At 68.9% G+C, this 56,009-nt stretch carries 50 protein-coding genes (1 of these 50 only partly in view); 19 read left to right on the forward strand and 31 right to left on the reverse strand.

Going from position 1 to position 56,009, the window contains the following annotated elements; translation table 11 throughout:
- Position 1 precedes the first annotated feature (1 nt).
- Positions 2 to 961 (reverse strand): glycosyltransferase family 9 protein, encoded by a 960-nt coding sequence (locus AC1ROD_RS00860; RefSeq protein ID WP_492946376.1) that lies wholly within the window; start codon positions 959 to 961, stop codon positions 2 to 4.
- Positions 962 to 1,031: 70 nt separating this feature from the next.
- On the opposite strand from AC1ROD_RS00860, the gene AC1ROD_RS00865 reads away from it, so the two are divergent.
- Positions 1,032 to 1,793 carry an alpha/beta fold hydrolase gene (locus tag AC1ROD_RS00865; RefSeq protein WP_492946377.1) on the forward strand — a complete coding sequence of 254 codons (762 nt, stop codon included), beginning with the start codon at positions 1,032 to 1,034 and terminating at the stop codon, positions 1,791 to 1,793.
- 38 nt (positions 1,794 to 1,831) lie between these two features.
- Positions 1,832 to 2,593: a dienelactone hydrolase family protein gene (locus tag AC1ROD_RS00870; protein WP_492946378.1), complete on the forward strand. Its 762-nt coding sequence runs from the start codon at positions 1,832 to 1,834 to the stop codon at positions 2,591 to 2,593.
- Positions 2,594 to 2,596: 3 nt separating this feature from the next.
- Here AC1ROD_RS00870 and AC1ROD_RS00875 read toward each other — a convergent pair whose 3' ends face one another.
- The 5 genes from AC1ROD_RS00875 to glnD all read right to left on the reverse strand — a co-directional run bounded on the left by AC1ROD_RS00875 (position 2,597) and on the right by glnD (position 9,326).
- Entirely contained in the window at positions 2,597 to 3,061 is a 465-nt protein-coding gene (locus AC1ROD_RS00875) for an OsmC family protein (protein ID WP_207869582.1), read from the reverse strand.
- Positions 3,062 to 3,076: 15 nt separating this feature from the next.
- Positions 3,077 to 3,772 (reverse strand): GNAT family N-acetyltransferase, encoded by a 696-nt coding sequence (locus AC1ROD_RS00880; RefSeq protein ID WP_492946379.1) that lies wholly within the window; start codon positions 3,770 to 3,772, stop codon positions 3,077 to 3,079.
- 76 nt (positions 3,773 to 3,848) lie between these two features.
- The gene (gene trpS / locus AC1ROD_RS00885; RefSeq protein ID WP_492946380.1) at positions 3,849 to 4,904 is read right to left on the reverse strand and encodes a tryptophan--tRNA ligase; all 1,056 of its coding nucleotides are present in this window, start codon (positions 4,902 to 4,904) and stop codon (positions 3,849 to 3,851) included.
- A 68-nt stretch (positions 4,905 to 4,972) separates the two neighbouring features.
- A complete protein-coding gene (gene murJ / locus AC1ROD_RS00890) occupies positions 4,973 to 6,574 on the reverse strand; it encodes a murein biosynthesis integral membrane protein MurJ (RefSeq protein ID WP_492946381.1) in 1,602 nt (533 codons plus the stop codon).
- A 43-nt stretch (positions 6,575 to 6,617) separates the two neighbouring features.
- Positions 6,618 to 9,326, reverse strand: a complete 2,709-nt coding sequence (glnD, locus tag AC1ROD_RS00895; RefSeq protein WP_492946382.1) for a [protein-PII] uridylyltransferase — start codon at positions 9,324 to 9,326, stop codon at positions 6,618 to 6,620.
- A 170-nt stretch (positions 9,327 to 9,496) separates the two neighbouring features.
- Between glnD and AC1ROD_RS00900 the strand changes: the two genes are divergently transcribed.
- Positions 9,497 to 10,303 (forward strand): CAP domain-containing protein, encoded by an 807-nt coding sequence (locus tag AC1ROD_RS00900; protein ID WP_492946383.1) that lies wholly within the window; start codon positions 9,497 to 9,499, stop codon positions 10,301 to 10,303.
- Positions 10,304 to 10,310: 7 nt separating this feature from the next.
- On the opposite strand, the gene mutS is transcribed toward AC1ROD_RS00900, so the two are convergent.
- From mutS to AC1ROD_RS00920, 4 genes are all read right to left on the reverse strand, one after another.
- Entirely contained in the window at positions 10,311 to 13,004 is a 2,694-nt protein-coding gene (gene mutS, locus AC1ROD_RS00905; protein ID WP_492946384.1) for a DNA mismatch repair protein MutS, read from the reverse strand.
- A 74-nt stretch (positions 13,005 to 13,078) separates the two neighbouring features.
- Positions 13,079 to 13,981, reverse strand: a complete 903-nt coding sequence (locus AC1ROD_RS00910; RefSeq protein ID WP_492946385.1) for an aldo/keto reductase — start codon at positions 13,979 to 13,981, stop codon at positions 13,079 to 13,081.
- Between the two features lie 98 nt (positions 13,982 to 14,079).
- Entirely contained in the window at positions 14,080 to 14,709 is a 630-nt protein-coding gene (gene maiA / locus AC1ROD_RS00915) for a maleylacetoacetate isomerase (protein ID WP_492946386.1), read from the reverse strand.
- 11 nt (positions 14,710 to 14,720) lie between these two features.
- Positions 14,721 to 15,383, reverse strand: coding sequence for a fumarylacetoacetate hydrolase family protein (locus tag AC1ROD_RS00920; RefSeq protein ID WP_492946387.1), 663 nt, complete (start codon positions 15,381 to 15,383; stop codon positions 14,721 to 14,723).
- A gap of 145 nt (positions 15,384 to 15,528) precedes the next feature.
- Between AC1ROD_RS00920 and AC1ROD_RS00925 the strand changes: the two genes are divergently transcribed.
- From AC1ROD_RS00925 to AC1ROD_RS00935, 3 genes are all read left to right on the forward strand, one after another.
- Positions 15,529 to 15,906, forward strand: coding sequence for an ElaB/YgaM/YqjD family protein (locus AC1ROD_RS00925; RefSeq protein WP_492946388.1), 378 nt, complete (start codon positions 15,529 to 15,531; stop codon positions 15,904 to 15,906).
- The gene (locus tag AC1ROD_RS00930; RefSeq protein ID WP_492946389.1) at positions 15,906 to 16,319 is read left to right on the forward strand and encodes a hypothetical protein; all 414 of its coding nucleotides are present in this window, start codon (positions 15,906 to 15,908) and stop codon (positions 16,317 to 16,319) included. Before AC1ROD_RS00925 ends, AC1ROD_RS00930 begins: the two co-directional genes overlap by 1 nt.
- A 127-nt stretch (positions 16,320 to 16,446) precedes the next feature.
- Entirely contained in the window at positions 16,447 to 16,623 is a 177-nt protein-coding gene (locus AC1ROD_RS00935) for a DUF1328 domain-containing protein (RefSeq protein ID WP_492946390.1), read from the forward strand.
- Between the two features lie 104 nt (positions 16,624 to 16,727).
- On the opposite strand, the gene AC1ROD_RS00940 is transcribed toward AC1ROD_RS00935, so the two are convergent.
- The 3 genes from AC1ROD_RS00940 to AC1ROD_RS00950 all read right to left on the reverse strand — a co-directional run bounded on the left by AC1ROD_RS00940 (position 16,728) and on the right by AC1ROD_RS00950 (position 19,065).
- On the reverse strand, positions 16,728 to 17,585 hold the full coding sequence (locus tag AC1ROD_RS00940) for a metallophosphoesterase family protein (RefSeq protein WP_492946391.1): 858 nt from the start codon (positions 17,583 to 17,585) through the stop codon (positions 16,728 to 16,730).
- Positions 17,586 to 17,598: 13 nt separating this feature from the next.
- The gene (locus AC1ROD_RS00945) at positions 17,599 to 18,612 is read right to left on the reverse strand and encodes a diacylglycerol/lipid kinase family protein (RefSeq protein WP_492946392.1); all 1,014 of its coding nucleotides are present in this window, start codon (positions 18,610 to 18,612) and stop codon (positions 17,599 to 17,601) included.
- An 84-nt stretch (positions 18,613 to 18,696) separates the two neighbouring features.
- Positions 18,697 to 19,065 (reverse strand): hypothetical protein, encoded by a 369-nt coding sequence (locus tag AC1ROD_RS00950; protein WP_492946393.1) that lies wholly within the window; start codon positions 19,063 to 19,065, stop codon positions 18,697 to 18,699.
- A 179-nt stretch (positions 19,066 to 19,244) separates the two neighbouring features.
- Here AC1ROD_RS00950 and AC1ROD_RS00955 point away from each other — a divergent pair, with 179 nt between their 5' ends.
- The 4 genes from AC1ROD_RS00955 (at position 19,245) to AC1ROD_RS00970 (ending at position 23,654) form a co-directional block, all read left to right on the forward strand.
- The gene (locus AC1ROD_RS00955; protein WP_492946394.1) at positions 19,245 to 19,586 is read left to right on the forward strand and encodes a YMGG-like glycine zipper-containing protein; all 342 of its coding nucleotides are present in this window, start codon (positions 19,245 to 19,247) and stop codon (positions 19,584 to 19,586) included.
- Between the two features lie 112 nt (positions 19,587 to 19,698).
- The gene (locus AC1ROD_RS00960; RefSeq protein ID WP_492946395.1) at positions 19,699 to 20,157 is read left to right on the forward strand and encodes an OmpA family protein; all 459 of its coding nucleotides are present in this window, start codon (positions 19,699 to 19,701) and stop codon (positions 20,155 to 20,157) included.
- A gap of 55 nt (positions 20,158 to 20,212) precedes the next feature.
- Positions 20,213 to 22,381 (forward strand): protein-disulfide reductase DsbD family protein, encoded by a 2,169-nt coding sequence (locus AC1ROD_RS00965; protein WP_492946396.1) that lies wholly within the window; start codon positions 20,213 to 20,215, stop codon positions 22,379 to 22,381.
- Between the two features lie 187 nt (positions 22,382 to 22,568).
- Entirely contained in the window at positions 22,569 to 23,654 is a 1,086-nt protein-coding gene (locus tag AC1ROD_RS00970; RefSeq protein WP_492946397.1) for a S1 family peptidase, read from the forward strand.
- Between the two features lie 361 nt (positions 23,655 to 24,015).
- Here the strand turns inward: AC1ROD_RS00970 and AC1ROD_RS00975 are convergent, their stop codons facing one another.
- On the reverse strand, positions 24,016 to 24,549 hold the full coding sequence (locus AC1ROD_RS00975; protein ID WP_492946398.1) for a DUF308 domain-containing protein: 534 nt from the start codon (positions 24,547 to 24,549) through the stop codon (positions 24,016 to 24,018).
- 249 nt (positions 24,550 to 24,798) lie between these two features.
- Between AC1ROD_RS00975 and AC1ROD_RS00980 the strand changes: the two genes are divergently transcribed.
- The 3 genes from AC1ROD_RS00980 to AC1ROD_RS00990 all read left to right on the forward strand — a co-directional run bounded on the left by AC1ROD_RS00980 (position 24,799) and on the right by AC1ROD_RS00990 (position 27,873).
- Entirely contained in the window at positions 24,799 to 25,191 is a 393-nt protein-coding gene (locus AC1ROD_RS00980; RefSeq protein ID WP_492947714.1) for a MarR family winged helix-turn-helix transcriptional regulator, read from the forward strand.
- A gap of 96 nt (positions 25,192 to 25,287) precedes the next feature.
- Positions 25,288 to 26,427: a VWA domain-containing protein gene (locus tag AC1ROD_RS00985; RefSeq protein WP_492946399.1), complete on the forward strand. Its 1,140-nt coding sequence runs from the start codon at positions 25,288 to 25,290 to the stop codon at positions 26,425 to 26,427.
- Between the two features lie 123 nt (positions 26,428 to 26,550).
- Positions 26,551 to 27,873: a DUF1214 domain-containing protein gene (locus tag AC1ROD_RS00990; RefSeq protein WP_492946400.1), complete on the forward strand. Its 1,323-nt coding sequence runs from the start codon at positions 26,551 to 26,553 to the stop codon at positions 27,871 to 27,873.
- Here AC1ROD_RS00990 and AC1ROD_RS00995 read toward each other — a convergent pair.
- The 4 genes from AC1ROD_RS00995 to AC1ROD_RS01010 form a co-directional block, all read right to left on the reverse strand.
- Complete coding sequence (locus tag AC1ROD_RS00995) at positions 27,870 to 29,789, reverse strand: ATP-binding protein (RefSeq protein WP_492946401.1); 1,920 nt, start codon at positions 29,787 to 29,789, stop codon at positions 27,870 to 27,872. The genes AC1ROD_RS00990 and AC1ROD_RS00995 overlap by 4 nt on opposite strands.
- 120 nt (positions 29,790 to 29,909) lie before the next feature.
- Entirely contained in the window at positions 29,910 to 34,793 is a 4,884-nt protein-coding gene (locus AC1ROD_RS01000) for an NAD-glutamate dehydrogenase (protein ID WP_492946402.1), read from the reverse strand.
- A gap of 194 nt (positions 34,794 to 34,987) precedes the next feature.
- Positions 34,988 to 35,845: an outer membrane protein gene (locus tag AC1ROD_RS01005; protein WP_492946403.1), complete on the reverse strand. Its 858-nt coding sequence runs from the start codon at positions 35,843 to 35,845 to the stop codon at positions 34,988 to 34,990.
- Positions 35,846 to 36,179: 334 nt separating this feature from the next.
- The gene (locus AC1ROD_RS01010) at positions 36,180 to 37,319 is read right to left on the reverse strand and encodes an AI-2E family transporter (protein WP_492946404.1); all 1,140 of its coding nucleotides are present in this window, start codon (positions 37,317 to 37,319) and stop codon (positions 36,180 to 36,182) included.
- Between the two features lie 140 nt (positions 37,320 to 37,459).
- On the opposite strand from AC1ROD_RS01010, the gene AC1ROD_RS01015 reads away from it, so the two are divergent.
- On the forward strand, positions 37,460 to 39,007 hold the full coding sequence (locus AC1ROD_RS01015) for a helicase HerA-like domain-containing protein (protein ID WP_492946405.1): 1,548 nt from the start codon (positions 37,460 to 37,462) through the stop codon (positions 39,005 to 39,007).
- 49 nt (positions 39,008 to 39,056) lie between these two features.
- Here AC1ROD_RS01015 and AC1ROD_RS01020 read toward each other — a convergent pair whose 3' ends face one another.
- The 3 genes from AC1ROD_RS01020 to AC1ROD_RS01030 all read right to left on the reverse strand — a co-directional run bounded on the left by AC1ROD_RS01020 (position 39,057) and on the right by AC1ROD_RS01030 (position 44,411).
- Complete coding sequence (locus AC1ROD_RS01020; protein ID WP_492946406.1) at positions 39,057 to 41,216, reverse strand: prolyl oligopeptidase family serine peptidase; 2,160 nt, start codon at positions 41,214 to 41,216, stop codon at positions 39,057 to 39,059.
- 83 nt (positions 41,217 to 41,299) lie between these two features.
- Positions 41,300 to 43,495: a prolyl oligopeptidase family serine peptidase gene (locus AC1ROD_RS01025; protein WP_492946407.1), complete on the reverse strand. Its 2,196-nt coding sequence runs from the start codon at positions 43,493 to 43,495 to the stop codon at positions 41,300 to 41,302.
- Positions 43,496 to 43,607: 112 nt separating this feature from the next.
- Positions 43,608 to 44,411 carry a potassium channel family protein gene (locus tag AC1ROD_RS01030; RefSeq protein ID WP_492946408.1) on the reverse strand — a complete coding sequence of 268 codons (804 nt, stop codon included), beginning with the start codon at positions 44,409 to 44,411 and terminating at the stop codon, positions 43,608 to 43,610.
- Between the two features lie 260 nt (positions 44,412 to 44,671).
- On the opposite strand from AC1ROD_RS01030, the gene dapF reads away from it, so the two are divergent.
- Positions 44,672 to 45,517: a diaminopimelate epimerase gene (gene dapF, locus AC1ROD_RS01035; RefSeq protein ID WP_492946409.1), complete on the forward strand. Its 846-nt coding sequence runs from the start codon at positions 44,672 to 44,674 to the stop codon at positions 45,515 to 45,517.
- A gap of 168 nt (positions 45,518 to 45,685) precedes the next feature.
- Here the strand turns inward: dapF and AC1ROD_RS01040 are convergent, their stop codons facing one another.
- A complete protein-coding gene (locus tag AC1ROD_RS01040) occupies positions 45,686 to 46,576 on the reverse strand; it encodes a LysR family transcriptional regulator (RefSeq protein ID WP_492946410.1) in 891 nt (296 codons plus the stop codon).
- Positions 46,577 to 46,725: 149 nt separating this feature from the next.
- On the opposite strand from AC1ROD_RS01040, the gene AC1ROD_RS01045 reads away from it, so the two are divergent.
- Entirely contained in the window at positions 46,726 to 47,730 is a 1,005-nt protein-coding gene (locus AC1ROD_RS01045) for an acyl-CoA thioester hydrolase/BAAT C-terminal domain-containing protein (protein ID WP_492946411.1), read from the forward strand.
- Here the strand turns inward: AC1ROD_RS01045 and AC1ROD_RS01050 are convergent.
- From AC1ROD_RS01050 to sdhC, 8 genes are all read right to left on the reverse strand, one after another.
- Entirely contained in the window at positions 47,727 to 48,056 is a 330-nt protein-coding gene (locus AC1ROD_RS01050; RefSeq protein ID WP_492946412.1) for a PilZ domain-containing protein, read from the reverse strand. The genes AC1ROD_RS01045 and AC1ROD_RS01050 overlap by 4 nt on opposite strands.
- Positions 48,057 to 48,117: 61 nt before the next feature.
- A complete protein-coding gene (locus AC1ROD_RS01055; RefSeq protein ID WP_492946413.1) occupies positions 48,118 to 48,918 on the reverse strand; it encodes a kinase in 801 nt (266 codons plus the stop codon).
- Positions 48,919 to 49,239 carry a 2Fe-2S iron-sulfur cluster-binding protein gene (locus AC1ROD_RS01060; protein ID WP_492034598.1) on the reverse strand — a complete coding sequence of 107 codons (321 nt, stop codon included), beginning with the start codon at positions 49,237 to 49,239 and terminating at the stop codon, positions 48,919 to 48,921.
- A gap of 52 nt (positions 49,240 to 49,291) precedes the next feature.
- Complete coding sequence (locus tag AC1ROD_RS01065; protein WP_492946414.1) at positions 49,292 to 49,603, reverse strand: gamma-glutamylcyclotransferase family protein; 312 nt, start codon at positions 49,601 to 49,603, stop codon at positions 49,292 to 49,294.
- Between the two features lie 10 nt (positions 49,604 to 49,613).
- Positions 49,614 to 50,411: a succinate dehydrogenase iron-sulfur subunit gene (locus AC1ROD_RS01070; RefSeq protein ID WP_492946415.1), complete on the reverse strand. Its 798-nt coding sequence runs from the start codon at positions 50,409 to 50,411 to the stop codon at positions 49,614 to 49,616.
- 1 nt (position 50,412) lies between these two features.
- Positions 50,413 to 52,197, reverse strand: a complete 1,785-nt coding sequence (sdhA, locus tag AC1ROD_RS01075; protein WP_492946416.1) for a succinate dehydrogenase flavoprotein subunit — start codon at positions 52,195 to 52,197, stop codon at positions 50,413 to 50,415.
- Between the two features lie 4 nt (positions 52,198 to 52,201).
- The gene (gene sdhD / locus AC1ROD_RS01080; RefSeq protein ID WP_492946417.1) at positions 52,202 to 52,606 is read right to left on the reverse strand and encodes a succinate dehydrogenase, hydrophobic membrane anchor protein; all 405 of its coding nucleotides are present in this window, start codon (positions 52,604 to 52,606) and stop codon (positions 52,202 to 52,204) included.
- Positions 52,603 to 53,052, reverse strand: a complete 450-nt coding sequence (sdhC, locus tag AC1ROD_RS01085; protein ID WP_492946418.1) for a succinate dehydrogenase, cytochrome b556 subunit — start codon at positions 53,050 to 53,052, stop codon at positions 52,603 to 52,605. Before sdhC ends, sdhD begins: the two co-directional genes overlap by 4 nt.
- A gap of 216 nt (positions 53,053 to 53,268) precedes the next feature.
- Between sdhC and AC1ROD_RS01090 the strand changes: the two genes are divergently transcribed.
- The 3 genes from AC1ROD_RS01090 (at position 53,269) to AC1ROD_RS01100 (ending at position 55,586) form a co-directional block, all read left to right on the forward strand.
- A complete protein-coding gene (locus AC1ROD_RS01090; protein WP_492946419.1) occupies positions 53,269 to 53,862 on the forward strand; it encodes a hypothetical protein in 594 nt (197 codons plus the stop codon).
- A 120-nt stretch (positions 53,863 to 53,982) separates the two neighbouring features.
- Positions 53,983 to 54,624, forward strand: a complete 642-nt coding sequence (locus AC1ROD_RS01095) for a methyltransferase family protein (protein WP_492946420.1) — start codon at positions 53,983 to 53,985, stop codon at positions 54,622 to 54,624.
- 80 nt (positions 54,625 to 54,704) lie between these two features.
- Positions 54,705 to 55,586 carry a pirin family protein gene (locus AC1ROD_RS01100; RefSeq protein ID WP_492946421.1) on the forward strand — a complete coding sequence of 294 codons (882 nt, stop codon included), beginning with the start codon at positions 54,705 to 54,707 and terminating at the stop codon, positions 55,584 to 55,586.
- A 3-nt stretch (positions 55,587 to 55,589) separates the two neighbouring features.
- Here AC1ROD_RS01100 and AC1ROD_RS01105 read toward each other — a convergent pair whose 3' ends face one another.
- A protein-coding gene (locus AC1ROD_RS01105) for a sensor histidine kinase (RefSeq protein WP_492946422.1) crosses the window boundary here: on the reverse strand, positions 55,590 to 56,009 show its 3' portion. 1,185 nt of this gene lie beyond the right edge of the window; 420 of the gene's 1,605 nt are visible here — the last part of the coding sequence; its start codon lies beyond the right edge, outside the window; it ends in the stop codon at positions 55,590 to 55,592.

Here is a 56,009-nt window from a genome sequence, read left to right on the forward strand (position 1 = left end):
CTCAGCTGGCGATATAGTCGGCGTGCAGCGCCAGAACCGCCTCGAAGACGTGATCGACGGTCAGCTCCTCGATCGGGGAGAACTCGCCACGCGTCTCATTGGAGGCGGCGATCCGGGTGCGCGGGCCCCAGGGGCCGTAGAGCCACCATTCGGTGGGACCGAACAGACCCAGCGTCGGCCGTCCCAGAGCCGCCGAGACATGCATCAGGCCGGAATCATTGCCGACGAACAGGGCCGCCCGGTCGATGGCCGCCGCCGAGGCCAGGATGTCCCCCTTGCCGACGAAGTCGATGCCTCTGGGCCCCGCGGCCTCCAGAGCGGGCGTGGCGGGCGGCCGGTCGCCGGGGCCGCCGACGGGCATGAAGCGCCAGCCGTCGAACCGGGGGTCGGCCTTCAGCTTCTCGACCAGCTGACCCCAGCGCTCGGCGGGCCAGCTCTTGCCCGGCTGGTGGGCGATGGGGGCGAGCGCGATGATGGGGCCGGGCCCGGCCCCGCCGGCCAGTTGGGGATCGATGACGGCGGCGGCCTCGGCGCGGGCCTGATCGTCGAGGAAGATCTCCGGATCGATCGGCGTTTGCGACCCCATCAGCCGCGACACCATCTCGACCTTGCGCAGGCCGGTCTCCCACGAGCGGTTGTAGACCACGCGCTTCTTCGCCGGGATCAGATAGCTGAGCGCCGAGCCACGGATGTCGACGACCATGTCCCAGCGGGTTCCGGAGACCTGCTTCCACAGATCGACCCAGTGTCCGGCCATCTTCTTCTTGTCGAGGATGATGACCCGCTCGACGCCGGGGGCGGAGCGGAAGAAGGGGGCGGGCGGACGACCGCAGGCGACGGTGATCCCGGCTCCCGGCAGCTGGCGTTCGATCTCGCGGATCACGCCCGACGAGATGACGCAGTCGCCGATGCGGTTGGAGCTGACGAAAAGAACCCTGGGGGTGGACTGGACGGGCGGCACGCTTTGACCTTCGCTTCGTTCGTCGGCGTTCGCTATCAGGTGCAGACTGTTTGCGCGAGAGTAGGCCGTGATGACCGATGTGACCAATGGCGACGATATCCAGCGTCTGGGACGCCCCGACGGCGAGACGATCGCTTTCAAATCGGTCGCTGGCAAAGGTCCGACAATCGTCTGGATCGGCGGTTTCCGCTCGGACATGGAGGGGACCAAGGCCCTGGCGCTGGACGCCGCCGCCCGCGAGCGCGGTTGGGCCTATGTCCGCTACGACCATTTCGCCCATGGGCAGTCTTCGGGCGAATGGCGGCAGGCGACCATCGGCCGCTGGCGTGAGGACGCCGTCGCCCTGATCGACAGCCTGAGCGGCCCGGCCGTCCTCGTCGGCTCGTCCATGGGCGGCTGGGTCGCGCTTCTGGCGGCGCTGGCCAGACCTGAAGCAGTCGCGGGATTGGTGCTGGTCAACCCTGCCCAGGATTTCACCGAGGCCCTGATGTGGCCCGGCCTCGCCGACCACGAGCGTCAGGCCATCCTGCGCGATGGGGAGACCGTGGTCGTGGAAGAGGGGCTGGGCTCCTATGTCCTGACCCGCGCCATGTTCGAGGAGGCGAAGGACTGGCTTTTGCTCGGCGCGCCGATCCGCATCGCGGCGCCGGTCCACATCCTTCAGGGCCGGGCGGACGACGTGGTGCCGTGGGGTCATTCCATCCAGCTGGTCGAGCGGCTGGCCGGCGGCGACGTGCGGCTGGACCTGATCGAGGGCGGCGACCACCGGCTGTCGACGCCCGCCGATCTGACGCGGCTGGTCGAGGCGGTCGAGGGGCTGCGGCGCAGCTGAACCTTCCCAAGTTTCGCCGGGCGGTTATGGTGACGCTCATGGACACCTTGAGCGCGCGCTGGGCGAAACTGGAGCCCCATACGACGGTGGTCGGGCCGGATGACGACCGCCCGCGTCCGGCGGTGCTGCTGTTCCACGGCTGCGGGGGCTTACGCGACCATCTGCCGAAGTATGCGGCTGCGGCGAAGGCGGCGGGGTGGCGGGCCTTCACGGTCGATTCCTACGGTTCGCGAGGCTACAGCCGCGCCTTCGCCCTGGCCACGGTCTGCACGGGCCTGTTGCTGCGCGGCGACGAGCGGGCGGGCGACGTCCTGGCCACGATCCACGGCGTCTCGGCCCGGTCAGACGTCGACGCCTCGCGCCTCGCCCTGGCCGGCTGGAGCCACGGCGGCTGGGGCATCATGGAGGCGATGAGCGCGGACCGGCGTCCGAAGTCCCTCGGCCTCGCCGATCCCGGCGAGGTTTCGCTGGACGGGATCAAGGCGGCCTATCTGGCCTATCCCTATATCGGTTTCGCCGCCCTGAACCGGATGCGGCCCTGGCGGCATTGCCCGAAGACGCTCGCCGTCATCGCCCGCGGTGATCACCTGACCTCGGTCCGCAACGCCGAAAAGGTCCACGACATGGTTCGCAACTGCGGCGCGGACGTCGAGACCTGGATCGCCGAAGGCACCCACAGCTTCGACGAGCCGACCTCGGCCCCGCCGATGCGCTACCACCCCGAACTGACCGACGAGGCCATCCGGCGCTTCAAGGCCCTGCTTGAGGATACGGCCACGGCCCCTCCCGTCGCCGCCTGATCTTCAGCCGATCTTCGCCTCGACCACGATCTCGGCCCGCACCGAGTGGGCCATTTCGCAGTGTTCGTGGGCGGCGTGGTGCAAGGCGTCCAGCTCGGCCTGCGTCGGGGCGGGCCCGAAGAAGGTGGTGACGGGGCGCAGGGTCACCCGGTTCATGTAGCGATGGCCGCCCGCGTCCTTGCCCAGCATGCCTGAGGCCTCGTCGACATAGCGGTCGACCACAAAGCCGTCGCCGGCGGCGAAGGCCAGGAACCACAGCATGTGGCAGCTGGACAGGGAGGCGACCATGGCCTCTTCGGGGTCCACGGCGGTGATGTCCGACATGGGGACCGGCACGCTCTCGGGCGCCGAGGAGCCCTTGACCACGGCGCCGCCGTCGAAGGTCCAGACGTGGGCGCGCGAATATTTCTTGTCGATGAAGACCTGGCCGTCGCGTTTCCATTCGACGGTGGTGTGGTGCGCGCTCATGGCCCGTTTTCCTGCTCAGCTTTCCAGAATCGTATAGGTCATCGGCGCGCGAATTTCGAAGCCCAGGGCGCCATAGAAGGCGATGGTCGCGTCATGGTCGGCGAAGGCGTGCAGGAAGGCCGCCTCGCCCGAGGCGTGGATTTCGCTCACCACAACCCGGGACAGGGCTGCCGCATAGCCCCGGCCGCGATGGTCCGGATGGGTGCAGACCCCGCTCAGTTCGGTGAAGCCGTCGACGCGCAGCCGCCGTCCGGCCATGGCGATCAGCGCGCCGTCCTGTTTGATCCCGACGAAGGGGCCGAGTTCGCGGGTCCTCGACCGGAACGGGCCCGGCCGGGTCAGGGTCGCCAGCGCCAGCATGGCCGGGGCGTCGGCCTCGGTCAGGGTCTCGAAGGCGACGTTCGAACTGGCCGACGGCGTCAGTTCGGTCGCCGTCATCTGGACCAGGGCGATGCGGTCGCGGATGGCGATCCCGTCCGGCAGGACATCGACCATCGGCCCGTCGCTGCGTTCCACCAGACTCGCGCCCGGATGACGCCGCGCCAGCTCTGTCAGTCGCGCCCGGCTCTCGGGAGAGGCGTCGGCGGCGGAGACGAAGACGCCCACCTCCGGATCGATCCGCACGGCGCGCGCGTCGGAATCCTTTGTCGTGAAGGATGACAGGCGGGTGGTCAGGCCATTCCAGACGGCGCGATCGAGCGGGTGGGTCATGATGACGTCGATCTAGCGCCGGGAAGCGCCGCCGTCAGCCGACTTCACGAACCTGGCGTCCGGAAACCGCCGGGCCTCAGGCCCGCCAGAAGCCGACGATCTTCTTGACCTCGTCGACCACCGGATCGGCGATGGCGGCGGCGCGTTCGGCGCCGTCCTTGAGGACGCGGTCGATCTCGGACGTGTCGGCCATCAAGCGGCGCATCTCGGCGGTGATCGGGGCCATGGCGCTGACGGCCAGATCGGCCAGGCGCGGCTTGAAGGCGCCGAAGCCCTGACCCGCGAACTCGGCGGTCACCTGATCCTTCGTCTGGTCCGACAGGGCCGCGTAGATGGAGATCAGGTTCTTCACCTCGGGGCGCTCGTCCAGGCTTTCGCCGACCTCGGGCATGACACCCATGTCGGTCTTGGATTTGCGGATCTTGCCGGCGATGGCGTCGGCGTCGTCGGTCAGGTTGATGCGCGACTGGTCCGAGGGATCCGACTTGGACATCTTGGCCGAGCCGTCGCGCAGGCTCATGACGCGCGGCGCCGGCCCCTGGGTCAGGGGTTCGGGCAGGGGGAAGAAGTCCGGCACGCCGAAGTCGTTGTTGAACTTGGCGGCGATGTCGCGGGTCAGCTCCAGATGCTGTTTCTGGTCCTCGCCGGTCGGCACCTCGGTGGCCTTGTAGAGCAGGATGTCGGCCGCCTGCAGCACCGGATAGGTGTAGAGGCCGACGCTCGAGCGTTCCTTGTGCTTGCCCGACTTCTCCTTGAACTGGGTCATCCGGTCCAGCCAGCCGAGGCGGGCGACGCAGTTGAAGATCCAGGCCAGTTCGGCGTGGGCGCGCACCGCCGATTGCGGGAAGATGACTGACTTCGCCGGATCGAGGCCCGAAGCCAGATAGGCGGCGGCGATCTCGCGCGTCTGGGCGGTCAGCAGGGCCGGATCCTGCCAGACGGTGATGGCGTGCAGGTCGGCGACGAACAGGAAGCAGGGGGCGCCCTGATCCTGCAGCTGGGTGAAGCGTTTCAGGGCGCCGAGATAGTTGCCCAGATGCAGGGCGCCAGAGGCCTGGATGCCCGAAAGCACCCGGCGCGGACCGGCGTACTGGGAAGTGGGAGCGGGGGAGGCGGGCGTAGCGTCGGACATGGGCTCGCAGATGCCTCAGCCGGGCCGCGAGAGCAAGTTCCCGCGCCCGGCTGATTAAGCGAAAACCCCTAGTCCAGTCCGCCGCCCGCGACCGGGGCGCCCGGCTCGCGGCGCAGGACCGCCTTGAGCTCGGCCGGGGTGACCGCGCGGAACAGGAACAGACAGGCGCCGTAGACCACTGCTCCGGCCCCGCAGACGATCAGGACCGCGATCTCCTTGGCGAGGAACAGCTTGCTGAGTTCGGGATAGAAGATCCCCGCCGCCAGCAGCAAAGCCGCCATCACGCCGCTGGCCGCCAGCACGCGCGAGATGCGCGACACGAAGCTGGCCGAGGCGGACCAGGCCTTCTCGCGGATCAGGGTGCCCCACAGCAAGGCGACGTTGATCCAGGCCGAGACGCTGGTGGCGATGGCCAGACCCAGAACCCCGTCCACGCCGATGCGCGAGAACCAGAAGAAGAGCCCGGCGCCCAGCACCACGGTGATGACCACCGAGGTCACCGCGAAGATCATCGGCCGGCGGGTGTCCATCCGGGCGAAGAAGGGCGGGGTCAGGACCTTGGCCAGGACGAAGGCCGGCACGCCCCAGGCGAACTGGCGCAGGGTGTCGGCGGTGCGGGCCGCGTCCTCATGGGTGAAGGCGCCGCGCGTCACGGTCGAATCGATGATGAAATAGGGGATGACGAACAGGGCGACGGCGGCCGGCAGGGTGAAGGCCATGGCCAGGTTGATGCCGTCGTCCAGCGTCTTCTGCCCGCCCTCATGGTCGCCCTGGACGAAGGCCCGGGTCAGGCGGGGGACCAGAGCCAGGCCGATGGCGACGCCGACGAGGCCAAGCGGCAGCTGATACAGGCGGTCGGCGTTGTAGAGCACCGAACGGGCCCCGGCGTCCGACCCGGTCAGGACCTGGCTGACCACGGAGTTCAGCTGAAGGGCGCCGCCGGCCATGGCGCCCGGGATAGCCAGGGCCAGGGTCTTCTTCACGCTGGCGGTCAGTTTCGGCAGGGAGATTTTCAGCTTCACGCCCAGACGCCGCACCCCCCACCAGAGCAGGCCCGCCTGGATGAGGCCCGAGACGGTCACCGCCGCGCTGACGGCCAGCAGCGTGTCCGGTTGCGTCATCGACGGGATGAAGCTGGGGGCCAGCAGCGGGAACAGGGTGCAGATGTTCAGGAAGACCGGCACGCCCGCCGACAGAGCGAATTTTCCACCCGTGTTGAGCACGCCTGACAGCAGCGAGGCGATGGTCATACAGGCCAGATAGGGCATGGCCAGTTGGGTCGCGGTGACGGCCACCGACATCACGCCCGCGTCGGATTTCCACGCCGACATCAGAAGCGGGATGATCCACGGCATGGCGATCTGCATGACGATGCAGAAGCCGGTGACCACGGCGAACATGAAGCTCAGGGCCTCCGACGCCGTGACGGCCGCGGCCTCTTCGCCTTCCGAAGCGCGGACTCCGCCGTAGATGGGCACGAAGGCCTGGGCGAAGGCGCCCTCCGCGAACAGGCGGCGGAACAGATTGGGCAGCATGATCGCCGTGGCCCAGGCGTCCATCATCGGTCCCTGACCGAAGCGGGCCGACAGGGCCAGGTCGCGGGCGAAGCCGAGGATGCGGCTCCCCAGCGTCAGGGTGGACTGGACGATCGTATTTCGAGCCAGGCTCATGCGGGGAGGGTCCGAACCGCCGGAATGCGCGGGTGTTTTGCGCTTAGCGCGGTTCCGCCTGCGACGAAACGTCCTTTGCGCGGCGGATCGGGCGATTGAGATCGGAGACGTCGCGGGCGCTGGCCCGGGCGGCGATGATCTTGCGGCCCTGGGGCGCGGCGGGCGCGCGTTCCAGCACCGCCTCGAGCGCTGACTGGATCTCGTTCAGCAGCATTTCCGAGAAGACCTTCCTGCCCTTGCGGTCGACCACATAGAAGCTGTCGACGGCCCGTTCACCGAAGCCCGCGACGTGGGCCGACCGGATCGACAGGTCCAGATCGGTCAGGGTGCGCGACAGTTCGGCCAGCAGGCCCGGCCGGTCGGCTCCCGAAACCTCGATCACCGTTGCCGTCTCGCTGGCCCCCGCATCGATCATGACCACCGGCCGGACGTCGAAGACGGCGCGGCGGGGAGTCGAGGCCGGCATGGCGGGCGCCTCGACCGGCGTTTCGCCCCGGGCGGCGGCTTCAAGCGCGGCGACGAGCGTCTTCAGGCGACGAGGCTCGGCCTGGCCGTAGGGGGCGTCGGCGCCGTCCTGGACCTGAAAGACGTCCAGCACCGTGCCGTCGACCGCGGTGGCGACCCGGGCCCCGGTGACGTCCGCTCCGGCGGCGGCCAGCACCGCCGTCAGGTCGGCGAACAGGCCCGGCCGGTCGCGGGCGGCGAGCGCGATCTCGGTGGTGGATTCGATCCGGCCCGGTCCCTGACGGCACTCGGCCGCGGCTCCGGCCTCGAAGGCGCGGGCGATCAGATCGGCGTGTTCGGCCAGGGGGTCGATCACATCGACGTCCTCGCCCCGGAACAGGGCCTCGACGCGGGTATAGAGGGCGGTGATCAGCTGGCCCTTCCAATTGTTCCAGACTCCGGGCCCCACGGCGCGGATGTCGGCGACGGTCAGGACCAGCAGAAGGCGCAGCCGCTCGGGGTCGCCCACCAGTTCGGCGAAGTCGCGGATGGTCTGGGGGTCGGAGGTGTCGCGCTTCTGGGCATAGTCCGACATCGCCAGGTGATTCCGGACCAGCCAGACCACAAGCTCGATCCGGCGCGGATCGACGCCGAGGCGTTCACAGGCCCGGCGCGCGGCGATGGCCCCGTCCTCCAGCTGGCCCCGCTCCCCGCCCTTGCCGACGTCATGCAGCAGCATGGCCAGCATCAGCACCTCGAGGTCGGCGATCAGGTGGATGGTCGAGGACGACAGCGGATGCTCGTCCTTCAGCTTGCCGCGGAAGATGTCGTTGATGATGCCGATGGCCTGGAGGCTGTGCTCATCGACCGTGAAGGCGTGGTACATGTTGAACTGGGTCTGGCCGACGATCCGCCCCCATTCGGGCAGGAACCGGCCCAGCAGCCCGGTCTCGTTCATGATGGTCAGGACGCGGTAAGGCCTCTGGCCATGCGCGAGAATGTGCAGCAGGGCGGCGGTGGCGCGCGGGTCGCGCCTCAGCTTCGGCGTCACCAGCCCCAGAGACCGGGTCACGGCCGAGAAGGCGTGGGGGTGCAGGTCCAGATCGTGCTGGTCGGCGGTGACGAACAGGGTCAGCAGCTTGACCGGGTCGTCGATGAAGACCTGGGCGCTCTCGACCGACAGCCGGCCGCCGTCCTCGGTGAAGCCGGGAACGCCGAGGTTGCGCTTCCGCCCCGGGATCAGCCGCGACAGGCTCAGGGTGTTCTTCTGCTGGCGCGCCTCGAGCGTCGCGCTCATGGCCCGTGTCAGGGCGCCGACGTCGCGGGCCACCAGGAAGTAGCGGCGCATGAACCGCTCCACCGCCGGCTCGTCGCCGCGGCCGCGCCAGCCCATCCGGCGCGCCACCTCGGGCTGCAGGTCGAAGGTCAGCTTCTCCTCGGCCCGTCCCGCGATCAGATGCAAGTGACAACGCACCCGCCACAGGAAGTCGAAGGCCTCCTCGAAGGTGCGCCGTTCACGCGCGGTCAGGAGGTCGTCCAGCACCGCCGCGCCCAGCGGGCTTTCGGGCGCCAGGGCCCGGGCGATCCAGAACAGGGTGTTGAGGTCGCGCAGACCCCCCTTGCCGTCCTTGATATTGGGCTCGACGCGATAGCGGACATTGCCCGCCTTGGTGTGACGCGCCTGACGCTCCTCCAGCTTGGCGGCGATGAAGGGCCTCGGGTCGGCATTGGTCACCGTGCCCCGGAAGCGCCACAGGAAGTCCTCGGCCAGATGTCGGTCGCCGGCCAGCCAGCGCCCTTCCAGCAGGGCGGTGCGCACGGTCATGTCGGTGCGCGACAGGGCCAGACATTCGTCGACCGACCGGGCCGAGGACCCGACCTTCAGCCCCAGATCCCACAACACATAGAGGACGAACTCGGCGACCGTCTCGGTCCGGGCGGTGGTCTTCCAGGGCCGCAGGAACAGCAGGTCCAGATCGGAGAAGGGCGCCAGCACCCCGCGTCCGTAACCCCCGACCGCGATCAGGGTCAGCTTTTCGGCCTCGGTCGGATTGTGCGACGGATAGAGGGTCTCGGAGGTGAAGCGCCACAGGGCGATCAGAATCTCGTCGGCGGCGGCGCTGTACTGTCGGGCCACCTCGACGCCGCCGAGTCCCCCGGCCAGACGGGTCGCGATCTTCTCGCGCGCGGCGTCGTAATGGGCCCTCAGCACGGCGGCGACGCCGGCCCGCATGTCCGGCCCGCCGACCAGGGCGTCCAGACGGTCGTCGAGACCGGTTCGGGAAGGTGCGGGAGGAGCGGCGGTCATCGGCCGGAGCAATATAGGGACAGGACGACGGCGCGTCTCGCCCGCCGTGACCATCGGGTCTTTCCCCCGGTGTGGCCCCGGCGCCGCGCCCGTTCGCCAACACGGGGAGCCCGCTGGAGTCTTTTCCGCGCTTGGGGCAGGGTTCGGGAACACTGTTTCCCGGAGCCTTTTTGACCCCGCGTCTCGTCCTCCTCGCAGTTCTGGCTGTCGCGGCGTCGAGCCTCGGCGCGCCCGCGCACGTCCTGGCGTGGGATGGCGACGGCAATGGCGCCGGGACGGCTGCGGCGCCGGCGCCTCCGGCCCATGCCGCCTCGGTTCCGCCCTCGGGAGACGCGCCGCCGGCGATGCGCAGCGATTTGCGGCGTGAACACTGGTCCGACGGCCTGGCCATGGCGGCCGCGGGCTACGGCCCGGTCGGCGGCGACGCCCAGTTGTCGCGCGAGGTTCTGGCCGAGATGAACCTGATGCGGTCCGACCCGCAGGCCTATATCGCGGTGCTGCAGGACTACCGAACGCAGTTCCGGGGCGACATCGTCGTGCGGCCCGGCCGGATCAATATCCAGACCCGCGAGGGGGTGGCGGCGGTCGACGAGGCCATCGCCTTCCTGCGGCGCCAGAAGCCGATGGCGCCCCTGACGCCCGACCTGATCCTGGCCCTGACGGCCGGGGACCATGTCGCCGATCAGGGCCCCTCGGGCTTCATCGGTCACTATGGCTCGGACGGCTGGGACTTCGCGACGCGCGTGGCCCGGCGCGGCGGCGATCCGTACGGCGGGGAGAACATCTCCTACGGCTATGACACCGCGCGTGAGGTCATCATCCAGCTGCTGGTCGACGACAACATCGCCGACCGGGGCCACCGGGTGAACCTGTTCCGCGACGGCTATGTCCGCGCCGGGGTCAGCTGCGGCCCGCACGCGGTGTTCAACCACATGTGCGTCATCGACTACGGCTATGAGCCGGTGAAGCGGCGCTAGGCCTGCACTACGCCTTCAGGGCCTTGAGCCGATAAAGAGCCTCCAGTGCTTCGCGCGGGCTCATGGCGTCGGGATCCAACGCCGCGACGGCCTCGTCCATGACCGACTTCATCGGCGGAGGCGGCGGTTCGGCGACGGCGAACAGGGGCAGGTCGTCGAGCTTGTCGTTGGCGGCCTTCTCGGCCTCCAGACGGTCCAGGACCGAGCGGGCGCGGGCGACCACCGACGGCGGCACCCCGGCCAGTTTGGCCACCTGAACCCCGTAGGAGCGGTCGGCGGCGCCGGGCGCGGCCTCGTGCAGGAAGATCAGCTCGCCGTTCCACTCCCGGGCCACCATCGACAGGTTGGAGACGTGGTCGAGCCGGTCTTCCAGCCGCGCCAGCTCGTGATAGTGGGTGGCGAACAGGGTCCGCGAGCGGTTGGTCTCATGCAGGGCCTCGGCGCAGGCCCAGGCGATGGCCAGACCGTCATAGGTGGCCGTGCCGCGCCCGATCTCGTCCAGAACCACGAAGCTCGACGGCGTCGCCTGGGTCAGGATGGCGGCGGTCTCGACCATTTCCATCATGAAGGTGGAGCGGCCGCGCGCCAGATCGTCCCCGGCGCCGACGCGGGAGAACAGCCGATCGACGACGCCCAGCCGCATCGACCGCGCGGGCACGAAGGACCCGGCCTGGGCCAGGATCACCAGCAGGGCGTTCTGGCGCAGGAAGGTCGACTTACCGGCCATGTTCGGCCCGGTGACGATCGACAGGCGGGCGCAGGACCCCGGTCCCTTGATCGGGGCGCCGTCCAGACGGCAGTCGTTGGGGGTGAAGGGATCGCCGGCCTTCTTGACCGCCGCCTCCACGACCGGGTGACGCCCGGCCTGAACCTCGAAAACGGTGCTGGAATCCACGGTCGGCCGCACCGCCCCGACCTCTTCGGCCCATTCCGCGAGCGCAGAGGTGGCGTCCAGTTCGGCCAGGGCGTCGGCGACGGCCTGCAGGGGGTAGGCGAGGCGCTGCACGGTCTGACGCCAGCCCTCGAAGGTCTCGCCCTCCATGGCCAGGGCCCGGAAGCCGGCCTGGCTGATCTTCGCGTCCAGCTCCGACAGTTCGACGGTGGTGAACCGCACCTGGGCCGCCAGGGTCTGGCGGTGGATGTAGGGGCTCTCGGGGCCGGCCCGGAACAGGGGCTCGGCGTGTTTGGCCGTGGTCTCGAGGAAATAGCCGAGGACGGCATTGTGCTTGATCTTGAAGGGGACCCCGCTCTCGGCGACGGCGCGGGCCTCGAGGTCGGCGACCACGCGGCGGCTGTCGTCGCGAAGGGTGCGGGCGGCGTCCAGCTCGGGGCGGAAGCCCGGGCGGACGAAGCCGCCGTCGCGCGCCAGATGCGGCGGCTCCTCCATCAGCCCTTCGGCCAGATCGATCTTCAGCCGGCCCAGATCGGGCGACAGGGTCAGGCGATCGAGGCAGCCGAGGATGCGGGCGGGTGGTGCGTTCAAGGGGTTCGCGGGGACGACGAACAGTCCGGCGATGCCCTCGGCGATGGCCAGACCCGAACGGATGGCGGCCAGGTCGCGCGGCCCGCCGCGTCCCAGCGCCAGCCGCGACACGGCCCGAGCGACGTCGGCGGAGGCCCGCAGCCCGTCACGCAGGTCGCGGCGCAGGTCACGGCGCTCCAGCAGCCATTCGACGGCGTCCAGACCCTCGTTGATGGCCAGCTGATCGCGCAGGGGTCGTGAGATCCGCTCGGCCAGGGCCCGGGCCCCACCGGAGGTGACGGTGCGGTCCAGACAGGCCAGCAGGGAGCCTTCCCGCTCGCCGCGCTGGGTGCGGTCGATCTCCAGGGACTGACGCGTTGCGGGATCGATGGCGAGAAAACCCGTCTCGCCCGAGCGGCGCGGCGGGGTCAGGGCCGGGACCTTGCCGGCCTGCGTCGTTTCCAGATAGGCGGCGACCAGACCGAGGGCCGAGACCTCGGCCTCCTCGAAGGCGCCGAACCCGTCCAGCGACGAAACGCCGTATAGTCGCTCGACCCGGTCGCGCGCGGCTCCGGGCTCGGCGACCGCGGAGGCCATGGCCTGAACCACCCCGCCGGAACCATCCAGCGCCGGTCGCACCGCATCGTCGGAGAACAGCTTGTCCGGGACCAGCACCTCGGACGGCCGGAAGGCGGCCAGGGTCGCGGCCAGATCCTCGAGCGCGCAGGCGACCGAATCCACCGCCCCGGCCGACAGCTCGACCACGGCGACGGCGGCGCGGCCCTTGCGGATGGCGACGGCGGCCAGCCGGTTGGCGCCCCGCGCCTCCAGCAGACTGTCCTCGGTCAGGGTGCCGGGGGTGACGACGCGGACGATGTCGCGCGCCACGATAGCCTTGGAGCCGCGCTTTTTCGCCTCGGCGGGGGTCTCGATCTGGTCGCAGATGGCCACCCGCTGCCCGGCCCGGATCAGCCGCGCCAGATAGCCGTCCATGGCGTGGACGGGCACGCCCGCCATGGGAATGTCCTCGCCCTGATGCTTGCCGCGCTTGGTCAGGGTGATGCCCAGCAGGGCCGAGGCGATCTCGGCGTCCTTGAAGAACAGCTCGTAGAAGTCGCCCATGCGGAAGAAGACGATGGCGTCCGGCTGGGCCGCCTTGGCCGCCAGATACTGGCCCATGACGGGGGTCACGCCTTCAGTGGAGGCGGGCTGGGGCGGATGTGCGAGGGGAGCGTTCATGCGAACGCACAGGGTGACGGATCAGGCGCGTCGCCTCAAGCCATTCCGAGGCGGGATGGCCGACTTGTTTTGGCTCAGGCCGCGGCGCTGACGGGTGCGCGGACGCTCAGGGCGGCGGGTTCCGACAGGGCTAGGGCGTCCCAGTCCAGATCGGGCTTGGGCGCGCAGGAGGCGGCCAGGATGGCGCGCAGTTCAGCCGCCGAGGCGACGCTGGCCACCGCGCAGGCGACCGGCGGCAGGTTGAGCGCGAAGGCCAGGGCCGCCTGCATCGGATCGACGCGGGCTTCGGCCAGGCTGCGGCGCACCCGCGACAGGGCGGGGCCATGCTCGGCCAGATGCGGCGGCAGGCTCTCGCGGCTGGCGAACAGCAGGCCGCGCGCGAAGACGGACGAGATGTGGACGTCGATGTCCATGGCGGCGAGGTCCGACAGGACGCCCTCGGTCACCGGACGCTGGTCCAGGAGGTTACAGGGCATCTGGACGACGTCGGGCTGATAGCGGCGCGCCAGCAGGGCCGGGCCGTCCTCCATGGTCGCGCAGAAGCCGATGCGGCGATAAAGGCCGCGATCCTTGAGCGCCTTCATCCGGTCCCACAGGGCGCGGCCCTCGGCTCCGGCCACGTCGGCGGCGTTGGACACCAGCAACGTATCGCCGCGCGGCAGACCCATACGCTCCAGCGAACGGCGGGCGCGGGCCTCGACCCGGTCCAGACCTTCGGACAGGGGCACGGTGCGCACGGTCACGCGGAACGGCGAGGGGAAGGGCCAGGCCTGACCCAGCAGCCGCTCGCCGTCGCGGTCCGGACGGGTGGCGACGGTGTTGATCCCGCCGTCGGCGGCGGTCTGCAGCAGGAAACGCATCGCCTCTTCGCGCGCGCCGACCGGAGCGGTCGCCACGGCGCCCACGCCCCTTTCGGGGTCGGTAACGACCGCCATGGCCAGTTTGCCGGCGGGGGTTTGTGCGGGAAGGGGCTTCACCCGACGACCCTTGCACCAGAAAGTTTAAGGGAGGCTGACCCGGAAGTTGCCGGAACCTTACCTGCGGACCGCTGGTAGGTCGGGAATGTTCAACAAATTCAGTCCGCGCCGGGCTGTTTGTCGGGGTGGGCCGCGATAAAGGCCGGATGGGTTTCGGCCGCCTGTTCAACCGCCAGAAGCCTCGGCCACGGGTTGAGGTTCACATTGAACCGCCGCGCCGAATAGAGTTGCGGGATCAGATAGCAGTCGACCAGGGTCGGGGTGGCGCCGAAGCTCCAGCCGGCGCCGTCTTTCGCCACCATCTGCTCCAGAGCATCGAAGCCGGCGGCGATCCAGCCGCCCGCCCAGGCGTCGACCCCGGCCTGATCGGCGCCCAGTCCGCGCACCGCGCCCAGCACCCTCAGATTGTTGAGCGGATGGATGTCCGAACCGATCAGGGCCGCCATGGCCCGAACCCGGGCGCGGTCCAGCAGGTCGGACGGCAGCAGGGCCGGCTCCGGATAAGCCTCTTCCAGCCATTCGAGAATGGCGACGCTTTGCGTCAGGATCGCGCCCTCGATCTCCAGCGCCGGGACCATCCCCTGCGGATTGACCGCCAGATATTCGGGCGTCTTGTGGGCTCGCGTGCGCAGATCGACGTCGACCTGCTCGTACTCCAGCCCTTTCAAATTCAGGGCGATGCGGGTCCGGTAGGCCGCGCCGGAACGCCAGTAGGAATGCAGGATCACGGCCGTCGTCCTCAGAGCGCAGGCGCGACGGTGAAGCTCAGGGTCGTCAGCCCCTCGATGGTCGCCTCGACCCGATCGCCCGGGACCAGCGGACCGACGCCCTCGGGCGTGCCGGTGAAGATCAGGTCGCCGGGCTGCAGGGTCCACAGTTCCCCGGCCTTGGCCACGATCTCGTGCGGGTTCCAGATCATGTCGTCCAGCGATCCAGACTGTTTGGCCACGCCGTTGACCGAAAGCGCGATGGCGCCCATCGGCCGGGGCAGGTCGCCGAGCGTCAGCGGCCCGCACGGCGCCGACTGGTCGAACCCCTTCGACGCATCCCACGGACGGCCCTTCTCCTTGGCCAGGGCCTGAAGGTCGCGGCGGGTCAGGTCGACCCCGACCCCCCAGCCGATCGCTTGCCCCGTCTCGCCGATGGCCACGACCAGCTCGACCTCGTGGTGCAGATTGGTGGTCTGCGACGGATAGGCCGGGTCCCTACCGTCGGTGACCAGGGCGTCCGCCGGTTTGGAGAAGAAGAAGGGCGCAGGACGGGTCGCGTCGCCGCCCATTTCGCGCACATGGGCGGCGTAGTTCTGGCCCACGCACAGGATGCGGCGCACCGGAAAACGGCGCGTGTCGCCGACGATGGGCAGGGACGGGGTCGGGGCGGGTTGGAACAGCCAGTCGGTCATGGCGCTTTTCTAGGACGCGGAATCCGCAGCGTCATCCGCAATCCCATGCTGCGCTGCGGCGAAACGGTCGGAACTCTCGCGGGGATATAGCGTTCAGCGGCAGGTACCTCTATTTACAGCAAAGCTGACCACCGGAGCGCGCGACATGGCCACGACCAAGGCTCGAGAAGACATCAAGAACGACCTCAAGACCCTGAAGGAAGACCTGAAGACCGGCGCCCGCGAGGAAACCGAGCGTCTGAAGGAAAAGGCCGCCGAGGCCCAGGAGCGTCTGAAGGCCAAGTCGGCCGAGGCGGAGGCCCGGGTGCGCGAAAAGGCCGAGGTCCTGCGCGAACAGGCCCGCGGCTATTACGACCAGGCCCGTCTGCGCGGCCGCGAATATTATGACGACGCCTCCGAGCGTTTCGATGAAGCCCAGCGCTACATCACCGAACGGGTTCAGGAACGTCCGGTCCAGTCGACCGCCATCGCGCTCGGCGTCGGCATCGTGCTCGGCCTGTTGCTGGCCGGTCGTCGCCGCTGATGATCGGCAAGGGGCTGGTAAAGAAGCTGGTCGCCGGCTTCGCCGCCGCGGCCAGCGCATTCGTGGCCGTGATCGCGCTCGGGGCCACGCTCTTCTATGCGCTGTGTCTGGTGCTGCCGCCTCTCGGGGCGGCCGCGATCACGTTTGCGGCCTTCGCGGCCGTGACGAGCCTGATCTGCGTCGTCTTCCTCGGCGCGGGCGGCGATCGTCATCACGATGACGAGGACGACGAGCCCGAAAGCTTTGCCCAGAAGGCCGTCCATCTAATGCGCGAGCGTCCGATCGTCAGCGCCGCGGGCGGTCTGGGCATCCTCTTCTTCCTGCTGCGCAATCCGGCCCTGGCCGCGATCGCCGCCAGCATGATCACCGAGAAGCGCATGGAGAGCCGCGGCTACGGCCGCAGACGTCGATAGACTTCGCAGAGTCTTCGACCTCTACGGAACAGTAGGAGTTGAGACGCGTTGATTGAGGGAGCGGCGCCGGTCAGGTGGCGCCCAAGTTGATCAATCGTTTCAATCTCTTCCTGAGCTGGAGGCCACTATGCTGCGCTGGGCTATCATCTTCTTCATCGTGGCGCTCGTCGCCGCTGTTCTGGGTTTCGGCGGCATCGCTGGCATGTCCTTCGAGATCGCCAAGTTCGTCGCGATCATCGCCGTCGTCCTGTTCCTGGCCTCGCTCATCATGGGCGGTCTGCGAGGACGCGGGACGCGTATTTAGGCCGGCGCTTCGGCGCCGACTGAAAAGAAGCCGCCGTCCGAAAGGGCGGCGGCTTTTTCGTGCGTTTTGATAAAGCCTGTCGGTGTCGGAAAGCGCAAAGGCGGTCAGACGGCCGCCTTCTCCTTGTCTCCGGCGACGGCCGGATCGGGCGCGGTTTCGGGGTGGCGGGTGTCCTGCCGGCGCGGCAGACGCCAGGTCCGGCTCGGCGCGAAGGCGTTTCCATCCCAGGCCATGGCCGTGACCACGATCTCGCGTTCGTCCCAGTCCAGCTGGTTGAAGCTGGGCGGCGTCCCCCGCTCGCGATGCGACAGGGTTCCGCAGCCGACCGCATAGGAGCAGCGGTCTGTCAGATCGATCGGCAGGGCGAAGGGGATGTGGGTATGGCCGGTCATGATCAGATCGACCCCGGCCTCGGCGAAGATTTCGGCCGCTGCGTCGCCCCGTTTGACGTCGCCGGTCATCGGGGTGCCGATCATCTCGATCAACGGATGATGGCAGGCCAGGATGCGCAGGGCCCCGACCGGCGCCTGGCGCAGGGCGGCGGCGGCGCGCCGGGTCTGGTCCAGATCGATGACGCCTTTTGACCAGTTCAGCCGGGCCTGCCAGCCGCGCGCGGTGGTCACGCCCCGCACCATCAGATTGTCGCGCTTGAATTCCCCGTCGTGGGCCGGATGGCCGGTCGCCGCCTCGAACGCCCGCCATGGCCAGAACAGCCGCGCCATGGCGCTGTAGTAGGGGACGTCATGATTGCCGACGACGACGAAGCGGGGCTCCGGCATGGCCCGGATCCAGTCGCCGGCCGCCTTGAACTCGTTGGGCAGACCCTTCTGGGTCACGTCGCCGGTGATCAGGATCAGGTCGTTGGGCGTGGCCTGGGCGTAGTCGATCGCGGCGGCGCAGGCGCGGCGGTGCTCGACGCCGAAATGGACGTCGGAAAACTGGATCAGGCGGCCGGAGCTCAAGGCGGCGTTCTCGTCATACGCTGTCTTCCGCCGCTGGCGGGATGGGCGCAAGGGCCTGGAAGGCCTTGGGAATGAAGGTCACCTTCGTCTCATGCGGCAACAGGGTCGGCTCGCCGTCGATCACGGCGGGAATCTTGGACCGGGCCCAGACCTCGATCTTGCGGGCGGGTTTGGTGGTCACCGAGGCGTCCTGCCGCCAGTCGCTGAACAGGGCTGTCGCCGCCAGACGGAAGGCCTGGCCGGTGTCTGACGGGTCCATGGCGGCGGCCTCCAGCCCGACGGGTTCGTCCAGCGCGCGCGAAATCATAGGGCTGATCAGGACCAGGGCCTCGGTCTTGCCCTTGGCGGCGCCGTCCAGCGAGAAGCGCAGCCGGCCGGTGAAGGCGCGGCGCAGGGCGCGGCGGCCGTAGGCCCAGGCCAGGGACAGCTTGCCGGACCGCATCGCCTCGCGCGCGGGCGCCCACAGGGCGGGGGAGCCGAGGATGGCGGCGCAGTAGAAGGCCTCGCCCTCGACGGTTCCGCCCGAGACGCACTGGGGCGCGCCTTCTTCCAGCGCCTTGCGTAGCGCCAGCTTCCAGTCGGCGGTGCCGTACAGCGCCTTGGGCAGCATGTTCATCGTCCCGCCGGGCAGGGGGGCGACCAGCGGTCCCTTCGGTCCGGCCCGCGAGGCGACGGCCCGCGCCGTGCCGTCTCCGGCCAGGACGAACAGGACATCCGGATCGGAGGCCAGAGCCTGCTCGATCTGGTGGTTGATGTGGGAGCCGTCCAGCGTCACCACCTCGGCCTCGCACGGATATTCAGCCAGAATCGCCTCGACCTCGCCGACGGCGCGCGGACCGACCGACCCGGAGGCCGGATTGACCAGCACCACTACGCGCCGGATCTCGATGTGGGGCGTCAGTTCCCGAACGACGGCGTCCGCCGCCTCGGCCATGTCGTGGTTCGACACGGGCGCCGCGTCAGGCTCCGTTTCGGGCCCCGTTGCGGACGCGCGGGCGCCGCCTTGAAGAGTGATGCTGTCGGTCATCTCGCCCGAACGTCCGGCCGGGGCCGACGTTCCGGGCAAGCGTAACTATTCCGACGGTGCGTTTCGTCGCACCGGGGACCGCTCTCAGTGGGCAGGAGCGGGCTTCAGTTCCTGCGCGGTCTCGGCGGCGCCGGCCTTCAGGGCATCGCCGGTCTTCTCGGCGGTGTCGCCGGCCTTGTCGGCGGCCACGGTCGCGGCTTCAGGTGCCTTGCCGACGGCCTTCAGGGCGGCCTGGACGCCGGTGGAGATCCAGCCGTCGATCACCGCGCCGCCGGCGGCGACGGAGCGTTCCTTGATGGCCATGACGCCGGTCAAGGCGCCGAACAGGGCCAGCAGGGTCACCAGGAAGCCGATGAACGGACCGGCGCCCGGACCGCGCTTGCGCTTGCTGCGCGCCCACACCGGGCTGTGACCCGTATCGTCCGAATTCCGGACCACTTCAGGAAAACGCATGTCAGACCCCTCCAACCAACTCTTCTTGCGACCGCCGATCTCCGCGACGATGCGGGATCAGCCTAATCGATCGTCAACGAAGCGCATAGGGCGGGAACCTGCACCATAATCCAGCGTTCTCCCCCCCGGGGCGAACAACAGGCTCGCTCTCGAGCCATTCGGGATGAAGGATTACACCCATGAAGAAGGCACTCATCGCCATCGGCGCCGCCGGTCTTATGGCTTCGGCCTGCGCCAGCGACCCCTACGGCGGCACCAATGAAACCGTGCGCCAGGGCGCGGTCGGCGCCGGCCTCGGCGCCGTCGCCGGCGCGATCATCGGCAACAATGTCGGCAGCGGCAATGCGGCCACCGGCGCGCTGATCGGCGGCCTCGCCGGCGGCGCCGTCGGCGCGATCCGCGGCTCCAACCAAGACCGCGCGAACCAGCAACGCTACCGCGACAACGGCGGCGCCTATTACTACTGCTACGATAACCGTCAGAGCGAATGCTATTGGGAAAACGGCCAGCGCCGCAACTAGGACGGTCCGGCCGTCCGCAGGACGGCGGGCGGGAACAGGGGCGGTTCGCAGCGCGGGCCGCCCTTTTTCGCGTCGCGACGAGATTTTTGAACGCCGGTATCCGGAGGGGATGATGGGCAAGCGCGGGATTCTGGTGGCGGCGGTGGCGGGCGCGGGGCTGCTGGCGGGGTGCGAGACGACCCGGAACATGTTCACGGACCGGTCGCAGATCGTGGAGACGCCGTCTGCGTGCGCGGCGAAGCGGTTCGAGATCTATTTCGCGGACGGGGAGGCGCGGCTGACGGAGCCGGCGCGGCAGGCGATCGGGATGACGGCGACCCAGCTGCAGGGTTGCCAGATCAAAAGCGTGAAGGTGCTGGGGCTGGCGGACGCCAGAGGCGGCGCCCAGGCCAACCAGAGCCTGTCGGAACGGCGGGCGACGGCGGTGGCGGAAGCCCTGGCGGCGGCCGGCTGGCCTTCGCCGGCGTTCGAGGTCGGCGCGGCGGGCGACGACGGCGCGGTCAATGCGGCGGGCGTGCGCGAACCCCTGCGGCGGCGCACCGAGGTCCTGGTGGACGCGGCGCCCAAATAGGACTCTGACGCGGCAGAGGTTATAGGTCCGGGATCGACCGTCCGGACCCTCGCCGTTGCGTCTTCTGAAATCCCTCCTTCTGTCGCTGGCCCTCCTTTCGGGAGCGGCGTCAGCCCCGGGCGTGTTGGCCCAGACCCCCACTCAGAGTTCCGCGCAAACCCCCACCGGCCCGCAGAAGACCGAGCGGATCGAGGCGGAGCTGGTCCCCATGTCGGCCTGGGCCGCGCCGGGATCGACCGCGGTGGTCGCCGTCAAACAGACCATCCAGCCCGGCTGGCACACCTACTGGCGCAATCCGGGCGACTCGGGCGGGGCGACGACCCTGAGCTGGACCCTGCCCGCCCAGGTCACGGCCGGAGACATCGTCTGGCCCCTGCCTCAGCGCCAGCGGCTCTCGGGCCTGACCAACTATGGATACGAGGGCGAGGTCTTCCTGCCCGTGCCGATCGAGATCCCGGCCGACGCCAGGCCCAGGACCACGATCCCCCTGACCGTCCGCGCCGTCTTTCTGGTCTGCAGCGCCGAGATGTGCGTCCCCGACCCCCTGACCCTGACGCTGAACCTGCCGATCAAAACGGGCGCCGCGCCCTTGGCAGGAGCCGACGGCCGTCGCATCCAGACGGTGGTCGAGACCGCGCCCCGCCCCGCCGGGATCACCGCCCATGCGACAATGACGAACGGCAGCCTGACCCTGAGCCTGACCGGCGGCCCGCTGGCGGGCCTCACTCCGAAACAGGCCTCCTTCTTCCCGTTCGAAGTCGACGTCATCGACCACGCCGCCGCCCAGTTCGGCCAACGCGGCCCACAGGGCCTGACCCTGACCCTCGCCCCCGGCCGCGACCTGAAGGAGAAGGGTCTCACGGGTTCGATCAGCGGCGTCCTGTCCACCGATCTGGGCAGTTGGGAGATCACCGCGACCCCCGGCCCGGCGCTTCCCGGCTCGACCAGCGCGGGCTCGCTGGAACCCACCCCCGACGCCTTCGGTCAGGCGCAAGCGCCCGCGACGACCGGCCCCCTCGACCTGCTCAAGGCCGCCGCCTTCGCCCTTCTGGGCGGGCTGATCCTCAATCTGATGCCCTGCGTCTTCCCGGTCCTGGCCATGAAGGCGGCGGCCCTGACCCGCTCGGCCCATGAACCGGCCGAGGCGCGCCGCGACGGCATCGCCTTCACGATCGGGGTGCTGGTCTCCTTCGCCGTCCTCGCCGCGGTGCTTCTGGTTCTGCGCGCCGGAGGGCAGGCGGTCGGTTGGGGCTTCCAGCTCCAGTCTCCGGCCGTGGTCGCGGCCTTGGCCGTCTTGATGCTGGCCGTGGCCCTGAACCTGTCCGGCGTGTTCGAGGTCGGCGCCCGGCTGCAATCCCTCGGCGGCGCCTCCCCCCTGTCCCGCCTGCCCGGAGGGACCGGAGCCTTCTTCACAGGGGTTCTGGCCGTGGTGGTCGCGGCCCCCTGCACGGCGCCCTTCATGGCCTTCGCCCTCGGCGCGGCTCTGGTCATGCCGGCCCCCATGGCCATGGGCGTCTTCCTGACCCTCGGTCTGGGTCTGGCCCTGCCCTATCTGGCGATCAGCCTGTCGCCGGGCCTGCTGGCCAGATTGCCGACGCCGGGCCGCTGGATGGTCATCCTGCAGCGCTGGCTGGCCGTGCCGATGTACGCCGCCGCCGCCTGGCTGGTCTGGGTCTTCTGGCGCCAGACCAATTTCGGCGCCGCCATGATGCTGGTCGACGCCTGTCTGGTCGCGGCCTTCGGTCTGGTGATGCTCGGGATCATCTCGCGCCGGATCCGCTGGGCCGCCGCCGCCGGCTGGGTTCTGGTGGTCTCCGCCGTGGGCCTGACCGCCTTCACCGGCCACACGGGCGAGCGGGCCGCCGGGCGAGCGGAGGCGCGCGCCGAACTCCCCGCCGACGCCTGGTCCGAGGCGAAGGTTCAGGCCGCCCTCGCCCAGGGCCGCCCGGTCCTGGTCAACTTCACCGCCGACTGGTGCGTCAGCTGCAAGATCAACGAACGTACGGCCCTGTCCAGCCCGGTCACGGCCCGGGCTTTGAAGGGGGCGAACGCCCTCTACCTCGAAGGCGACTGGACCCGCCGCGACGACGCCATCACGCGAGAGCTGGAGCGCCACGGGCGGTCAGGGGTGCCGCTGTATCTGGTCTACCGGCCGGGGAAGGCGGAGCCGGAGGTGCTGCCGCAGCTGCTGACCGATGGGGTGGTGGTGGAGGCGTTGAAGTGAGGGGGCTTTGCCCTTTCTAAATGGAGAAAGTCGGTCGGGTGGCGTGAACTGATTGCCTTCTGCGCTCTTTGCCGTTCAGCTGCTAACGCGGACGCCGCACTGCGGCTATGTGAGCAGGCGCTGTGGTTGTTGATGCTTTCGTAATTCTTGTTTTCCGATAGCGAGCGATCGAATGGGGAACTCTCGTATGGCTGACACACCCATCGCCTTCTCGCCTTTTCCGATTCAAACTTGCGAAGCGCGAGCAGCAAACGAACCATTGCATCTCCTGAAACCGGAATTCGAGGAGAGTATCGAACAGTTCCTTGTTCAAGACCCGTTCGGTCTACGAAAAGCGATCGTCCCGATGTTCCGGGCGGATGACCAAGGTCTATTGCAGGGCCTTGGAACCGCCTTCGCGGCCAACCCGTGGGGAACTTTTCTGACGGCGGATCATGTTGTTGATCTCATGCGTACCGGGCGGCCTGAGACGACCTCTGACCAACAAATGTACCGTTTCTCGGGAGATCAAACGCTCCTTGCAGTCCTCGGAATCGGCTTGATCTATGGAACAATCGGCATCCCTCAAGCAGCTTTGGCCCATATCCGGCAGACCTTCGCTCCGGCTATCGAGGTCGAAGACCCCTTGGCGTTCTCATCCGGGGGCGTAAGCCACAAGGCGTTGGACCTCGCCGTCATCGAATGCGCCAATCGACCAAACCCAGATTTCGTCAGAAATCTTCCCATTCGACTGGGACGTCCAGGCCCTCGCGTCGGAGATGTAGTGGTTGCTGTGGGATATCCGCAAATCAACACCGTACACGGAGATGCGGATCGGATTTCAACTCTGATTCAGGAAGGCATGTTTGCCGGCTATGGCGTCGTGAAGGCGCTTCACCCGCAAGGCCGAGATCTTGCAAATCCAACGCCTGTCTTCGAAGTGGCGGCCGACTGGCCCCTAGGTATGAGCGGTGGACCTGTCTTCAATATTGAAGGGGAAGTAGTCGGCTTGGTCAGCCGCGGCTTGGCGCCTCCAAAGGGAGAAAAGCTGGGAACTGCATGGGCGACGTGGTTTGAAGCCCTTCCGCAGATGCCGACGTGGATGCCAACGTTGGATCCGCTTAATCCATGTCATCGACGGGTCTGGGGTGTGCGCCAAACATCGCCTTGGTCGCTGGCTGGTGTCACGCCAAGCGATGAAGAAGCCACCGAAATTCTGACGCGAGCGGGGCCGGGCTTTGAGAAAGTGTGGGGCTCTTGGGCTATCGGGACCGACGACTTTATCGCTGATTAGCGCCGATCTGAATCGGGTCCAGCGGTGCGCAAACCTTTAGATCCGCCCTCTTCAACGGGCCGATATGATCAAGAGTTGGCGGCGCACCGTTAGTCTTACTTCTTCCATTTCGTGGTCCCCGTTGGGGATCATTGATTTTGGAATCCGTCATCCTCGGGCCTGTCCCGAGGACCCAAGGGTCCGCGCAATCGGACAGGGACGTTGCGGGCGGATGTCGATGCGGGGCTGTCCTGCCAAACCTTGCCGTGGGTCCTCGGGACGAGCCCGAGGATGACGGAGTGGGGTGGAGGTTGCGTGTGTGGCGGCCCCTCCACCGCTTCGCGGTCCCCCTCCCCACTGTGTGGGGAGGAGACGCGGTAACTCAACGACGCTTCACCGTCAGCCACACCGCCGAGACGAGGAAGTAAAAGGCGCCGAAGCCGGCGTAGCCGGCGACCGTCGCGATGGAGAGGTCGGCGGGTCCGCGGGACATGATCGTGAAGAAGACGCCGGCGAGGATGGACTGGGCGCCGGAGAGGATCATGGCCCATTGGGCGCCGGCGGTCTTCCAGCGGCGCAGGCCGGTGAGGAGCTGGAACAGTCCGGCGAGGACGGCCCAGACGCCGAAGACTCCGATCATGAAGTGGATGCCGAGCGACAGGGCGCCGGCGACCATGGCGGCGGTTGCGATCAGGCTGATGCCCAGGTTGGTCGTCTGGGTCAGGTTGGCGCGAAGGCCGCCGTTGGCGCGGGCGTCGATCAGGTTCGCGAGCGCGTCCCAGGCCGGATAGAGGACCAGCAGCAGGGCGCCGATGGCGGGGTTCTGGACGCCGACGGTGAAGGCGAGGGCGACCCAGACGGCGGCGACGCCGGCGCGCAGGACATAGAAGTTGCGAAGGAAATTGGGGGCGGGCATCGGGGGACATTCCTGAATATGATGCGACATTAGATGTCGTGACATATGATGGGTAGCGCGTGGCGGTTGGCTTGGCCAGCATTATTTGTCGTGACATAGAATGTACCGACTACGGAGTACGACGACATGACATCGCAATCGGGTCAGGCCCCCTCCACCCCTTCGGGGTCCCCCTCCCCCAAGGGGGGAGGAGACGCGTGGAAGCCGACGCTCGACGATCAGCTGTGTTTTGCGCTGTACAGCGCCTCGATGGCGATCAGCCGGGCCTACAAACCGCTGCTGGATGGGCTGGGGATCACCTATCCGCAGTATCTGGTGCTGAACGCCCTGTGGGAGACGGACGGGCGGACGGTGGGGGAGATCGCCGGGCGGCTGGGGCTGGATTCCAGCAATGTCACCCCTCTGGTGAAGCGGATGGAGGGGATGGGGCTGCTGTCGCGGCGCAGGAACCCTGAGGACGAGCGGCAGGTGGTGGTCAGTCTGAGCGCCGAGGGGCAGGCGCTGCAGGAGCGCAGCGCCTGTCTGGGCCAGAGGCTGTTCGAGGCGGCGGGGATGGGGGTTCCGCAGCTGGTGCAGCTGAACAGGGACGTTCAGGGGTTCCGGGATGCGGTGGCGGGGTGGACGGCGGCTGAGGCGGGCTGAGGCGGGCTGGGGCCCGCAACCCCCGGTCGTTTGATCCGTTTCCGGTCCTCGCGGGCCCGGAGTGCGGGCGTCCGCCTCTGGCCGAGGGACGGGAAGATGACGGTCGGTTCGGTTCGAGCTCTGGCGGCCGGTGGGCTGGCCTGTGGCCTCGCCCTGGCGCTGGTCGGTTGCGGCGACCGGAAGGATGCGGCGAACGGCGAAGGGGCCGCGGGCGGATCGGCGGAGGCGCGGGCCTATGTGGCGCGGTTCACGACGAAGAATCCCGACACCTGTTTCAAAACGGATGTGGCGTTGAAGTCGCCGGCGTTGCGGGGACCGGCGGGAAGCCTCGACCCCCGGGTTCCGCCGACGCGGGTGATCGTGATGATCGACGGGTCCGGGTCGATGGCGGGACGGATGGGCGACCGGACGAAGCTGGAGCTGGCGCGGGAGGCGGCGTCGGGCTTCATCGACGGCCTGCCGGCGTCGGTTGAGACCTCGCTGCTGGTCTTCGGCCAGCAGGGGGACAACAGTCAGGTCGGCAAGGCGCGGTCCTGTTCCGCCATCGATGTGCTGGCGCCGATGTCGACCGACCGGGGGCTGCTGCGGATGGCCCTGGGGCAGGTGCGGGCGGTCGGCTGGACGCCGCTGGCGGCCGGGCTGGAGCGGGCCGAGGCGCTGCTGTCGGCCTCGGCGGCGCCGGGCGAGCAGATCATCTATGTGGTGTCGGACGGGGAGGAGACCTGCGGCGGGGATCCCGTCGCCGTCGCCCGTCGGATCAACGGCGGGCGCACGCGGGCCATCGTCAATGTCATCGGTTTCGACCTGCCGTCGGGCGAGGCGGCGAAACTGGCGGCGGTCGCGGCGGCGGGCGGCGGCGGCTTCGTCAACCTGTCCAGCGAGGCGGAGCTGGAGCGGTACTCGGCCCGGGTGCGCGAGGAGATCCGGCAGACGGACAATGAGGTCGCGAGCAGTATCGCCCGGACCGACAACCGGGTGGCGACCGGGATCGCCGTCACCGACGCCGAGACCTGCGCCTCGATCCTGGCCACCGACGAGGAGACGGCCATGTCCATCGACCTGACGGACCGCGAGACGGCCGGCCGCCCCGTGGCCTTCCGGGCCGAGGCCGAGGCCCTGTTGAAGGCGCGCCATGACGCGCTGCGGGCGAGGCTCGCGGCCTATCGGGCCGGGATGCTCGAGGCAGAGGGGATGGCGAAACGGAACAATGACGCGGCGGCGGCTGCGGCGCAGTGAGGCTTGCCCTCCCGCACAGTGAAGCCTGTTGAAAAGCCTGTCGGATCAGGGTTTTGCCTGACGGTATTCGCGGAGCGGACGGCCAGGGTAGGCGCGTAAACCTTGTTGTGTCCGGGTCCGCCTATGTCCAGTCGCGTCGTCCATGCCGTGCGTTCCGACGGAAAGACCGGGACCCGGATCGGGCCGTTAGGGCTGGACACGCAGGGCCTGCCGGACGCGGCGGCGATCGCGGCCCTGGGCGAGGCGCGGGACTTTCAGGGGGCGTGTCACGCCTGGCTTCAGGCCCTGCCGACCGTGGCCTGGGCCCAGTGGCAAAACCAGCATGAGACGGTGTTCGGGGCGCGGGACGGCGACATCGTCAAATACCGGTCGGTGCGCGACAAGCTGGGCCTGATGACCGCCGATGCGGCGCCCTGTGCAGCCGGGTTCGTCAACACCGCCCGGACGGGGCCGGTGGTGGTGGACTTTCCCGCGGGGGGCGGGGCGACGGGCGGGTTTTTCGATTTCAGGGGGCGGCCGATCGGGGCGGTGGGGACGGCGGGTCCGGACCGGGGGCGGGGCGGGCGCTATCTGGTGCTGGGGCCGGGGCAGGCCTCGCCCGAGGGGATCGGCTGGGACTATCTGGTGCGCTCGCCGACCTTCAATGTGGCCCTGACGTTCCGCATCCTGACGCCCGATCCGGCCGAGCGGGAGCGGGTGACGAACGCGTGCCGGATTTATCCCGCGCGGCAGGCGGCGGCGCCGCGTCCGACCCGGGTGATCCGGCCCGAGGGGCGGCCGTGGAGCGGGACGCCGCCGACGGGACTGGCCTTCTGGCGACGGCTGAACACCGTGCTGCAGATCGAGCCGGTCGGGCCGGAGGAGCGGTCGCTGATGGCCCTGCTCACGCCGCTGGGACTGGAGAAGGGGCGGCCGTTCGAGCCCGATCCCGATCAGACGCGGGCGCTGGAAGAGGGCGCGCGGATCGGGGCGCTGATGGCGCTGGCCGAGGCGGCGGCGACGCCGGGCTGGCGGCGGGAGGCGGATGCAGGCGTTTCGCTGGACGGGGCGCCGCCGCTGACGCCGGGGCCGGACGAGGGCCGTCTGTCCGCCTGGCGTGGCGGCCATGGCCAGTGGTTCGACGGCGGGCGGGCCTGGGGGCTGCGGGTCCCGGCGGAGGTCCCGGCGGCGCGGGGCTGGTCGATGACCCTCTATGACGTGGAGACGCGGGGCTTCATCGATACGCCGTTCGACATCGCCTGGCGGGGGTCGGACGAGGCTCTGGCGCGTCAGGCGGACGGGTCGGTCGCGCTGATCTTCTCGCCCCAGCCGCCGGCGGACGCGCCGAAGTCGAACTGGATCCCGACCGCGCCGGGGCGGGCCTGGTTCGCGGTCTTCCGGCTGGAGGGGCCGCAGCAGCCGTGGTTCGACGGGAGCTGGACCCTGCCCGGGATCGCGCCCCTCTAGGCCGCGGCGGCCTCGGCGGGGAGGCCCTCGGCGACGTCGGCCAGGGCCTCGGCCAGCTGGCGGACGTCGATGGGCTTGGGCAGGAGGCGGGTCATGCCGGCCTCGAGACAGGCCTCGATATGGTGCGACATGGCGTTGGCGGTCAGGGCGATGATCGGGGTGGCGGGGCGGCCGTCACGGCGCTCGATCTCGCGGATCGCCCGGGTGGCGGCGAAACCGTCCATGACCGGCATCTGGACGTCCATCAGGATCAGGTCCCAGCCTTCAGCCTGCCAGGCGTCGACGGCGGCCTGACCGTCGCCGACCACGACCACATCGACGCCGAGCTGGCCCAGAAGGGTGCGCAGGACCAGCTGGTTGGTGGCGTTGTCCTCGGCGGCGAGGACGCGCAGGGCGGGCAGGGGGGCGGCCTCGCTCTCGACCTCATCGACCACCGCCTCGGCCTCGCCGACGAAGGGCAGGGGCAGGGTGACGGCGAAGCGGGAGCCGACGCCGGGGCGCGAGGTCACCGAGACGTCGCCGCCCATGCGCACGGCCAGTTCGCGCACGATCGACAGGCCCAGACCCGTGCCGCCGAAGCGCCGGGTGGTCGAGCTGTCGGCCTGGGCGAAGGGGGTGAAGATGCGGCCCAGAACCTCGGCGTCCATGCCGTGGCCGGTGTCGATGACCTCGATGGTCAGGACCTCTCCGGCGCGGCGGGCCTTGAGGCTGACGCCGCCCTGGGCCGTGAATTTGAGGGCGTTGGAAACGAGGTTGGACAGGATCTGGCGCAGGCGGGTCGGGTCGCCCTCATAGACGCCGGCGGCCGTGCCCAGGTCGACGTCGAGGCGCAGGCCGCGGTCGCCGGCGGTGGCGGCGAAGGTCGATGAGAGGCTGGTCAGGAGGCGGCCGAGGTCGAAGGGCACGACCTCGATCTCCAGCTTGCCGGCCTCGACCTTGGACAGGTCGAGGATGTCGTTGAGGATGGCCAGCAGGGCCTCGCCGGACTCGGAGATGATCTCCAGCCGGGCGCGCTGGGCCTCGGGCAGGGGGTCGGCGGCCATGGCCTGGGCCATGCCGAGGATGCCGTTCATCGGGGTGCGGATCTCGTGGCTCATGACCGCGAGGAACTGGGACTTGGCCTGGCTGGCGGCCTCGGCCTGCTGGGCCAGGACCCGGGCTTCGGTGACGTCCCAGTTGGCGCCGATGAGACGCTCCGGCGCGCCGTCGGCGGCGCGGTGGACGCGGCCCAGCACCTTGATGATGCGGATCTCGCCGTCGAGGCGGCGGATGCGGAACTCGGTGTCGATGACGTCGGTGACGAGGGCATTCTGGATCGCGGCCTCGAGCGGTGCGACGTCGTCTTCGTGCAGGTTGCGGGCGAAGAAGGCGAAATCGAGCGGGCCGGGCGGCGGGGCGACGCGGTAGAGGGCGAACATCTCCGGCGACCAGCTGAGGGCGTTGGTGCCGAGATCCCATTCGAAGATGCCGATCTCGGCGGCCTTGACCGCGAGGCTGGCGCGTTCGGCCAGACGCAGGCGTTCGGCCTCCTCGGCCTTGCGCGCGCTGATGTCCTGGACGTGGGAGATGAAATAGACCGGAGCGCCCGCGTCGTCGCGGACGATGGCGACGGTCAGTTCGGCCCAGACCACGACGCCGTCCTTGCGGATATAGCGCTTGTCCATCTGGTAGGAGGTCGCGGTTCCAACCAGCAGGGCCTGGAGCTGGTCGAGGTCGGCGCCGAGGTCGTCGGGGTGGGTCAGGGCCTGGAAGGTCAGGCCGGCCAGCGCCTCGGCCTCATAGCCGAGGAAGGCGCGCAGGGCGCCGTTGGCGCGCAGGAAGCTTCCGTCGAGGCCGACCAGGGCGGTGCCGATGGCCGAATGCTCCATGGCGCGCCACAGATAGAGCGCCGGCAGGGCGATGGGTTCGGGGGCCATGGTGGGTTCCATGAACACCCTTGTAATCCCGAAAGGTTTTACCAGCGGTGAACCAAAACCGCTCCGGCAGCGCTTTCGCGGTCCGTAGCGGTTTTTTTGTTCTGTAGCCGACTTAGCCGGTCAGACCGAGGCGGCGACCGAGCGGATGGCGCCGTTGGCGATGGTCAGTTTGGCGAAGGTCCAGCCGGAGCCGGAGGCCTCGATCTCGTCGACGGAGGCGCGGACGCCCTCGACCACGGCCTTGCGCGGACCGATCCAGGCGTCGACGGCGTCTTCGGCTGCCTGTTCACTGACGCCGACCGAAGGATCGGAGGCTTTGGCCACGGCGCGGGTCAGGGCGACCTGTTCGGACATCAGGTCCTCGATCAGACGACGCACGGCCAGGCGGTCGAAGTGATCGCCCGACTGGATGCCGCCGGCGGCCGCGCGCAGGCGGTCGAAGTCGAAGGCGGCCCCGACCTGGTGATACAGACGCGCCATGGCCGGTTCGGACCAGCCGGCCTCCTTCGCCAGATCGCCGATGTCGGCGGTGGCGACCAGCGGACGCAGCATGGCGATGGTCTTCGCCAGATCCTCGCCGACACCCATGGCCGCGAACTTCTGCAGACGTTTGTCGAGCAGACCCTGTTCGAAGCGCGACAGGACGTCGCCGCCTTCCTGACGGAGCGCATCGGCGGCGGGGCGGTAGGCGGCGATCAGGCTGTCGACGGTGACGCCTTCACGGCCCGCCCGTTTGGCCAGCCAGAAGGTCTGGCGGCGCAGGACGGTGGAGATTTCCGTATAGAGGGCGGTCTGGGTCTCGGCCGGGATCTTGAGGTCGAGGCTGTTGACCGCGGCCCAGGCCTCGTCGAGGCGGAAGACGCGGCGCGCGGCCTCGAAGGCGATGACCAGGGCCGTCGTATCGACCTCGGCCGAGGCCTTCAGACGGTCCGGGAAGGTCGGACCCGTCATATTGACGATCTCGTTGCAGAGCACCGTGGCGACGATCTCGCGCCGCAGCCGGTGGCCCTTCATCTGGTCCTCGTACTTCGCCAGGGCCTGCGGGAAGTAGCGGACCAGGGTCTCCTCGAAGAAGGGGTCTTCCGGGGCCGAGGAGGCCACGATCTCGTCGGCCAGCTCCAGCTTGGAATAGGCCATGAGGACGGCGAGCTCGGGCCGGGTCAGGGGCGTGCCCGAGGCCTTCATCTCATTGACGCGCAGGTCGTTGGGCAGGCCCTCGACCTTGCGGTCCAGTTTGCCGCGCGCCGTCAGGGCCTGCATGAAGCGCTGCTGGGCGTCGAGGGCGCCGGCGCCTTCAGCCTGCTGCAGGGTCAGGGCGAGGGTCTGGTCGTAGTTGTGGACCAGGACCTTGAGGCCGACCTCGTCGGTCATGGAGGCCAGAAGCGCGGTGCGTTGATCCGCCGGCAGGACGCCGTTGGTCACCACCGACCCGACGAGGATCTTGATGTTGACCTCATGGTCGGAGGTGTCGACGCCGGCCGAGTTGTCGATGGCGTCGGTGTTGCTGCGCCCGCCGTTACGACCGTATTCGATGCGGCCGGCCTGGGTGAAGCCGAGGTTGGCGCCCTCGCCCACGACCTTGACCCGCAGTTCGCCGGCGTCGATGCGCAGGGCGTCGGTGCCCTTGTCGCCGACCTGCGCGTCGGTCTCGGTCGAGGCCTTCACATAGGTGCCGATGCCGCCGAGGTAGAGAAGCTCGGCGGGCGCCTTGAGGATGGCGCGCATCAGGGTGACGGGATCGACCGTGTCCTCGGTGATTTCCAGCAGGGCCTTGATCTGGGGCGTCAGCTGGATCGATTTGGCGCCGCGCGAGAAGACGCCGCCGCCGTCCGAGATCTTCGCCTTGTCGTAGTCCTGCCAGGACGAGCGCGGCAGCTGGAACAGGCGGTTGCGCTCTTCCCAGGACGAGGCCGGATCGGGCGTCGGGTCGATGAAGATGTCGCGGTGGTCGAAGGCGGCGACCAGCTTTGTCGCTTTCGACAGCAGCATGCCGTTGCCGAAGACGTCGCCCGACATGTCGCCGACGCCGACGGCGGTGAAGGGTTCGGACTGGATGTCCTTGCCGATCTCGCGGAAGTGGCGCTTGACCGCCTCCCAGGCGCCGCGGGCGGTGATGCCCATGGCCTTGTGGTCGTAGCCGATGGAGCCGCCCGAGGCGAAGGCGTCGCCCAGCCAGAAGCCGAAGTCGGCCGAGACGCCGTTGGCGATGTCGGAGAAGGTCGCCGTGCCCTTGTCGGCGGCGACGACCAGATAGGGGTCATCCCCTTCGAAGGCGACGACATTGGCCGGGCGGATCACCGAACCGTCGGCGCCGATGTTGTCGGTGATGTCGAGCAGACCCGAGAGGAAGGTCTTGTAGGCGCGGATGGCCTCGGCCTGTTGCGCGTCGCGGTCGCCGCCGGCGCGGACGATGCCGGACAGGTTCTTCGGGAAGAAGCCGCCCTTGGAGCCGACGGGGACGATGACGGCGTTCTTGACCTGCTGGGCCTTCACCAGACCCAGGACCTCGGTGCGGAAGTCGTCGCGGCGGTCGGACCAGCGCAGGCCGCCGCGCGCGACAGGGCCGAAGCGCAGGTGGACGCCCTCGATATGAGGGGCCCAGACGAAGATCTCGCGATAGGGCTTGGGCAGGGGCAGGTCGTCGAGTTCGCGCGAGGCGATCTTGATCGAGATGTGCGGCTTGGGCGCGCCGTCGACCGTCTGGTAGAAGTTGGTGCGCTTGATCGCCCCGACCAGCAGGGCGAGGCGGCGCAGGGCCCGGTCGTGGTCGAGGCTCTTCACGTCCTGCAGCAGGGCGGTGATCTTGTCCGAGAGTTCGGCGCAGTTGGCCTCACGCTCTTCGGCGCTGCCGCCGAGGCTCGGGTCGAACTTGCAGTGGAACAGGGAAACGATGGCGCGGGCCACGTCGGGATAGAGGGTCAGGGCTTCTTCCTGAACCGCCTGCGACGGGTCGAGGCCGGTCTGCTGGCGATAGCGGGCCAGGGTGCGGACCAGGGCCGCCTGACGCCAGTCGACGCCCAGCTCCATGACCAGACGGTTGAAGCCGTCGCTCTCGGTCAGACCGGTCCAGACGGCGGTGAAGGCGGTCTCGAATGGGGCCTTGATGTCGGCGAACGACAGGGCCGCGCCGCGCGGGTCTTCCAAGAGGAATTCGTGGACGTGGATCTCGGTGTCGCCGACCGGTTTGATGGCGTGGCCGAACTCTTCCAGCGTCTTCAGGCCCATGTCGGCCAGCACCGGCAGGACGTCGGACAGGGGCACGGCGGCGCCGCGGTGATAGAGTTTGAAGCGGAACTGCAGCTCGGTGTCGCCCGTGGCGCGGAAGGCGCGGACGGCGACGGGTTCGCCGGAGCCGACCGCGCCCGTGGCGTTCAGGCGGTCGATCTCCTGCAGGTCGGCGACGGCCTCGGCGGCGTCATAGCGGTCGCGGTAGCCGGCCCCGAAGGCCTCGGCCCATTTGGCCGACAGGGCGCCGATCTGGGCCTCGTCGATGTCGGCCTCGCGGGCGGCGCTCTCGAAGCGGTCGATCCAGCTGCGGCCGGCCTCGGCGACAGCGGCTTCGAGCGCGACCGGATCGGGGGTCGGGTGATCGCCGGGGGTCACGCCGATGATGTAGTGGATGCGGACCAGAGGCGCGTCCGACAGCTGCGGATACCAGGCCGAGAGGCGGCCGCCCCAGGCGGCGGCGAGGATGCGGGCGATCCGTTCGCGCACCGTGGAATCGAAACGTTCGCGCGGGATGAAGGCCAGCACCGAGATGAAGCGGTCGAACGGGTCCTGACGCGTGAAGGTCTTGATGCGCGGGCGGTCGTAGAGGTGGAGGATGCCCAGCGAGATGTTGAGCAACTCGTCCTCGGAAATCTGGAAGAGCTCGTCGCGCGGATAGTTCTCGAGGATGTTCTTGAGGCGCTTCTCGTTGTGGCTGCCCGGGGCCTTGCCGGCGCGGGCGAGGGCGCCGGCGACCTTGGCCCGGATCAGGGGCACCTGCGAGGCGGCGCTGTCATAGGCCTCGGCGGTGAACAGGCCGACGTAGCGGGTCTCGCCCGAGGGGCGACCGTCGGCGCCGTAACGCTTGACCCCGATATAGTCCATGTAGGCGCGGCGGTGGACGCGCGACCGGATGTTGGCCTTGGCCACGGTGACCGGGTCCGAGAGGTCCATCTGGCGCTTCATCTGGGCGGTCAGGATGGCGGGCTCGGAGGTGCGGCGCAGGACGGTGCGTGACGGATCACGCAGGACCCCGACCCCGGCCGAGACCTGACCCAGCGGTTCTTCATGGGCGTAGCCGCCGTCGGCGGTGCGCGGATAGTCGTAGTCACGGGCGCCGAGGAAGACGAAATGGTCGGCGTTGAGCCAGCGCAGGAACTCCAGCGTCTCGGCGACGACGGTCGGATCGACGGTACCGGGGCAGGCTTCCAGATGGGCGACCGAACGCTCCATCAGCTCATGCATGGCGCCGTGGTCGGTGACGGCGGCCTGGACGTCGGCGAGGGTCTCGGTCAGGGCCGTGGAAAGGGCCTCGCGGCGCTCGGCGGGCAGGGGGTCGATGACGACCACGATCATCGATTCGCGGTCGGAACCGGCGGTGCGGGCGCCCGAGGCGTCGCGGCCGAGGGTCACGACCGGGTGGAAGAGGGCGCGGACCGAGACGCCCGCGTCGGCCAGCTCGCCCATGACGCTGTCGACGAGGAAGGGGCGGTCGTCCTGGACGATGGCGATGACGTCATAGCCGGTCGCCGATCCGTCGGCGGCGGCCAGCGGCTGGACCGAGACGCGGGCGGCCTCTCCGGTCTTGCGCGCGTCGGCCGAGGTCCAGACCCGGGCCAGAAGCGCGGCCAGATCGGCGCCCGACAGCTCGGGCGTCTCGTCGTCGGCATAGTCCTCGTGGGCCTGCGACAGGAAGGAGGATTGCAGCGGACCCGTCCCCCCTCCGGCCTTGGCGAACGCGTCTTCGAGCGCCTCCAGGGAAATCGCCTGAGGGACGGAGCGAAGGTCGCCGGACATGGGCAGGGTCTCATTCGGCGCGGCCGGAGCCGCAAGGGGGTCAACGACACACTAGGCCGTTGAAGCTTCGGATCAATGAATGGCTGATTAGGCCCGACCGGCGCCTGCTGGAAGCCGGAAACGACATGGCCGGACCCGCTTTCGCAGGCCCGGCCATGGTTATCGCCGATAAGTCTCTTCCGGAGACGGAAGAACTAGAAGCGGTAGCTCATGCCGATGTTGAAGGCGTGCAGGCCGAATTTCGAGTTGGAGCGGATGATGTCCGTGCCGGTGGTGTTGGGGGCCAGAACGAAGGGGTTGGTCGCCGGGGCCGTGCCCTGGCCGACGCGGATGACGTGATCGCCGGCGTCGAGCGAGCTGTAGAGATATTCGCCGGTGAGGCTGAGGTTGGGGGCCAGCGCATATTCGACGCCGCCGCCCAGCTGATAGCCGTCGGCGCGGTCATCATCGAGGCGGGTGGTGAAGGTGTTGGCGCCGTTGGTGGTGAAGAAGCGGTTCTCCACCTCGGCGGTGGCCGCGCCGCCCGTGCCGTAGATCAGGGCCGGGCCCCAGGCGTAGCCGACGCGGGCGCGGACGGCGGCGAGGTTGTTCAGGGTGCGGGTGAAGACATAGGCCGCCGGGGTGGTGGAGAAGCCGGTGACGCTGTCCTCCTGATTGCCGACGCTGTAGTCGCCGACCACGCCGACGACGAAGGAGCCCATCTGGTAGTCATAGCCGGCGCGGACGCCGCCCTGGGTTCCCGGCGCGTCCTTGTCGCAACCGTCGGCGGCCACGGCCGAGTTCGCGGCGGCGCCGCAATAGCCGGGCGAGAAGGCGTTGGCGCCCGTGCCCGAGAGGGTGACGGTGTCGCCGTAGTTTCCGTCGAGGTTGCGGTCGAAGCGCAGGGTCTCGTCGCCCTGGCCGTTCTGCTGGGTGAAGCCGCCGAAGACCCCGACATAGGGGCCGGTCCAGCTGTCGGGGCCGGGCTGGCCGAACAAGGTCTGGGCCGAAGCAGGGACCGCGAGGAGGGCGAGTGTCGAGGCGGTGGCGAGAAGGGTGATCGTGCGGGTCATGAGGGGCGTTCCTGTCCGTGTGCTGAGCGTTTGCCTCCCAGCTCACGGGCGGCGGTCGCGGGTCCTAACGGGACAGGTACGAAGCGGGATGCGCCCCGGCCGACGGCTGCGCCAATGCGCCGCACGTGACGCAGTGTGCTGATTTGTCTCTGGAAATCGGTGGAACAAAAGACAAGGCCGCCGGACGGGGGGTCCGACGGCCTGCTTTGCGGGTCCGGCGCTGGAGGGGGGAAGGGCGCCGTCCCGGGTCGACGCGAACCCCGGAGGGGGAGGGGAGGGCCGCGTCGTCTGAGACCGAGATAGGAAGGCGTTAACGGGGGTTCAAGAGGCGGGGTCAGGCCGTCTCCTGCGGCGGCTTGACGCGTTTCCTGCTGGCCCGGGCCTTGGCGGCGGTGGCCTGTTTCTCGGCCTCGTCGGCATAGGGGGCGCCGTCGCCGGACAGGAGGACGGCCATCCACATCGAGCCCTTGAACTCGGCGAGGATAGCCATGGCCATGACCGCCAGAGGCGTCGACAGGAACATGCCGACCACGCCCCACATCTTGCCGAACAGGGCCAGGGACAGGAGGACGGCGACGGGGTCGATGTTCTGGTTGTCGCCCTGCATCCGCGGCTGGATCATATTGCCGACGATGAACAGCACGGCCTGCAGCCCGAGCAGGAGGACGATGGCCTGCCAGTAGGTCGGGAACTGGACGAGGGCGAAGAGCGGCGGGGCGAGGCCGCCGACGGCGCCGCCCAGCACCGGAATGAAGCCGACGATGAAGATGACGAAGGTCCAGAACTCGGCGTTCTGGAGCCCGACGGCCTTCATCAGGATCCAGGCGAAGACGCAGATGATCGCGCCCGTCACCGACTGGACCCAGATATAGCCCTCGACCCCGCCCCGGACGCGCTGGAACACCTCCATGGCCTCGGACCGCTGGAGCTTCTCGGGGAACATGGCGACGAGCTTGCGCCGGAAGCCGCCTTGCGACGCCAGCAGGAAGCCGAGATAGACGAAGACGAAGAAGGCGCCGGAGACCACGCCCTGGGCCTGAAGCGCGACGGTGGTCAGATAGCCCCGGATGTCGATGCCGGTGATCAGGACCTGCAGGGTCGGCGGATGCTGAATGCCCAGCAGGGCCGAGCCGTCACGCAGGATCTGGTCGATGCGCGGCCCGATATTGGTCGCCACGCCCGACGCCTCGCCGAAGAATCCGGAGGCGCCGTAGATGATGATGGCGATCGAGCCGGCGAACAGCAGGACCACCACGATCAGGGCGGCGAGCCCCGCCCAGCGATGCGGAATGGAGGTCTTTTCCTCAATGGCCCGCTTCACCCCGTCGATGACGATCATCAGGAAGATGGCCATGGCCAGGGGCGTCAGGATGTCCGACAGCCAGACGAGGGCGGCGGCCGTCACGACCACGGCGATCAGGACCAGGGCATTGCGGGCGACGACAGGGGTGGCGACGGTGATGGGCGGTTTCATGCGGTGACCTTCGGGGGGCGGGGACGGCGCGTCAATGAGGATTGGGCGCGATCAGGCGACGTTCCGCAAAGCTTGATCCGCCAACGCTTTTACGCCGCGAAAGGCTGCGCTAATCCAGAACGATCACTGGAGCCGCCTCGATGTCCGATCTGCCCTCTACCGGCCTGTTCATGGGCCAGTCCAATGACACGGGGGCCGGGGTTCCCGAGATCCTGTTGTGGCAGAGGGCCAACCGGCACGGGGTGATCGCGGGGGCGACCGGCACGGGCAAGACGGTGACCCTGCAGATCCTGGCGCAAGGATTTTCCGACGCCGGGGTGCCGGTCTTCTGCGCCGATGTGAAGGGCGATCTGAGCGGCATCAGCCAGCCGGGGGCGCCGAGCGAAAAGCTGATCGCCCGGGCGGCGGGGATGGGGCTGACCCTGAACCCCAAGGCCGCGCCGACGGTGTTCTGGGACCTGTACGGACAGAAAGGGCATCCGGTGCGGGCCACGGTCTCGGAGATCGGGCCGCTGCTGATGGCGCGGATGATGGACCTGAATGACGTTCAGGAAGGGGTGCTGACCGTCGCCTTCCACGTGGCGGACAAGGAGGGCCTGCTGCTGCTGGACCTCGACGACCTGCGCTCCATGCTGACCTATGTGGCCGAGAACGCCGCGAAGATCGGGCGCGAGGTCGGCAATGTGGCGCCGGCCTCGATCGCCTCGATCCAGCGCGCCCTGCTGCAGCTGGAACAGGACGGCGGCGCCGCCTTCTTCGGCGAGCCGGCGCTCCGCCTGACCGACATGATCCGCACCAGCCTGGACGGCCGGGGTCAGGTCAATGTGCTGGATTCGACCCGGTTGATGAACAGCCCGCGCCTCTATGGGGCGTTCCTGCTGTGGCTGATGTCGGAGCTGTTCGAACAACTGCCCGAGGTCGGCGACCCCGAGAAGCCGAAGATCGTCTTCTTCTTCGACGAGGCCCATCTCCTGTTCAAGGATGCGCCCAAGCCTCTGCTGGAGAAGGTCGAGCAGGTGGTGCGGCTGATCCGCTCCAAGGGGGTGGGCATCTATTTCATCACCCAGAACCCGGCCGATATTCCCGACAGCGTCCTGGCCCAGCTGGGCAACCGGGTGCAGCACGCCCTGCGTGCCTATACGCCGTCCGATCAGCGCGGGCTGAAGGCGGCGTCGGAGAGCTTCCGCGTCAATCCGGCCTTCGACACGACCGAGGCCATCCAGGCGCTGGGGACCGGCGAGGCGCTTGTTTCCGTGCTGGACGAGAAGGGGGCGCCGACGATCACGGCCCGCACCCTGATCCGGCCGCCGGACAGCCGTCTGGGCCCCGCGACCGACGCCGAACGCGCCTCGGTCATGGCCGCCAGCCCCGTCGCCGGGGTCTATGACAAGGCGATCGACCGTGAGTCGGCCGAAGAGGTTCTGGCCGCGCGCCACGCCGCCGCCGATCAGGCCGCCGACGCCGAGGAAGCCGCCAAGGCCGAAGCCAAGGCTCAGGCCCAGGCCGACAAGGCGGCCGCGCGGGCGGCTCCGAGGGCGGCCCCGGCGCCGAGGGCTCCGGCCGCGCCGCGCCGCTCGACGCGCGAGACGCCGATCGAGGCGATGACCAAGTCGGTGCTGCGCACTGCCGGTTCGACCATCACCCGCGAACTGCTGCGCGGGCTGCTGGGGAGTTTGAAGAAGCGGTAACCCCCGTTCCGCTCATCCCCCGCGAAGGCAGGGATGAGCGGATTTCGGTTCAATCCATCAGCTGCTGCGCCAGATAGGTGTAATGCCGCGCCCAGCGGCGGGCGTTGGCGACGGGGTCGGCGTCGTTGGAGTGACCGCCGGAGGTCTCTTCGTAATAGAGGTGGTCGTAGCCCATGTCGCCGAGGCGGGCGGCGAATTTGCGGGCGTGGCCCGGGTGGACGCGGTCGTCGCGGGTGTTGGTGGTGATGTAGACGCGCGGGTAGTCGGCGCCTCTGCGCAGGTTCTGGTAGCCGGAATAGCGGGCGATGAAGGCGGCGTCAGCGGGGACGCGCGGGTCGCCGTATTCGCCGATCCAGGAGGCGCCGGCGGGGAGCTCCCAATAGCGCAGCATGTCGATCAGCGGGCTTTCGATGACCGCCGCGTTGAACAGTTCCGGATGCTGGGTGATCGAGACCGAGGTCAGAACCCCGCCGTTGGAGCGGCCGTAGATGCCGAGGCGGCGCGGCGAGGTGATGCGGCGGTCTTCCAGATCGCGGGCCACGGCGGCGAAGTCGTCGAAGGCCAGCTGGCGGTGTTCGCGCAGGGCCGCGTCATGCCAGGCGGGGCCGAACTCGCCGCCGCCGCGGATGTTGGCGATGACGAAGGCGCCGCCGTTCTCGAGCCACAGCTTGCCCATCTCGGGCTTGTAGGCGGGCGGATAGGCGATGGAGAAGCCGCCGTAGCCGAACATGATCGTGGGCGTCGATCCGTTCATGGGCGCGTCCTTGGGACGGACCACGAAATAGGGGATCTTCGTCCCGTCGGACGACGTGGCCTCGAACTGCTCCACCACGTCCTTCGAGGCGTCGAAGCGGGCCGGGGCCGAGCGGATAACGTTGGCGGTCGACTGGTTGAGGTCGGCGATGGCCAGGGTCGGCGGGGTCAGGAAGCCTTCGAACGAATAGAACAGGCGGCCCGATTTGCGGTCGAACGATCCCAGGTGAACGGCGGCGTTGTCGGCGGCCGGAAGCACCGTCTGGGTCCAGGGGCGGGTGGCGTTGTTGTTGAACGAGACGACGTGGCCGATGACGTTGTCATAGACGGTGGCGACGATCTTCTCGTCCATCACCGCGACCTCCTCGATCGACTGGCGCGGCGTCGGGACCAGGACGATGTCGCTTTCGGTCGACATGAAGATGTTGCCGTCGGTCGGCGGGCGCAGGACGTTCAGGCTGACGGCCAGAAGCGAGCCGGCCGAGCGGGCGTTGCCGCGCCGGGTCCAGTCCTGATCGGGCGTGAAGACCAGCCGGTTGTCGATCATCCCGTGGATGGTGACCTTTTCCGGCAGACCCAGCTTGATGGTCTTGGCGCCGTCGATCAGCCAGGTCTCCTGGCGGAAGGTGTCGAGCGGGCGGGTGACGATGACGGCCTGAAGCTCGCCCGCCCCGTTGCGGAAGGCGCGCGGGCTGACGCCATAGCCGCCGTCGGTGGCGGCGCCGCGGAAGATCTCGACAGCCTGATCCAGACCCTGACCCCGGCGCAGACCCTTGACGATGAAGGGATAGCCGCTCTCGGTCAGGGTGCCCGGGCCGAAGTCGGTGGCGACAAGCAGCGTGTCCTTGTCCAGCCATTCGATGCGGTGCTTGCCCTCGGGCAGGACGAAGCCGCCCTCCACGAAGGTTTTCGTCGTGGTGTCGAACTCGCGGACCACGACGGCGTCCTTGCCGCCGTCGGACAGGGAGATCAGGCAGCGGGTCTCGTCGGGCGGCAGGCAGTCCGCGCCCTTCCAGACCCAGTCCTTGCCCTCGGCCTTCGACAGGGCGTCGATGTCGAGAAGCGTCTCCCACTCGGGCGTCGCCGAGCGGTAGGAGGCCAGGGTCGTGCGCCGCCACAGGCCCTTGGGATTGGTCGCGTCCTGCCAGAAGTTGCCGATGCCGTCGCCGAGGAAGGAGGGCGCCGCAATCCGGTCGGTGGCCGACAGGATGTCGAAGGCCTGCTGGCGGAAGGGCTCGTAGCGGCGGTCCGAAGTCAGGGCCATGAGGCTCTTGTCGTTCTCGGAGGCGACGAAGGCCATGGCCTCGGTCCCGTTGACCTCCTCCAGCGCCAGATGCTCGTCGGCGGCGCGGACGCCGGCGGGGGAGAGGTCGCGCGGCATGTGAGGCGGCGTGGACTGGGCGAGGGCGGTGGTGGCCATCAGGGACATGGCGAGGGTCAGCAGGACAGGACGCATTCTAAACTCCGCTCATCCCCGCGACGGCGGGGACCCAGATCTGTGAGCAGGACCGGCGGCGCCGATCCTGCCCCGATAGTGACTTACTGCTGCGCCGGCTGATCCATCAGGCGACGCGTCAGATAGGTGTATTCCAGCGCGATCCGGCGGGCGGTTTCCAGCAGATTCGCTCCGGCCGCGTGGCCGCCGTCGGTGTTTTCGTAGAAGAGGACCGGGTAGCCGAGCTCTTCCAGACGCGCCGCGGCCTTGCGGGCGTGGCCCGGGTGGACGCGGTCGTCCTTGGTCGAGGTGTGGATGAAGACCTCGGGATAGGGCATGCCCGCGCGCAGGTTCTGGTAGGGCGAATAGGCCTGGATCCAGGCGCGCTCCTCCGGAATGTCCGGATTGCCGTACTCGCCCTGCCAGGAGGCGCCGGCCAGCAGCTTGTTGAAGCGCAGCATGTCGAACAGGGGCACCTGGATGACGGCGGCGTTGATCAGGTCCGGGCGCTGGGTCAGCATGGCGCCCATGAACAGCCCGCCCTGCGAGCCGCCCATGATGCCGAGCTTGGGCTGGGAGGTGATGTGGCGAGCCTCGAGGTCGAGGGCCACGGCCTGGAAGTCCTCATGCGCCTTGTGGCGGTTCTCCTGCAGGGCCGCGTCGTGCCACTTGGGCCCGAACTCTCCGCCACCGCGCGTATTGGCCACGACATAGACGCCGCCGCGCTCGAGCCACAGCTTGCCGACCGTCGCCGAATAGCCGGGCAGGAGGGAGCTTTCGAAGCCGCCGTAGCCGTAGAGCAGCGTCGGGTTGGAGCCGTCCATCGGAATGTCCGACTTATGGACCACGAAATAGGGGATCATCGTGCCGTCGGCCGAGCGGGCCTCGAACTGGTCGACCTGCATGCCCGAGGCGTCGAACTTGGCGGGCAGGGACTTGACCACGGCGGCCGAGCCGGCAGCGGCGTCGGCGAGGTAGAGGCTGGACGGGGTCAGATAGCCGGCGACCGAGACGAACAGGCGATCGTCGGTCTCGCTGGCCGAGCCGACGCCGACGGTGACGTTGCGCGGCAGGTCCATCCGGCTGTGGCTCCAGTCGGAGGGGTCATAGACCTCGATCCCGCCCCGGACGTTGTCGAACAGGGCCACGACCAGCTTGTTGCGGGTGGCGGTCATGCTTTCGATGGCCTGACGCTCGGTCGGGCGGATGACCAGTTTCGCCTGGGCCTTCGGATCGGCCAGCCAGGCGTCGAGGTTCCAGGCGATGACGTCGCCGGTCAGGAAGGTCTGGCCCGACGGCGCGGTCCAGTCCTGTTTGACCGTGACCACCAGTTGGCCCTGGACCAGGGCGTTGATGTCGGACTTGGCGGGCAGGTCGAGCTTCGTCGTCGTGCCGTCGGCGTTGAGGCGGTAGGTCTCGGCCTCATAGAAGCTGACGCCGCGGTTGATCAGGGTCGCCTTGATGACCCCGTCGGCGTCGCGCAGGGCATAGCCGGAGACAGAAACGTCCGAAGGCTGGCCGGTGAAGACGGTCTCGGCCTGATCAATCGTCTGGCCGCGCTTCAGACGTTTGACGATCATCGGATAGCCCGAGGTGGTCAGGGTGCCCGGACCGAAGTCGCGCGAGATCAGCAGGGTGTCGGCGTCGATCCAGCTGGCGCCGCCCTTGGATTCGGGCAGGGAGAAGCCGCCGTCGACGAAGGTCTTCGTCACGCTGTCGAACTCGCGGACCACGACGGCGTCCTTGCCGCCGTTCGACAGGGAGACGAGGCAGAGGCGCTCGTCCGGCGGCAGGCAGGAGGCGCCCTTGTAGACCCAGTTCTGGCCCTCGGCGGCGGCGAGGACGTCGATGTCGAGCACCGTCTCCCACTGCGGGGTCTCGGAGCGGTAGGATTCGAGCGTGGTCTTGCGCCAGACGCCGCGGACGTGTTCGGCGTCCTGCCAGAAATTGGTGATCGTGCCGTCGTGGTTGAAGCCGGGGGCCGGGATACGGTCCCTGGACTGGACGATGGCCAGGGCCTGCTGATGCAGGGTCTCATAGCGCGGGTCGCCCTGCAGGACGCCGAGGCTGCGTTCGTTGTGGGCGCGGACCCAGTCCATGGCCCGGGCGCCGTCGACCTCTTCCAGCCACAGATAGGGGTCGGTCGCGTCCGAGGTGGCGAAGCCGCCCTCGGGGATCGGCGGATTGGCGAGGGGAGCGGCGGAAGCGGAGGCGGGAGACGCGGTCGTTTGGGCCATGGCGGCGGTGGTCATTCCGGTTGCGGCGAGAAGAACGGCGGCCGAGGCCAGCGAGCGCATCATATGGGGGCTCCTTGAAAGGTGCGGCACCTTAACGGCGGAGCTCGCGGCGACAAGATTACGGATTTTTCATGGGAAAGGGCCGATCGCCGCACCCGATGATCGGCCGGGGCGATCAGTCGCCGTCGTCCGGGATGCAGAGGAGTTGGCCGCAGGCCTTGCAGTGGACCGCGTCGGGGTCGTGCTTCTGCAGGCCGCATTGGTCACAGGGGAAGTGGACCTTGTGCGGCTTGAGCAGGGTCTGGCCGAGGCGCACGAACAGGGTGATGCCGATCAGCATGACGGCGATCGACAGGATGCGGCCCCAGGCGCCCGGAAGGGTGATGTCGCCGAAGCCGGTCGTGGTCAGGGTGGCGATGGTGAAATACAGGGCGTCCAGATAGCCGTTGATGCCGTCATGGCGGCCCCGGAAGGTGGTGTAGACGAAGCCGGTCACCACGAAGACGAAGGTCACGAGGCCGGACAGGGCCCGGGTGATCTCCTCGAACCGGGTGTCGTCGAACTTGCGCCCGATGGTCCGCCAGAAGATGTCGGAGTTGAGCAGGGTCCAGAGCCTGAGGATCCTGAGGAAGCCGAGATTGATGGCCCAGGCGGGGGCCAGCAGCGAGGCCAGGACCACCAGATCAACCCAGTTGATCGGCCGCCGGAACCAGTCCTTCCAGTCCGAAAAGGCGGTGATGCGCGCCGCCAGATCGAGGATCAGCAGGGCCGCGATCGCATAGTCGATCATATAGAAGGCGCGGCCGTGGGCCTTGAGGATGGGGGCGGCGACGAAGAAGGCGATGATGGCCAGATCGACCAGGATCACCGCCAGCCGGAACCGCACCGCCGTCAGGCTGTCGCCGTGATAGAGGTAGCGCAGCCGGGCCTTGAGCCGGAGGCCGTGGTGTTTGTTGGAATGGGCGGTCGGTTCGGCCATGCAGCAGCGATAACGCGCGTCGGGGAAAACAGCACCTCCCCTTTCGTCATCCTCCGGCAAGCCGTTCTTGCGGCGCAGACCGGGGGACCCAGCGGCGCGCGAGAGCGCGACCCTGTCGGGAGCGGCGTGTTTCGACATCGTGCCTGAACAGATCGCCTTCGGCGCCGCTGGGTCCCCCGGTCTCCCCCCGCTTGCGCGAGGGTCGCCGGAGGATGACGAAAGTTGGGAATAGGCTCCGCCTTCGCTATATGGAGGGCGAAATGACCCGTCCCTTCGTCAAGATGAACGGCGCCGGCAACGACTTCGTCGTGGTCAATGCGCTTGACCGGCCCTTCCAGCCGACGACGGAGCAGGTGCGCGCGCTGGGCGACCGGGACACGGGCGAAGGTTTCGACCAGCTGATCGCCATCGAGCCGTCGGAGACCGGCGACGCCTTCATGCGGGTGTGGAACAGCGACGGCTCGGCGGTCGAGACCTGCGGCAATGCCCTGCGCTGCGTCGGCTGGATGCTGATGCAGGCGTCCGGAGCCGACAGTGTGACCATCGACACCCTGGGCGGGCCGGCGGTGGCCTCGAAGCCCAATGACGGGCTCGGCGAGTACCGCATCACCGTCGACATGGGCGCGCCCCGGCTGGACTGGAAGCAGATCCCGTTGTCGGAGGAGATGGATACGCGCGGCATCGAGCTGCAGATCGGGCCGATCGACGCGCCGGTGCTGCACACGCCGGGCGCAGTCTCGATGGGCAACCCGCACGTGGTCTTCTTCATGGACCACACGCCCGACGACGCCTTCGTGCGTGGCTCGGGGTCGCTGATCGAACACCATCCGCTGTTCCCCGAGGCCGTGAACGTCGGCTTCGCCCATGTGGAGGCGCGAGACCGCATCCGCTTCCGCGTCTGGGAGCGGGGCGCGGGGCTGACGAAGGCCTGCGGCACCGGCGCCTGCGCGGCCCTGGTGGCCACGGCCCGTCGCGGCCTGACCGACCGCAAGGCCACGGTGGTCATGGACGGCGGCGAGGTGGTCATCGACTGGGACGAGGCGACCGACCATGTCTTCATGACCGGGCCGGTCGAGGTCGAGCGCACCGGCGGCCTGCCGTTCTGAACCCCGCTCTCCGTCATCCTCGGGCTTGTCCCGAGGACCCACGGTTCAACCCAATCGGACAGCGACGGTGAAACGCCGACGCGTCACCACACGCGATCAGTATTCCGCGCGCGGACGCATGGGTCCTCGGGACGAGCCCGAGGATGACGGGTGGGGGGATGACGGAGCTTAGCTCCCGCGACTACGCGCCCTCAGCCAGCTGACGAAGGCGGCCAGGGCGGGCGGCGGGTGGCGGCGCGAGGGGTAGTAGAGGAAGGGGCCTTCAAACGGCGGCAGCCAGTCTTCGAACAGCGAGATCAGACGCCCCGCCGCGATGTCCGCCTCCGCCCAGGCCGAGAAGGTGGCGTGAAAGCCGAGGCCGTCAACGGCGGCGCGGGCGGCGAGGATCCGGTCGGTGACGGTCAGGGCGCCTTCGGGATGGATGCGGATCAGGCGGTCGTCCTTTTCGAACTCCCAGACCACGACCCCGCCCGGCAGTTTCATGCGGATACAGGGCAGGGCGGTCAGCTGGTCCGGGGTGTCGGGCGTTCCGACGCGGGCCAGCAGGGACGGGGCGGCGACGAGGACGAAACGTTCGGGACCGCCCAGAGGGACGGCGATCATGTCCTTGTCCAGCCGCTCGCCATAGCGGACCCCGGCGTCGAAGCCGGCGCCGATGACGTCGGTGAAGCCGTCGTCGACGACCAGCTCCAGCTGGATGCCCGGATGGGCGGCGAGGAAGGGGGCGATCAGGGGGGCGAGGGCGATCTCGGCGGCGCCGGGCGCATTGATGCGCAGACGGCCGACGGGCTCATCGGACGGCAGGCCGGTCGCGGCCAGGGCCAGATCCAGATCCTCCAGCGCCGCGCCGACGCGCGCGATCAGGGCCTCGCCGGCCTCGGTCGGGGAGACGCTGCGGGTGGTGCGGTTCAGAAGCCGGGTCCCGAGCCCGTCCTCCAGCCCCCGGATGCGCTCCGACAGGCTGGACGGCGACAGCCCATGCTCGGCCGCCGCCCGCCGGAAGCCGCGATGACGCGCCACCGAGACCAGCAGGGCCAGATCATCGAGCGAAGGCTTCATTGTTCGAAAATCCGGATGGCTGGCATGGATCTGATCGGATCATCGCACGATCGGGCGCGGGCGGGGAAGTTTCGCGAGGGTCCGCATCCAGTCCGGGGTTCGGCGACGACTTGGGATTGAAAGGCGGATGGGCCGCCGGGAGACCACCGATGATCCGTCGCCGCGCCGTCCTCGCTTTCGCCGTCTCCGCCGGGCTCGCCTTCGGGGCCGGGCTGGCCGCACCCGCATTGGCCGCACCTGCCCAGGCTTCGGCCCAAGCGGTGATCGAGACGCCGATCCCGGGCTTCCCCCATGCGGTGCTCTACAGCCTGCCGGGCGAGGCGCGGCCGGTGGTGGTCATTCTGGCGGGCGCCGACGGCGGCGATGAAGGCGGCAAGCGGTTCGGGCCGATCCTGGCGCGGATGGGCTATGCGACGGTCAGCCTGCCCTATTATTCGCCGAACTGGGGCGAGTACGCGCCGCCGCCCCAGTATCCCGACCTGCCCGGCAGCTTCATCGACATCCGCATCGACCAGATCGGCGAACTGCGTGAGGCCCTGAGGGCCTTTCCGGCCGCCGACGTCGAGCGCTTCGGTCTGTTCGCCGCGTCTAAGGGATCGGAGTTCGCCCTGATCGCGGCCAGCCGCTATCCGTGGATCGACGCCGTTGTCGCCTATACGCCCAGCGATCTGGTCTGGGAGGGCTGGGGTCTGGAGATGGTCGAGGCCGAGGGGACGCGGTCGTCGTTCTCGTTCGCGGGACAGCCATTGGCCTTCATGCCCTATCGCGGCTTCGTCGAGGGGCTGATGGCCGGGCCGGGCAAGGCGGACCTGCGCGCCATCCACGAGAACGGCCGCGCCGACCATCCGGAGCGGGAGGCGGCGGCGCGGATTCCGGTCGAGGCCTATCCGGGCGCCCTGATGCTGATCGCGGGCGGGCAGGACGCCCAGTGGAACTCGGCGCGGCAGGCTGAAGCCATCGTCGCGGCGCGTGAGCGGGCGGGGCTGAAGACCGAGGCCCTGATCTATCCGGAGGCGGGCCACGATCTGGTCGGGGGCGACGGGGGTCTGCGGTCCGATCCGCGCAGCGGCGGGACGCCCGAGACGAATGCGGCGGCGCGGCTGGACGCCTGGCCCCGGATCACGGCGTTTCTGGCGACGAGCCTGAGGCCTTAACGACCGCCTGCGCGGCGCCAGGCGTCTCGCGCGGGGGCGAGGCGGGCCGGGACGAGTCCGCGCAGGGAGGCCTGGTTGCGGCATTTGAGGCCGGTCTCGGCGCCCTTGGACCAGGCGGCATCCGCCTCGCAGGCGACGCCGGCGGCGATGTCGACGACGATGACGGGCGAGGGCAGGGCCATCTGGCGGTCGAGCCGGAGCTTCATGCCGCTATTGGATGTGTCGACGATGACGCAGCCCATTTCAAACCCGCCCGCCAGAACGACACCGCGGGCGTGACTGGGCCGACGCGGCTCGAGGCGGCGATCTTCCTGCTGGATGGTCATGGGTATTGAACGCTCAACTCTTGATTCAGGTCGCCGAGCCCTCCCGGCGGCGCCTGAAGCCCTAGCGTGACAGGGGAGTGGTTACCGTCCGATGTGCGTCGAGGGTTACCGTGGTCCCGGCGTCGACGCCGCCGGCCAGCATGGACCGGGTGATGCGCTCGAAGACCTGGATGAAGCCGGCGATGCGGGCGCGGTCGGCGGAGGGCAGGGCGTCGGGGGCGAGGCCGAGAAGGTCGGCCTCCTGCTGGCAGCGCCAGTCGAGCACGACGTCGAAGGAGGGGGCGGCGAGGAAGAGGATGGCGTCGAAGGCGGAGAAGGCGCGGGCGTAGTCCCCGGCCAATGCATGATTGATCAGCCGGCGGCAGCGGCCATCGGGGTCGCGGTCGCGCTCCAGATCATTGATGGATTCCGCGAGATCGGCCTCGGTTTGGGGCCTGGCGCCGAGGCACCAGCCGTCGATCAGGATGACGGCGGGGCGGTCGGTGAAGACAGGCCACCGATCGACGGGCAGGCGGTCGTCGGCGCGCTTGTCGAAGGCGGGGAGGGGCGTCCGTGTGTCGGGTCCGGCGGCCCGCAGCGCGGCGACGGTCTCGGCGAGCAGGTCCAGGTCGTGGGTCAGGGGCGGACCGCGCGTCGCCAGCAGCGGGTGAAGATCGCGGGCGAGGGCCTGTCGTTCGGCCTTCGTCCGATAGACGTCGTCGAGGGACAGCTGGACGCCGTTCAGCGACGTGGCGAGGCTGCGGGCGAGGGTAGTCTTGCCGGAGCCCTGCGCGCCGGCGATGCCGATCAGGGGGATATGGCCGGGTCGTGAATGTTTCGCGATCAGGGTCCCGGCGACCTCGGTCAGCCGGGGGTCGAGCACCTAGTGCTGGCTTTCCGGCAGGCGGACGACCAGGCCGTCCAGCGCGTCCGAGACGCGGATCTGGCAGGACAGGCGGGAGTTGGGCTCGACGTTCTCGGCGAAGTCCAGCATCGACTCCTCCATGGCGCTGGCCTTGCCGGCTTCCTGCAGCCAGTCGGGGTCGACATAGACGTGGCAGGTGGCGCAGGCGCAGGCGCCGCCGCAGTCGGCGTCGATGCCCGGGACGTTGTTGCGGATCGCGCCTTCCATGACGGAGAGGCCGTTCTTGACCTCCACGGTCTGCTCGCCGCCGTCGTGCTGGATATAGGTGATCTTGGCCATGAGGGCCTCTTAGCAAGGGTGGGGAGAGAGGCAAAGCGCCCGGAGTGGCGGCTCAGGCCGCGACATAGACCCAGGCTTCGGTTCCCGAGGCGAGGCGGACGCGGATGCGGCGGTAGAGGTCGCCCTCATAGGCGTCGGCGGCGGCGAGGTCGGCTTCGGTGATCTCGAAGACCAGGCCGTCGACCGGTGCCGGATCGGACCCGCCGGGGATCACGACGGGATAGACCGTGTCGCCGTCGGTCAGGGTCGAGCGGGTGAAGCCGTCGAGGCGGTCGGGCGCGCCGGTCAGCCGGCGGCCGAAATGGGCGATCTGGATCGCGGGGTCCTGCAGCGTGCCATAGGCGAAGAGCAGGACCCCGGTCATCTCAGGCCGACTATGCGGCGGTCTTCTTGCGGTCCGGAGCGACCATCAGCTTCTTGGTCTCGGCGATGGCCTTGGCCGGGTTCAGGCCCTTGGGGCAGACTTGGGCGCAGTTCATGATGGTGTGGCAGCGGTAGAGCTTGAACGGATCCTCGAGGTCGTCGAGGCGGCTCTGGGTCGCGTCATCACGGCTGTCGGAGATCCAGCGATAGGACTGCAGCAGGGCGGCCGGGCCCAGATACTCGCCGGCGTTCCACCAGTAGCTGGGGCAGGACGTCGAGCAGCAGGCGCACAGGATGCACTCGTACAGGCCGTCCAGCTTGGCGCGGTCCGCCGGCGACTGCAGCCGCTCGGTGGTCGGATCGGGTTCGTCCGACTGGAGGTAGGGCTTGATCGAGTCGTACTGGGCGTAGAACAGCGTCAGGTCCGTCACCAGATCCTTGACCACCGGCTGGTGGGGCAGGGGCGAGATGGCGATGGTCGAGGACGAGCATTCGTCCCAGCCCTTGGTGCAGGCCAGGGTGTTGCGCCCGTCGATGTTCATCGAGCAGGAGCCGCAGATGCCCTCGCGGCAGGAACGGCGGAACGACAGGGTCGGGTCGATCTCGTTCTTGATGTGGATCAGGGCGTCCAGCAGCATCGGGCCGTGGTCGTCCGACGACACCTGGTACTCGTCCCAGCTGGGGTTCTGATCCAGGTTCGGGTCGTAGCGATAGACCTTGTAGGTCTTGACGTTCTTCGCCCCGGCAGCGGCCTTGTAGACCTTGCCCTTCCTGGGGCGCGATCCAATGGGAAGTGTGAATTCAGCCATCTCAGTAAACCCTCGCCTTGGGTTTGATGTACTCGATCTCGTCGGACATCGTGTAGGTGTGGACCGGGCGGTAGTCGATCTTGACCGGCTCGCCGGCGACCTTCCAGGCCAGGGTGTGCTTCATCCATTCGTCGTCGTGACGGTCGGGGAAGTCCTCGCGGGCGTGGGCGCCGCGGCTTTCCTGACGGTTGGCCGCGCCCTCGATGGTCACGAGCGCCAGGTCGATCAGGTTGTCGTATTCCAGGGTCTCGACCAGATCCGTGTTCCAGATCAGGCCGCGATCGGTGGTCTTGATGTCGGCCGAGCGGGCGTGGATGTCGCGGAGCTTGGCGACGCCCTCGTCCAAAGTCTTGCCGGTGCGGAAGACGGCGGCGTCCGACTGCATGGCGGCCTGCATCTCGGCGCGCAGATGGGCGGTCGAGGTGGAGCCGTTGGCGTTGCGGAAGCGCTCGAGGCGCGCGAGGTGCGGGGCCGTGGCTTCCGGCGGGGCGGCCGGGACCGGGGCGGCCTTGTCGACGATCTCGCCGGCGCGCAGGCCCGCGGCGCGGCCGAAGACGACCAGGTCGGTCAGGCTGTTCGAACCCAGGCGGTTGGCGCCGTGGACCGAGACGCAGGCCGCCTCGCCGACGGCCATCAGGCCCTTGACCACGGTGTCGGCGTTGCCGCCGACCTTGGTCAGGACTTCGCCGTGATAGTTCGTGGGGATGCCGCCCATATTGTAGTGGACGGTCGGGATGACCGGGATCGGCTCCTTGGTCACATCGACGCCGGCGAAGATCTTGGCGCTTTCCGAGATGCCGGGCAGGCGCTCGTGCAGGATCTTGGGGTCGAGGTGGTCGAGGTGAAGGTGGATGTGGTCCTTCTTGGGACCCACGCCGCGGCCTTCGCGGATCTCCATGGTCATGGAGCGGGAGACGACGTCGCGCGAGGCGAGGTCCTTGGCCGAGGGGGCGTAGCGCTCCATGAAGCGCTCACCCTCGGAGTTGGTCAGATAGCCGCCTTCGCCGCGGGCGCCCTCGGTGATCAGGCAGCCCGAGCCGTAGATGCCGGTCGGGTGGAACTGCACGAACTCCATGTCCTGCAGGGGCAGGCCGGCGCGCAGGACCATGGCGTTGCCGTCGCCGGTGCAGGTGTGGGCCGAGGTCGCCGAGAAATAGGCGCGGCCGTAGCCGCCGGTGGCCAGGATGACCAGCTTGGCGCGGAACTGGTGCAGGGTGCCGTCGTCCAGCTTCCAGGCGGTGACGCCCGTGCAGACGCCGTCCTGCATGATCAGGTCGAGGGCGAAGTATTCGATGAAGAACTTCACCTCGCGACGGACCGACTGGCCGTAGAGGGTGTGCAGGATGGCGTGGCCGGTGCGGTCGGCGGCGGCGCAGGTGCGCTGAACCGGGCCCTCGCCATAGTTGCGGGTCATGCCGCCGAAGGCGCGCTGGTAGATCTTGCCCTCGTCGGTGCGCGAGAAGGGCACGCCCCAGTGTTCCAGCTCGTAGACGGCCTTGGGGGCCTCGCGGACCAGATATTCGATGGCGTCCTGGTCGCCCAGCCAGTCCGACCCCTTGACGGTGTCGTACATGTGCCATTTCCACGAATCCTCGCCCATGTTGCCGAGCGAGGCGGAGATGCCGCCTTGCGCCGCCACGGTGTGCGAACGGGTCGGGAAGACCTTGGTGACGCAGGCGACCTTCAGGCCCTGCTGGGCGGCGCCGAGGGCGGCGCGGAGGCCCGAGCCGCCGGCGCCGACGACGACGACGTCGTATTCGTGGTCGATGAATTTCAGATCAGCCATGCGATCAGGCTCCGAACCCGGCGGGAAGCGGGGCCGAGCCCAGCGCCAGACGCACGATGAAGAAGACGCCGGCCGCGGCCAGCACGAAGAAGACCAGGTTCAGCAGGCCGACCAGCAGCCCCTTGGTCCCGGGCTTGTGGATGTAGTCCTCGACAATGACCTTCCAGGCCAGGGCGCCGAAGAGGCAGAAGATCAGGACCGTCGCGATGGCCAGGCCCGCGTTCAGCCTGCTGGCGAACCAGGCGACCACGGTGTCGTAGCTCGCGCCCGTCAGGGTGAAGGCGGTCGAGGCGACCCAGACGCCCAGGGGCATCAGGGCGGCGAGGCAGAGTTTTTCCAGGGTCCATTCGCCGGCGCCGTGGCGCTCGGAAATCTTGACCCCGTTCCTGAACTTTGCGGGATGACTCACAGCGAGATCCTTCCGGTGGCGAACAGGATGGCGAAGAAGACGATCGCCAGCGGGATCGGACCCCAGACGGCGATGTTCGACAGCAGGTTGGCGGGTTTCAGCGTCAGGGCCGCGCCGGTGTCGTTGATCAGGTGGCGGGCGCCGTTGAGCAGGAAGGAGAACAGCACCACCGTCAGGCCGAAGCCGACGAAGAGGCCCAGCGGCGTCGCGAGGCAGGCGCCGATGCAGGCGAAGGCGTCGGGTCCGAAGGCGACGGCGGCGAGCCAGCCGACCAGCAGAACCGCCGCGACGCTCGCGGCGCCGATGGTCACCCGGAACAGGATGGAGGCCGCCATGGTGACATGCCAGCGCCAGACCTGGAGGTGGGGGGACATGGGCCGGGGACGGCCGTTGGGCTGGATGACGTACCGGTCGTCCTGACCGGTCGAGTCGGGGGTGTTCGACATGCGAATGGTTCTCAAAACCCTGTGAGTTCAGGCTTTCACCGTTTGTGGGAGTGGCTTTAGGACCCCCCGTCCGGGGGTGTCAACGCGAGCGGCGCCGCACTGCGGCAAGAAAAAGTGCGACGCCGTGTCATTGGCGGGGAACCGATCACGTTTTCGCGTGTTGCCGCTTCCACGCTAGCCATGTGCGCCCGCGATCCGCATCGTAGGGCCATGCTGTTGCTTACCCTCATGATTGCTGGCGTCTCTGGCCTGTCGGGTCAGGAAACCGCCTACGCCCAGACCCCCTCGAGCGAGGTCTACGCCGCCCCCGTGGTTCGTCCGTATGAGCCGCCGTCCGATTTCGGGCGTCAGGTCGAGGAGGGTGACGTCAACCGTCCGATCCGCAGCCGCCCGATCACCGGGCCGGTCGCCGTCGAGGCCTACCAAGGCAATTACGAACAGAACCGCTCGTCCGGCGAGATCGGCTATGTGGCGGCGGTCAACCGCGCCCGGGCCTCGGCCGACGCCCGGATGGGACCGCTGGACGGGGTGTGGAGCGCCGTCGGGACCGACGGAAAGCCTGTGCTGGATCTGGTCCTGTCGGACCGGGGCGCTTCGAAGCCCGTCGAGGGCGCCCTGAGCCTGAACGACGCGACCCGCTCGACGGCCCCGGTCGGTTCCGTGACCCGGAATGGCGACGAGACGACGATCGAGGCCTCGGTCGGCGGCCGCCAGGTCAGGCTGCGCCTGCAGCCGGCGGAGCAGGGCTGGACCGGGACGCTGAGCGGTCTGGGCCGCGATCAGGCCGTTTCGCTGACCCGCCCGGGGTGACGCCGATCCCGCTTGCAGGCCAAGCGTTGCGGTAACCACGTTACGCCCTCAGGTTGCGCGACCTAACTATGGTTATAACCAGCGGATTTAAAAGCGGTTCTTAAGCCGTCAGCAAGGACGATGGCCCATTCTGCGGTCATGACCAGCATCGACCTGAAACTGAGCCGCCTGACCATGTCGCGGCTGCTCGACGGCGCCGAGCGCATCGCCATCGTGGTGCTCTACATCATGCTGGTGCACCGGTTCATCGGCGATCTGGCCGAGAAGCCGGTCAATCTGCTGTTCATCCTCTCCGAGGGTCTGATCGCGGTCATGGTGCTGCTGCGGCGTTCGACCGAGGCGATCAGCCTGCGGCCGGTCGACTGGCTGACCGGGGTTCTGGGGACCGCCCTGCCCATGCTGTTCCAGCCCACGGGCGACGGCTGGGTCGGCGGCGGCATGCTGATGGCGGGGGGGCTGCTGATCAGCCTGGGCGCCAAGCTGTCGCTGCGCCGCAGCTTCGGCGTCGTCGCCGCCAACCGGGGCGTCAAGCGTACCGGCCTTTACGCCGCCGTTCGCCACCCGATGTATCTGGGCTACCTCGTGACCTATATCGGCGCCTTCGCCGCCAATCCGAGCAGCTGGAACGCCGTGCTGCTGTCGGTCTGGCTGGTGTTCGAGGTGCTGCGCATCTTCGCCGAGGAGCGCATCCTGATGCAGGACCCGGCTTATCAGGAACACGCGACGAAGGTGAAGTTCCGACTGGTGCCGGGACTTTGGTAGGGCGCTAACGCTCGCGACGCGGTCGCTCGCTGCTTGAGCGCGGGCTGGCCATCTGTGAACAGCCACACTAGATGTGGCGAATGACCGATCCCGTTGTCCGCCCCGTCGTTCGTCATGTCGTTCGCCAGCATCCCGCCTGGCGCGACGACATCGGCGATCTGGTGACCCGTCGGCCCGTGCCGGGACCGGGGCTGGACCAGATGGATCCCTTCCTGTTCCTGAACCACCACGGGCCCCAGACCTATCCGCCCAACAATCGGGGCCTGCCGTTCGGGCCCCATCCGCATCGGGGCTTCGAGACCGTCACCTTCATCCTGGACGGCGAGCTGGCGCACAACGATTCCGCCGGCGGGGAGAGCATCATCCGGGCCGGGGGCATCCAGTGGATGACCGCCGGGTCGGGCCTGATCCACGCCGAGCTGTCGCCTGCCGCCTTCAAGCGCGACGGCGGGCCGATGGAAATCCTGCAGCTCTGGGTCAATCTGCCGTCGCGGCTGAAGATGACGAAGCCGGACTATGTCGGGCTGCAGGCCGCCGATATTCCGAGCTTCACTACCGACGACGGGCGGGTGACGGTCGAGCCCGTCTCGGGACGCTGGGGCGAGGTCGAGGCCCCGATCCAGTCTCTGATCGACATCCAGCTTGCGGTTCTGAAGTTCAGGCCGGGCGGGGTGTTCGAGGCGCCGGTGGCGCGAGGACGCACGGTCTTCCTCTATGTCGTCGCGGGTTCGGTGTCGGTCGGCGGGACGCCGGTTGAGCCGTGGAACCTGATCGCGCTGGGCGACGGGGACGCGGTGCGGATCGAGGCCTCGTCGGACGCCGTGGTCCTGCTGGGCCATGCCGAGCCGATCGGCGAACCGGTCGCCAGCCACGGCCCGTTCGTGATGAACACCCGCGAAGAGATCATACAGGCGATCACCGACTACAACGCCGGCAAGTTCGGACCGCCGCCGAGGGTTTAAGGTCTAGGCCGGCATCTGCACCGGGACGCCCGGCGCCGCGGGCTCCAGCGGGATTTCGAACCAGAAGGTCGAGCCCCGGCCGGGGGCGCTGTCCACCCCGATGCGGCCGCCCATCATGACCACCAGCCGGCGCGAGATGGCCAGGCCCAGGCCGGTGCCGCCGTAGAGGCGGGTGGTCGAGCTGTCGGCCTGGGTGAAGCGGTCGAACAGCCGCTCGATCGCCTCGGGCGAGACGCCGATGCCGGTGTCGGTCACCGCGACGCGCAGCCCCTCGCCCGCCGTCTGAAGGCTGAGGCCGATGCGGCCCGTCTCGGTGAACTTTATGGCGTTGGAGAGGAAGTTGAGCACCACCTGACGCACACGCCCCTCGTCGGCGACCATGGCGCGGGGCAGGGCGTCGGCGATGTCGAGGTCGAGGTCGAG

Source organism: Brevundimonas sp. GW821-FHT12E07 (genome assembly GCF_058807035.1).

Excerpts from the sequence above, each read along its gene's own strand:
- AC1ROD_RS00865 (WP_492946377.1), top strand. The coding sequence starts at position 1,032 with ATGACCGATGTGACCAATGGCGACGATATCCAGCGTCTGGGACGCCCC.
- AC1ROD_RS00870 (WP_492946378.1), top strand. The coding sequence starts at position 1,832 with ATGGACACCTTGAGCGCGCGCTGGGCGAAACTGGAGCCCCATACGACG.
- AC1ROD_RS00875 (WP_207869582.1), bottom strand. The coding sequence starts at position 3,061 with ATGAGCGCGCACCACACCACCGTCGAATGGAAACGCGACGGCCAGGTC.
- AC1ROD_RS00880 (WP_492946379.1), bottom strand. The coding sequence starts at position 3,772 with ATGACCCACCCGCTCGATCGCGCCGTCTGGAATGGCCTGACCACCCGC.
- trpS (WP_492946380.1), bottom strand. The coding sequence starts at position 4,904 with ATGTCCGACGCTACGCCCGCCTCCCCCGCTCCCACTTCCCAGTACGCC.
- murJ (WP_492946381.1), bottom strand. The coding sequence starts at position 6,574 with ATGAGCCTGGCTCGAAATACGATCGTCCAGTCCACCCTGACGCTGGGG.
- glnD (WP_492946382.1), bottom strand. The coding sequence starts at position 9,326 with ATGACCGCCGCTCCTCCCGCACCTTCCCGAACCGGTCTCGACGACCGT.
- mutS (WP_492946384.1), bottom strand. The coding sequence starts at position 13,004 with ATGAACGCTCCCCTCGCACATCCGCCCCAGCCCGCCTCCACTGAAGGC.
- AC1ROD_RS00920 (WP_492946387.1), bottom strand. The coding sequence starts at position 15,383 with ATGACCGACTGGCTGTTCCAACCCGCCCCGACCCCGTCCCTGCCCATC.
- AC1ROD_RS00925 (WP_492946388.1), top strand. The coding sequence starts at position 15,529 with ATGGCCACGACCAAGGCTCGAGAAGACATCAAGAACGACCTCAAGACC.
- AC1ROD_RS00930 (WP_492946389.1), top strand. The coding sequence starts at position 15,906 with ATGATCGGCAAGGGGCTGGTAAAGAAGCTGGTCGCCGGCTTCGCCGCC.
- AC1ROD_RS00935 (WP_492946390.1), top strand. The coding sequence starts at position 16,447 with ATGCTGCGCTGGGCTATCATCTTCTTCATCGTGGCGCTCGTCGCCGCT.
- AC1ROD_RS00945 (WP_492946392.1), bottom strand. The coding sequence starts at position 18,612 with ATGACCGACAGCATCACTCTTCAAGGCGGCGCCCGCGCGTCCGCAACG.
- AC1ROD_RS00950 (WP_492946393.1), bottom strand. The coding sequence starts at position 19,065 with ATGCGTTTTCCTGAAGTGGTCCGGAATTCGGACGATACGGGTCACAGC.
- AC1ROD_RS00955 (WP_492946394.1), top strand. The coding sequence starts at position 19,245 with ATGAAGAAGGCACTCATCGCCATCGGCGCCGCCGGTCTTATGGCTTCG.
- AC1ROD_RS00960 (WP_492946395.1), top strand. The coding sequence starts at position 19,699 with ATGGGCAAGCGCGGGATTCTGGTGGCGGCGGTGGCGGGCGCGGGGCTG.
- AC1ROD_RS00970 (WP_492946397.1), top strand. The coding sequence starts at position 22,569 with ATGGCTGACACACCCATCGCCTTCTCGCCTTTTCCGATTCAAACTTGC.
- AC1ROD_RS00975 (WP_492946398.1), bottom strand. The coding sequence starts at position 24,549 with ATGCCCGCCCCCAATTTCCTTCGCAACTTCTATGTCCTGCGCGCCGGC.
- AC1ROD_RS00980 (WP_492947714.1), top strand. The coding sequence starts at position 24,799 with ATGGCGATCAGCCGGGCCTACAAACCGCTGCTGGATGGGCTGGGGATC.
- AC1ROD_RS00985 (WP_492946399.1), top strand. The coding sequence starts at position 25,288 with ATGACGGTCGGTTCGGTTCGAGCTCTGGCGGCCGGTGGGCTGGCCTGT.
- AC1ROD_RS00990 (WP_492946400.1), top strand. The coding sequence starts at position 26,551 with ATGTCCAGTCGCGTCGTCCATGCCGTGCGTTCCGACGGAAAGACCGGG.
- AC1ROD_RS00995 (WP_492946401.1), bottom strand. The coding sequence starts at position 29,789 with ATGGCCCCCGAACCCATCGCCCTGCCGGCGCTCTATCTGTGGCGCGCC.
- AC1ROD_RS01000 (WP_492946402.1), bottom strand. The coding sequence starts at position 34,793 with ATGTCCGGCGACCTTCGCTCCGTCCCTCAGGCGATTTCCCTGGAGGCG.
- AC1ROD_RS01005 (WP_492946403.1), bottom strand. The coding sequence starts at position 35,845 with ATGACCCGCACGATCACCCTTCTCGCCACCGCCTCGACACTCGCCCTC.
- AC1ROD_RS01010 (WP_492946404.1), bottom strand. The coding sequence starts at position 37,319 with ATGAAACCGCCCATCACCGTCGCCACCCCTGTCGTCGCCCGCAATGCC.
- AC1ROD_RS01015 (WP_492946405.1), top strand. The coding sequence starts at position 37,460 with ATGTCCGATCTGCCCTCTACCGGCCTGTTCATGGGCCAGTCCAATGAC.
- AC1ROD_RS01020 (WP_492946406.1), bottom strand. The coding sequence starts at position 41,216 with ATGCGTCCTGTCCTGCTGACCCTCGCCATGTCCCTGATGGCCACCACC.
- AC1ROD_RS01025 (WP_492946407.1), bottom strand. The coding sequence starts at position 43,495 with ATGATGCGCTCGCTGGCCTCGGCCGCCGTTCTTCTCGCCGCAACCGGA.
- AC1ROD_RS01030 (WP_492946408.1), bottom strand. The coding sequence starts at position 44,411 with ATGGCCGAACCGACCGCCCATTCCAACAAACACCACGGCCTCCGGCTC.
- dapF (WP_492946409.1), top strand. The coding sequence starts at position 44,672 with ATGACCCGTCCCTTCGTCAAGATGAACGGCGCCGGCAACGACTTCGTC.
- AC1ROD_RS01040 (WP_492946410.1), bottom strand. The coding sequence starts at position 46,576 with ATGAAGCCTTCGCTCGATGATCTGGCCCTGCTGGTCTCGGTGGCGCGT.
- AC1ROD_RS01045 (WP_492946411.1), top strand. The coding sequence starts at position 46,726 with ATGATCCGTCGCCGCGCCGTCCTCGCTTTCGCCGTCTCCGCCGGGCTC.
- AC1ROD_RS01050 (WP_492946412.1), bottom strand. The coding sequence starts at position 48,056 with ATGACCATCCAGCAGGAAGATCGCCGCCTCGAGCCGCGTCGGCCCAGT.
- AC1ROD_RS01060 (WP_492034598.1), bottom strand. The coding sequence starts at position 49,239 with ATGGCCAAGATCACCTATATCCAGCACGACGGCGGCGAGCAGACCGTG.
- AC1ROD_RS01065 (WP_492946414.1), bottom strand. The coding sequence starts at position 49,603 with ATGACCGGGGTCCTGCTCTTCGCCTATGGCACGCTGCAGGACCCCGCG.
- AC1ROD_RS01070 (WP_492946415.1), bottom strand. The coding sequence starts at position 50,411 with ATGGCTGAATTCACACTTCCCATTGGATCGCGCCCCAGGAAGGGCAAG.
- sdhA (WP_492946416.1), bottom strand. The coding sequence starts at position 52,197 with ATGGCTGATCTGAAATTCATCGACCACGAATACGACGTCGTCGTCGTC.
- sdhC (WP_492946418.1), bottom strand. The coding sequence starts at position 53,052 with ATGTCGAACACCCCCGACTCGACCGGTCAGGACGACCGGTACGTCATC.
- AC1ROD_RS01095 (WP_492946420.1), top strand. The coding sequence starts at position 53,983 with ATGGCCCATTCTGCGGTCATGACCAGCATCGACCTGAAACTGAGCCGC.
- AC1ROD_RS01100 (WP_492946421.1), top strand. The coding sequence starts at position 54,705 with ATGACCGATCCCGTTGTCCGCCCCGTCGTTCGTCATGTCGTTCGCCAG.